Below are 57,671 nucleotides of genomic sequence, written 5' to 3' on the forward strand. Positions count from 1 at the left end.
CAAGGATTGCCTGCATAAGTTCAGCAACGCGCTGGTCGCGCGTTGTGGCGTCATTGTGGTGGGCGATGTGAGCTCACTGAAACTCGCGAAAACCAGGATGGCCAAGTCGGTGCTGGACGCCGGCTGGGGTCAATTGAAAACCATGCTGGAATACAAATGCGATCACGCAGGCACGGTTTTCAAGGTTGTTAGCGAGAGAAACACCACCCAAACCTGTTCGAGCTGCAAGCAATTGCCGGACTCGAGGCCCAGAGGTATCGCAGGGCTTGGAATAAGGGAATGGACTTGTTGTGGGTGTGGTGCCACCCACGACCGCGACGTCAACGCCGCAAAGAACATTCTCGCGCTCGGGCATGAGCGTCCAGTTGTGGGAATCCCCGCCCTTTAGGACGGGGAGGATGTCAATTCAGTGCTTGCTGAACGCGCCCGATCGAACATGCTGAAAAAACTGACCCACTCATCAACTAACAAGTTCGGGCTTCATAACTTCCTCACCATCGAGGTATAACGCCTGCTTCAAGTTATCTTTCCCATACGAACGTTTAGCCTTTCCAGAAGAAGCTTGACCACCTCCTCCTGACTGAGCGCACCGCGCTTTGCGTAGCACACGACCAACAGTTCCAGCGGATGGACGCCCATCCTCGCTGCCAGTTGATCGAGCTTCTCCAGCGTGGGGCTTTTCAAGCCTCGTTCGATTTCAGAAAGGTAGGTCCGGCCGCTGACCCCGACAAAATCTTCCTGGGTCAGTCCTTTGGACTCTCGAATTTCTTTCAGCGCAGCACCGACGGCTTTGCTCAGCTCCATGGCGTGCCCCTTTACAAAAGAAAGGGTTTTCGCTTGAATGCATGCAATAGCACTACACGCTATAGCAGTCGCACCTAAAATTTATCCTCTCAGTTTTAGTACCGCCCCCAGCAGGAAGCAACTCGCTCATGATCACCAAGGACTTGCAAACGCAACTAACGGCCCATCTTTTTTCATTATTGTCCCCCGATTCCCCGTCAGGCTCAGCGCTCGAAACTTGCACCACAAATGAACAGGCCCATGTGCGTGCCGAAATGGTCAGCGCGCTCTGCTGCTATTTAATGAAAGACTGGGAACAGCTGCCCGAGTACAGCAAGCGCCCAATCGATTTCAACTTCGTGGCCGGCAGCGAGGCTGAGGAAGTCGCCCTGAAACAACTGGCCAGGGTCTTCATGGAATACGCGGAGATTGCCTTGAAAAACGCGCTGGCTTCGCAGCGCGAGCGGCAGGCAGACAAGTAACCAAACGTTTCTTTGCGCACAGCGCCCGGTGCTGCCCCGCCAAGCCACAACAGGTTCAGGCTGGGGCTTTCGGCTCGTTGCTGACGGGAGTTCTGCGAACATCGCTTGATCTGGATCAGCTCGTAACGCGGCGCCGCCGTTAATCTTGGCAAAATGCCACTAAAGTTTTCGCACTTCTGTTCGAGACACTGGCTACAGAAAATAATTCAGCCTGGATGCTGCACTATGCCTTTGCGTAATTTCAGTTTGCAAACCAAGCTGCTGCTGGTGTTGACCGTGGTCAACCTGATCAGTGTGGTGTCGTTCATCAGCTACGCCCAATACGCCAAGACTCAGGACATCCGCCAGCAGATCGACAATCGCCTGCGCACCGCAGCTTATGCGGTGCCGCGAGTGCTGGGCGACAACTACCTTGACCGCGCGCGCAAGGCCGATGGCCTCAAGGAAGGCGAGTACCTCAGCCAGGTGCGCAACCTGGGCGAGTACGCCGGGGATGTGGATCTCAAGTATGCCTACAGCATGATGGTCGATGCGCAGGGCCAGGTGTATTACCTGGCCGACGGCTCCAGCGCTGCCGACATTGCCAATAACAGCTATTCCAAACACCTGCAGCATTACACCGATGCCAGCCCGGCAGTGCTGGAGGCGGCGCGCAGCGGGCAAGCGCAGTTTGATGAGTACACCGACAGCTATGGCAGTTTCCGCTCGATCTTCCTGCCACTGCGCACCGCCAGCGGTCAGGCCTATGTGGTCGGTGTGGATGTCACCCTGACCGCCCTGCAACAGGCTATCAGCGCCAGCCTGTACAGCCTGTTGCTGATCGGCGCCGCCACCTTCGGTATCGGTTTGCTGCTGTCGTGGCTGGCGGCGCGGATGCTGGTGCAGGGCATTCACCACCTGACCGGCCAGCTCAACCATATTGCTGACAAACGCGACCTGTCGACCACCGTGACCGTCATCACCGGCGATGAAATGGGCCAGATGGGCAAGCGCCTGTCGAGCCTGTTGCAGGACGTGCGCCAGACCCTGGGCAGCGCCTCGGGCATGGCTGACAACAACCAGCGGCTGGCCGCGACCTTTCTGTTGCTGGCTGAAGACATTGCCAGGCGCATTCAGCAAGCCGGTGGCCAACTGGCCGATATCAACCAGCACGGCCAGTCGATTCGTCAGTCGGCCGAGCAGTCGTCCAATCTGGCCGGCACGGTGCGCGGTTACCTGGAATGCGCCACCAGCGAACTGACCCGCACCCATCAAGACCTCAAAAGCCTGATCGGCGATGTGCACCACAGCACCTCGGCCAATATAGAACTGGCCGGTGACCTGAACCGCCTGAGCAGCGAGGCCGAGCAGATCGGTCAGGTGCTGCAGATGATTGCCGGGATTTCTGACCAGACCAACCTGCTGGCACTCAACGCCGCCATCGAAGCTGCGCGTGCCGGTGAAGCCGGGCGCGGCTTTGCGGTGGTGGCCGATGAAGTGCGCAAGCTGGCCGGCCAGACCCAGAGCGTGCTGACCGACGCCCAGCAAGTGATCAGCGCTGTAACCCAGGGTATCCGCCAGACCGCCCAGCGCATGGGCAGCGCGGCCGAACAGTCGCGCAACCTTGCCACCGCCTCGGACGGTACCCTGGATGTGATCGACGGGCTGGTCAAACAAATGGGCCAGGTCAGCGACACCATGGACCGCGCCCTGGCCAGCAGCGAAGAAATCCAGCACGCGGTGACCGACATCGCCGGCCGCCTGGGCGGCATGCATGAAACCTTCGAACAGACGCATCAGGGCGTGACCGAGATCCACGACTCGGCCACCACCCTGGGCAACAATGCTCAGGCGCTGAAGGTGGGGCTTGGCGTGTTCATGACCTGAGTAGTGGGTCTGAGTAGCGAGCTTTGCTCTCTCAGAATGCGGTTCCGTCTGCTGGAGCAAACATCGCTTACCAAAGCATCCATTCTGCAAGACCGGCTGCGGCGCAGTAGCCGGATTGTCAGAGCACCGGGCTGATTCCCGAATACAAACTCGCTGCGACACATCCTGACTATTGCCTGCTGCAAGCTGTCTCTACTGCCCCTCAGGAGAGACACCATGCCCACCAAGGCCCTTGCCCCCATCGCCCACAACAGCCCGCGCGCCGAGGACACCTGCGCCTTGTCATTGAAGTGGTGCTATCAATTGCTGCTGGAGCTTGGCGAGCATCGGACTTTTATCAGGCGGCATGGCCTCAACGACGACGATCTGGCCGTCGAGTTGGGCCTTGGCAAGTGGGTGGACGCCGATGAGGCCAGCCCGGTCCAGTTGCGCCGCGCCCTGCGCGGCGCGGCGCGGCAGTTCGATGTGGATCATCCGTGCCTGACCTATCCCGACCGCCTGGCCGCTAACCTGATGGCGCTGGGCGAACTGTTGGCCTTGAACGAGACCGAGTTGCAGGTGCTGGGTTTCTGCGTGCTGATGTGCAGCGACCCGATTCTCAACGACACCACCGATCAACTGGGCATGCTCGGTTTCAACCGCGCTGTACGGGTCTTGTCGGTATTGTTGGGTTTGCCACAGCCCAGGGTCGAAGCCTGCCTGAGCAACGACAGCGCGCTGGTGCGCAGCGGTTTGCTGGAAGTCAGCACCTCGGCCCGGGCCTCAATGGTACTCACAGCGATTATCTCGGTGGCTAACCCGGAACTGCCGGGGCTGCTGCGCTACAGCCAGGGCACGGCTCTGGAGCTGTTCAGCTATGCCTTTCGCCTGAGCCCGTCGGGTAACCTGGCTCACGAACATTACAGCCACTTGCGCCAGCCGCTGACCATTGCCGAGCGCTATCTGAACAAGGCGCTGATCAATAAACGCCGGGGCGTGAACATACTGCTGTACGGCCCGCCCGGTACCGGCAAGACCGCCTTCGGTCGCTGGCTGGCACAGGCGTTGGGCAAGCCGTTGCTGGCCAAGCGGGTGTCCGACCTGGTCTCGCCCTACGTGGGTATGACCGAGCAGAACCTCGCAGGGGCCTTCGAGCAAGCGCAACAGCAAGATGCAGTGTTGCTGCTCGATGAGGTCGACAGTTTCCTGCAAGACCGACGCAAGGCTCGCCAGAGCTGGGAGATCACTGCAGTAAACGAAATGCTGACGCAAATGGAGAGTTATCGCGGACTGTTCATTGCCTCGACCAATCTGATCGCCGATCTGGACCAGGCGTCGCTGCGCCGCTTCGACCTACAAGGTGTACTTCGGCTACCTGAGCGCGCAGCAGGCGCAGTCGCTGTTCGCCACGCACCTCAAGGGTCTGAATCTCAAGGATCCACAACAGGCCGCCGCCAGCCGCCTGCGCGGCGAAGCGCACCTGACGCCGGGCGACTTTGCCGCAGTGACCCGCCAAGCGCGCTTCAAGCCCTTCGCCACGGCCAACGAGCTGGCCACTGCCCTGCTCGCCGAGTGCCGCCTGAAACCTGCGGCGCAGCAACGGCCGATCGGTTTCATTCATTGATTGACACTCAAATTTTCGGGCTCTGCGCCGATAGCCCGCAAACCGGAATTATTAGACGGCTTACTGCCGCCTGGCCACAAGGAAGAATGCTTTGCCCTCTGCCAAAACGAAGTCGGCTTTGAGCCGCCAGTGGGACTTGCTCAAGCTGCTGCCACGCACCTCGCCAGGTTACACCGTGGCCGATCTGCACAAACGCCTTATCAATGGAGGGCATGAGATCACCCGGCGTACCGTCGAGCGCGACCTTCTGGATCTGTCCTTTGCGTTCAACCTGCACAGCGAGGAAAGCACTACCCCACGCGGCTGGTTCTTGCCTCGCGGAGCTGATCTGGCACTGTCAGGGATCAGCCTGCCCGAAGCCGTCAGCCTGCGCCTGGTCGAAGATGCCGTACGCCCGCTATTGCCAGCCAGCATGCTCAGTATTCTGGACTCACGCTTTAATCTTGCCCGCAGCAAGCTTGAGGGCGTTGAGGATGGCAGCCCTGGCGCACGCTGGCCCGAGAAAGTCGCCAGTGTGCGCTCTGACTTCAACCTGTTGCCGCCACAGATCAATGCCAGAACGTTGGAAACCATCCAGCAGGCGCTGATCACCGAAAAGCAGCTCCGCTGTCGCTACTACTCGGCGCATTCAGACAAATCCAGCGAACTGACCCTCAACCCGCTGGCCATCGTGCAAAGGGGTCAGATCACTTACCTGATCGCTACGGCCGAAGGCTACAGCGACATCCGTCAGTACGCGGCGCATCGCTTTCAGGACATCGAAGAACTGCAGGTGCCGTGTGAGGGCGTGCAGCAGTTCAAGCTGCAGGATTACCTGGCCACCGACGCTCTGCAGTTCGGCACGCCGACAAAAATCCGCTTCAAGGCCTGGATCAGTGCCCGCCAGGCCCGCCTGATTCGCGAAACACCGCTCAGCCAGGATATGGAACTGCAGGCGCAGGAGGACGGTTTTCTGGTGCAAGCCACCGTGAGCGATACCTGGCAATTGCAGTGGTGGGTTCTGTCTCAGGGTGATGACCTGGTGGTCCATGAACCGGTCGAGCTTCGCCAGCGAGTCCAGAACACGTTGCGCCGGGCTCTGCGGGCTTACGACGACAACCACTCTCATCAAGCAGCGCAACAAACCGAAGCAACAACCGACAACCAAGGAAAGTAATGAAAAAGGCTATCAGGAAAGAACACCGGGCGCGCCGTGCCATTCTGGTACTTGAATCGCCATGGCAACTGGATGAGCGGGATGCCAACCGCTCCAGTGTCGTACCCTTTGTGGAAGGCATCGCCAAATACGCTGGCGATACTGAGGTCTACCACGCCAACTTCTACAACAAGCGCACCTTCGAGCAGGCCTTTGATGTGCTGCGTCGTTGTGGCGCAGACAACGCTCTGGTGTACATCGCCGCACACGGCGCCAAAGGCAAGATTGCAGGGTCGAAAATCGAAGACCTGATTTTCACAATCGGCGCGCATGCCCAAGAGTCCAACATCACCGGCATCATGATCGGGTCCTGCTACGTGGGTGAGGACACAACCATGATGGAAGTGTTCATGGAAGGCACCGGGCTGCGCTGGTGCGCCGGTTATGGTTCCAGTTGCGAATGGCTGACCGGTACCATGATCGACTGCGCGATCATGGCGCAGATGCTCGAACTCGATGAAGATGATCTAAGCGACCGAGACCTGATGGTTGAAAACCTCGGAGCAGCATTGAGTCCGTTTTCCAGAAGTTTTGCTATTGGTGCCGACACCGCGAACAACGATGTCGCGCTGGAAGACTCCATCAACTTCGTCGTCCAGCCTTCCGGACGGGGCTTCCGGGCCCGGGACGTCAAGGCGGAAGTTCTCGCCGAGTACGAGTTCTTTCAGATCTACGAAGACTATGACGAAGAAGACGAGGACGATTGATCCTCGATACCCGCCTGAGGATGATCAGGCACTGGTCCGGCAACTGGAAGAAACCCGTTATCCATCCCCGCCCTGAACGGCGGGGCTGGTCGCGCCCCGATGGTCAGGACATTCACGGCCCCTGCCAGAGTAGCCGCCGTCTGCCCATGAATACGTTTGGCGACATACCCCTGGAGCATACGACCCTGACCATCGATGCAGATCGACACCTGCGCCTTGTCTATTACACTCCGGGCGAAAACTGCAGCACAAAGATCGAGTTCGAACAGTGGCTGGCTTCACCGCAGTTGTGACGAAACAGAAACGGATCCTAGAATCCCCCCGAACCTCACAGGGAGTCACGCATGTCATTCAGGGTGCTGGTTGTCGGCGGCTACGGCAATTTCGGTTTTATCGTCTGTCGGCATCTGTCCGGTGCGCCGGGCATCGAGCTGTTCGCGGCCGGGCGCGATGCGGCGCGTTTGCACAAGCTGGCAGGCCAATTCCCGCTGCAGACCTGGTGCGGTGACGCCCAGGGGGCAGGGTTTGCCGAGGCGCTGCGTCAGTTGCAGATCAATCTGGTGATCCACACCGGCGGGCCGTTTCAGGGGCAGCCCTACCGGGTCGCCGAGCAGTGCATCGAAGCGGGCGTGCATTACTGCGACCTGGCCGACTGCCGGACCTTCGTCAACGGTATTGATGTGCTCGATGCCCAGGCCAAAGCGGCCGGGGTCGCCGTGCTCAGCGGCTGCAGTTCGGTGCCGAGCCTGTCGGCGGCGTTGCTGGATGAACACCGCCAGCGCTTCAGCCGCATCGACCGGATCGAGCACGGCATTTCCTCGTCCTCGAAGATGCCCGGCCTGGCCACCATCGAGGGCGTCCTGGCTTACGCTGGCCAGCCGATCCTGCAACGCCGCAATGGCCAGCCCCACGCGGTGCCAGGCTGGCTGGGCTTGCAACGCCGGCGTTTAGCGGGGCTGGGCTGGCGCTGGCTGGCCAATGTCGATGTACCGGACATGGACCTGTTCGGTGCCCGTTATGGCGCCCGTGAGCTGGTGTTCAAGGCCGGTCCCGGCCTGATGCCCGGCGCCCTGGCCAATGCGTTGCTGGCCCAGGCGCGGCGCATGGGGCTGATCAACGACCCGCAACCCTGGGCGCGGCGTCTGCACCGGCTGGGCACGGCCTGCGAACGGTTCGGTAACGGTCTCAGCGCGCTGTACATCGAGGCCCATGGCGTGGACCACAACAACCTGCCGTTGCGCCTGAATATCCAGCTCACCGCCGCACGCGAGAAAGGCCCGGAAATACCCAGTTGCGCCTCGGTGGCACTGGCCCGCAAGCTGGCCAACGGTTACCGGCCTGCAGCAGGCGCGCGCCCTTGCCTGGACGAAATCAGCGTGGCCGAGTACCTGGCCGCCATCGACGCACCGAACGATATCCGGCTCAGCGTGCAGTACCAAGGTCGGGCATGACTTACCTGTACCTCAAGTATCTGCACGTCATCGCAGCGGTATTTCTGTTCGGTTTCGGCATGGGTTCGTACCTGTACCTGATCGCCGCACTGCGGACCCGCAACCCGGTTGTCATCGCCTCGGTGGCAAAGATGGTGGTGCGCTTTGACACCTGGATCACCACCCCGGCCGGGGTCCTGCAATTGGCCACCGGCCTTGGCATGCTGCACCTGACCGGTCTGTCGATAGCCCAGCCCTGGCTGCGCGATGCGCTGATCGTGTTTGTCGCGGTCGGCCTGTTGTGGCTGCCGGTGCTGGTGCTGCAAAAACGCATGCAGAGCCTGGCCGAACACGCCGCCGAGCGCGGTCTGGCACTGCCGTCGAACTGGAACCGGCTGTACCGGCCATGGCTATGGATGGGCGTGGCGGGGTTCGCCGGGATGTTCGTGATTGTGCTGTTGATGGTGACCAAGCAGGGCTTGTTTTAAAGCATGCCCTCATGGCGCGGGCGGATCGTACTCGTTCACGTGCGGAATGTTTTTCTGTAAGCGCCCCAGCAGGTCGACGAGTGTATCCACCTCCGCGGACGACAGGCCGTCGAGCAACCGGCTCTCGCGCTCCAGCGCGACTTTCAATATCCGATCATGCAAAGCCTTGCCTTCTGGCGTCAGGTTGACGGTATAGCGCCGACCGTCGAGCTTATCCACCTGGCTGGTCGCATAGCCCTGTTGTTCCAGGGCCTGAAGGGATCTGCTGACCGCCCCCTTGTCCAGCCCGATGACCTGGCATACGCGGTTGGCCGTGATGTTGTTCTCCACCGCAAGCATTGAAAGCAAGCGCCACTCGACCACGCCGATACCAAAGTGCTTGCGGTACGTCAGAGAAGCGCCCGTAGCCAGTTTGTTGGCCAAGAAGGTCAGCAACGCCGGAACGTAGCGAACAAGATCAAGCTGAGTGGGTGCAGGCATAAAAATACGAACCTTAAGAATCAAACGTTTCAGGCAAATTGGTTGACACCGCAACTAAATACGCCGATTCTACATTCCACGAACCGTGCGTGCTGATCGCATCATAAGCGACAGCCTGATCCCACAAGAATAAATAACGGGAATCCTCATGAACCACACACCTATCCTGCACCCGCCCTCCGCCACCACGTGAGCTAAGCGCTCAGCCCCTATTGAACATTTTTGTGCCACTTGACTGTGGAGGGAGAAGCCATGCTCCGTGTAAAGGTTAGCCACAAGCACCTTGTGGCCGATGATATCTGCAGCTTCGAGCTGTCCCCCGTCGACGAGCAGATCCTGCCCGCGTTCACCGCAGGCGCCCATATCGATGTCTGGACCCCAGCAGGGACGGTGCGCCAGTACTCGCTCTGCAACCACCCTGAAGAACGCCATCGCTACCTGATTGGTGTCCTGCGTGATCCCCACTCAAGGGGCGGTTCGCAGGCCATGCACGAGCTTGTGCAGGAAGGCCAGGAACTCACCATCAGTGCGCCACGAAATCTTTTTCCACTGTCGCCCGATGGGAAAAAACACCTTCTGCTCGCCGGTGGCATTGGCATCACACCCATGCTGGCGATGGCCTATGAGCTGTCCCAGCGCGGCGTTGATTTCGAGTTGCACTACTGCTTTCGCGCCAAAGCAAAAGCCGCGTTTATCGATGTGCTTGAGTCAGCGCCCTTTGCCCGGAACGTGGTGCTGCACGATGACAGCGCCGGCCCGGACGCTGCGTTGAATGCGAGCCTGTTGCTGCAGTCCCCCGTGACTGGCGTTCACCTGTATGTGTGTGGCCCAGGCGGGTTCATGGATTACATCCTGAAGGCCGCCGAAGCTGCGCACTGGCCGCAGGAACAGGTTCATCGGGAGTTCTTCGCCGCCGCACCTGTCGATCAGACCGGCGATCAAGCGTTTGAAGTGGTGCTCGCACGATCGTCCCTCACCTTTCAGATCCCGGCCGACCGCAGCGTCTTCGAAGTGCTTGATGAGGCCGGTATCGAGATACAAAGCTCCTGTGAACAGGGCATCTGCGGCAGCTGTATGACCCAGGTCCTTGAAGGCACGCCCGATCATCGCGACCAGTTCATGACCAAGGCCGAGCATGCATTGAACGACCAGTTCACCCCGTGCTGCTCACGTGCCAAAACACCGCGTCTGGTCCTGGATCTCTGACTTTCCCACTCTAACAACAGCATCGGAAAAGCCTATGAACACCTCAACCAAAGAGCTGGCCTATGAGGTCGGCAAGCAATCCACCCTGCCCAAATTTCCACTCGATCAGTGGTATGTCGCGGCGCTGGGCTGGGAGCTGAAAGACAAACCGGTCGGCCGCACACTGTTGAATAAAGCGGTGGTGCTGTTTCGTACAGCGGACGGGCAAGTCGCTGCTCTGGAAGATCGCTGCTGCCACCGGGCGCTGCCACTCTCCAGCGGCACACTGGAAAGCGGTGGGCTTCGTTGTGGATACCACGGGCTGCTGTTCGATTCTGCAGGCAAGTGCATCGAGATTCCGGGTCAGGAAAAAGTGCCCGGCAAGGCCAAGGTCGCCCTGTTTCATGTCCGCGAGCGTGACCAGATCGTCTGGGTCTGGTTTGGCAGCGAGTCGCACCCGGAGCCGACCTGCGAACCGCCCGAGTACAACGTGCACAGCAGCGGCAAGTATCTGTTTGACGGTGACGTGTACCACTACGACGCGCCCTACCAGCTTATTCACGACAACCTGATGGATCTCAGCCATCTGGGTTATGTGCATCTGAAGACGATTGGTGGCAATGCCAACGTTCATATGCATGCGCAAATGACCGTGCAAAGCGAAGGCGATGTGGTCAAGGTCATCCGTCACATGCCCAACTCGACACCGCCGCCCACCTACTCTGCCGCCTACCCGTTCAAGGGAAACATCGATCGTTGGCAAGAGATCGAGTTTCATGTCAGCCACCTGCGCATCTGGACGGGCGCCGTTGACGCCAACACAGAGTCTCTGCAAGACCCTGAACGCGGCGGATTTCACATGCGTGGGTTCCATGGCGTCACACCCGAGACCGAAAATACAACCCACTATTTCTGGTCGATGGCCACCAACCCCGAAAGCAATCATGCAGAGGTCAAGGCAAAGGTCATCGAACAAACCGCGCTGACCTTTGATGAAGACAAAATCATCATTGAGGCCCAGTACAAGAACATGTGCCGATTCGGCGAACGCCCCATGATCGATATCCATGTCGACGTCGGCGCAAATCGGGCGCGCAAAATCATTGAGCGCCTGCGCCAATCCGACCCGGCATGAGGCCGCTACACCTGCCCCGCCCCCGTCTGCAAGTCCAACGGCAGACTGACTGAAATGAGATGAAAGCAACGCCTTTGTGACTCGTCGAGAAACTGAGGTGCTGGTTAACCCGTGCGTGCTGTTTAAACAACAATAAAAGGTATAGCGCTATGTGTAAGCAATCTTCCCGATTTATCGGGCAGGCTTCGGCCGCCTTGCTTTTGCTCAATTCATTGCCATTGAACAAGGAGGTTTGACGATATGGACAAGTCAATTGGGCAACTAATGGACGAAAAACCCATGGTCAGTTCTCAATGGGGCGTGATCGCTCTTTGCATCCTGATCAACATGCTCGACGGCTTCGACGTGCTGGTAATGGCCTTCACCGCCGCGTCGGTTTCGGCAGACTGGGGACTCAACGGCATCCGCGTCGGCTACCTGCTCAGTGCCGGATTGGTCGGCATGGCAATCGGCTCGTTGTTTATTGCGCCCTGGGCGGACCGGTTCGGCAGACGCCCGCTGATCATGCTCTGCGTGAGCATCGCCGGACTGGGTATGCTCGCCTCCTCTCAAGCAAACAGTTTCGAAACACTCGCCATTCTGCGGCTGATTACGGGGCTTGGCATTGGTGGGGTTCTGGCCAGCAGTTACGTGATTGCCGGCGAATACGCCAACAAAAAATGGCGCGGGCTGGCAATCAGTTTGCAGTCGACGGCCTACGCGCTGGGTGCAACGATTGGCGGGATCATTGCCGCTCAGATCATCCCGACCCAAGGATGGCGCTCGGTGTTTCTGTACGGCGGCATCACCACGCTCTCGACACTGCCGTTGCTGTTTCTCTGGCTTCCTGAGTCACTTGCCTTTCTGACGTCTCGCCAACCGGTCGGCGCCCTGGCCAAGATCAATAAACTGCTGGTACGCGTAAAACTGAACACCATCAGCGCGCTGCCCACCGTTAACGACACCAGCCGTGCGCGCATGCGCGATACGGTAGCCGAATTGTTTTCACCGGCACTGCTGCGTTCAACCTTGCTGATCTGGCTGGCCTTCTTTCTGGTGATGTTCGGCTTCTACTTTGTGCTGAGCTGGACGCCCAGGCTACTGGTCTCGGCCGGCCTCTCCAACGCCCAAGGCATCACGGGCGGTGTACTGCTTAACATGGGCGGCATCGTCGGCACGACCGTCATCGGGCTGCTGGCTGCCCGCTACCCACTGGCTCGCCTGCTGATGCTGTACCTCATCATCAATGCGCTGTTGCTCGCGCTGTTCGTCCAGTTCACCCACAACCTCACACTGGCCTTTGCCGTGGCACTGGCCATCGGCGTATTCGTCAACGGCTGCGTCGCCGGGCTGTATGCCCTTGCCCCGTCTTTCTACAGCGCGTCACAGCGGGTAACAGGCCTGGGCTGGGGAATCGGCATGGGCCGTATCGGGGCCATCCTCTCACCGTTGGTTGCCGGTCACTTGATCGACGCCAACTGGAGCCCGTCGAAGCTCTACATCTTGTTTGCCAGCGCCTTCGTTCTGGCCGCGCTGGTGGTCTGGGGCCTCAAGCGCCGGGCAACGGCGCGCCTGGCACCGGCCAGCGCCAACTGACTGAACTGACAAAAACAAGAAATCAGGATGCTCGCAATGACTAACCGTATGAGTTGCCCTCAGCTGTTGAGCATGGGCGCGCTGGGCGTGTGTGTGTCTTTCTGCGCCGAGGCAGAACTGCTGAAGGGTTCAACCGTGACATTAATGTCACGCAACTTTTATCTGGACCGTGATTACAAGGGTGCCACACCGTACGCCGAAGCCAGGGAATGGGCGCAGGGTTTCATCCTCAAGGCCCACTCCGGCTTCACCGAAGGCCCCATTGGGCTGGGCCTGGACCTGACCGGCATGCTGGGTCTGAAGCTCGACTCGTCACCCGACAGAACCGCAACCCAGCTATTGGCCTTTAACCCGCAGACCCGACAGGCGCGTGACGAATACTCAGAGCTGGGGGCGGCACTCAAAGCCAGGGTTTCCAAGACCCAACTCTCGGTAGGCACACAATTTCCCAACCTGCCGGTCCTCACCGGCAGCCCTGCGCGCCTGCTTCCACAAACCTTCCGGGGCGCCTATTTACAGTCAGGTGACATCAAGGATTTATCACTGCATCTGGGGCGAATGGACCGAGTGAACATGCGCGACTCCACGGACTACCAGCCCATCTCGATCGCCTCTCCCAATGGCCGCTTTCGGCCCGGCGCCTCTTCGCAAGAGTTTGATTTCATCGCCGGTGATTACAAGTGGTCCGACGCGCTGACGCTGCGTTACAACCACGCCAAACTCGACAACATCTATCAACAGCATTTTTGGGGGCTTTTGCACACGCTGCCCATCGGTCCGGGCCTGTTGAAAACTGACCTGCGCATTTTTGATAGCCGTGAGGATGGGCGCGCAGAATCTGGCCGGGTGGATAACCGGAGCACCGGGGTGATGTTCACCTACCAGATGGGCGCACACAGCTTCGGCCTGGGTCACATGCGCCAGACCGGTGACACCGCCATGGTCTACCTCGCAGGTGGCGAGCCCAATGTGTTGAGCGACGGGACAATGAGTGCGGACTTCGTCAACCCGAAGGAGCAGACCTGGGCGCTACGCTACGACTACGATTTCGCCGGGCTGGGCATTCCCGGCCTCAGGGCCATGGCGCGCTACCTGCACGGCAGTCACATCAATCTCCCGGCACTCGGGGGGGATGACTTATCGGAGTCGTCCAAGGATTTCGAGCTGTCCTATGCAGTGCAGTCAGGCCCTGTGAAGGGGCTGGCGCTGCGGCTGCGGCAGAATTTCTATCGCAGCGACCTGAGTTCGGCTGCCACGTTCAGAAGTGACAACGAAACCCGCGTGAACATCGATTACACCTGGAAGCTTTGGTAACCATGCGCTGCCATTGGCGCAAGGTCTGACCCACGCCACAACAACCCCCGGCATCAGGCTGGGGATTGTCGCTTTCAAGGTGACAGTAAAACGCTTTTCAGCCGATTTATCCCGTTCAGGTAAATCCTTAATCTGTGCCCAGGTTGAACACAGCGCTGAACCCAGCGCACTGACTCAACAACTTACTCAAAACCTCTCAGATAAAGGACTTACCCCATGGCCAACTTCACCTACAACCGCCTGAACAAAGACGACGCCGTAGTACTGTTGATCGACCACCAGACCGGCCTGATCTCGCTGGTGCAGGATTTCTCGCCAAACGAGTTCAAGAACAACGTGCTGGCGCTGGGTGATCTGGCCAAGTTTTTCAACCTGCCGACCATTCTCACCACCAGCTTTGAACAAGGCCCCAATGGCCCGCTGATCCCTGAATTGAAAGAGCAGTTCCCGGATGCGCCGTACATCGCCCGCCCTGGCCAGATCAACGCCTGGGACAACGAAGAGTTTGTCAAAGCGATCAAAGCCACCGGCCGCAAGCAACTGATCATCGCCGGAGTGGTGACTGACGTGTGCGTGACCTTCCCGGCCTTGTCGGCTCTGGCAGAAGGCTTTGATGTGTTCGTGGTGACTGACGCTTCCGGCACCTTCAACGAGACCGTGCAGCAAGCCGCATGGAACCGTATGAGCCAGGCGGGCGCGCAGTTGATGAACTGGTTCTCGGTGGCTTGTGAGCTGCACCGCGACTGGCGCAACGATATCGAAGGCCTGGGTAACCTGCTGAGCCAGCGCATCCCTAACTACCGCAACCTGATGAACAGCTACACCGCGCTGACTTCGCGCTGAGCCGAAGGCCTGCCGGGAACTCAAGCTGACGCTCCCCGGCAGGCCTGCTTTTACGCGACTGGGCGACATATTCCTCTCTGAAATATGCATATCTCTTATTAACTGTTTCAGGAATAAGCGTTTACTTCTATAAGAGCGTTCACCCTCTTGCAGCCCCTGCATCCAACCGAACGCTCAGATGTAAACCATGCATATCGACCTTCGCCAGCTTCGTCACTTTATCGCCCTAGCCGAGCACCGCAGCTTTGTCGCGGCCGCCGCCGCGGTCAATCTGTCGCAGTCGGCGTTCAGCCGCAGCATCCAGGCGCTGGAGCACAGTGCGGGGTTTCAACTGGTCGACCGGGTCAGCAAGGAACTGCCGCCGACCCAGCAGGGCCTGGTGGTGCTGGAACATGCCCGGCGGCTGATCCGCGAGGCCCAGGAGCTGAACAACGAGATTGGCCGCCTGAACGGGGCGGAAATCGGCACCCTGCGGTTCGGTTGCGGACCGGCGCCGGCCGGGCAGCTGGTGCCCAGGGCCGTAGCGCTGTTCATCGCCGAATATCCCAAGGCCAAAGTGCATTTTCAGGTGGATAACTGGCAGGACCTCAACCAGCGGTTGATCAGCGAGGACATCGAATTTTTCGTGGCCGACACCCGGCGCTTTGAAGCGGACCCCGATTACCGCATCACCCGCCTGCGTGCACAACGCATGCGCTTTTATTGCCGCGCCGATCACCCCTTGGCGCAGCAGGCATCGGTGACTTGCAAAGAGCTGTTCGGCTATCCGCTGGCCACCACCTTCCGCCCCCCGAACATCCGCAAGTTACTCACCGAATACAGCGGCCGCCGCGATTTCGTGCCTCAGGTGGAATGCGAGCACACCTACGCGTTGCTCAATGTGGTCCGCCATTCGGATGCCATTGCCATCGGTAATGCGATGAACCCGGAACCGGCCTTGTTCACCGCTGAGTTGCACTGGCTGCAACCGGTGGACCTGCCGCCGCATCTGGAAGAAATGAACACGCGCTACGGCATCGTCAGCCGTAACGCGAGGTCCTTGTCATCGCTGGCCAAGGCGATGATCGGCCTGATCGAAAAGACCGATCTGCACCTGGCCGACCACCTCAGCGGCGTGCCAATGCCGCATGTCGGGGTGTAGATAGGCCCGGCCGGGCCGGGCCTACAAGCATTCACCCGCAGGAGATGCTTATGCCTCAAAGCATTTCAGAAGTCGTAACGCCCGGTCACACCCACGGTCCGCGGTGCGCCCATAAAGCCCGAGTAGCCGCCGTTAGGCTCACTCCACAACGAGGTGTAGTAGGTCTTGTCGAAGGCGTTCTTCACCCACAGCGACACATCCCACTGACCCTGGCCCCAGTCGCCGCGCAGGCCGGTGGCGAAGTTGGCCACGCCGTAGCCGGGGATCTGCGCATGCACGGAGTCTTCGACGATGCCCACAGCCCGCGAGCGATAGGCGTAGCTGCCGGTCACGTACTGCTCCAGGCCGTTGTCCCAGCCCCACGTGTATTCACCGTTGAAGTTGGCAATCCACTTCGAGGCGCCGACCACCTGATTGCCGCTCAGGTCGCAGGACGCCGGGGCACCGGGACGCAAGCTGACCTCCGGCGGGCACGGCGCATCCTTGTACGACAGATAACGCACGTCGTTGTAAGAGCCGTTGAGGTTGAGGGTCAGGCCGCGCAGCGGCACCACAGTGGCCTCCAGCTCCGCGCCGCGTGAACGCACAGAGCCTGCGTTGGTCAGGTACTGCACGCGGTTGGCTTGGTCGTAAGCGGTGGTCTGGTAGCCGTTGACCTGAGTCCAGAACAGGTTGCCGTTGAGTTGCAGACGGTTGTCCCACAGGGTGCTCTTGACGCCCAATTCCAGGTTGTTGGCGCGCTCGGCACCGATCAACAGCGAGTCGGCACCGGCAGTCGGTGCGGTGCCAACCGTGAGATTGACGCCGCCAGACTTCTCGCCGTGCGACAGGGTCGCGTAACCCAGCACATCGTCGCTGAACTTGTAGCTCAGGTTGAGCAGCCCCGACGGGCTGATGCTGTACTGGTTAAGATCGCCGGAGTCATAGACACCATACCGACCGTTGCGCGCGGTCAGCGCAGCACCGGTCACCGCCACGCCGCCGGTTGGCGCGCTGCGGTTGACCCAGGCGCTCTTTTCTTCATAGGTGCCGCGAATGCCCGCAGTAAAGTCCAGCTTTGGCGTCAGGTGCCAGGTGCCCTGGCCAAACAGTGCGAAGCTGTTGGTGTCGATATGGCCCTTGGCAACGCTCTCGACATTGGCCAGCGCGCCTGCGGCAGTGCCGTTCCAGACATCGGCCAGCGGGCCGTTGCTGGCCTTGTTGGTGTTGTCCAGGTCCGAGCCATAGTAGTAAGCGCCAAGCACGTAATCGAAGGCACCGCCGGTGGGCGAAGCCAGCCGGATTTCCTGCGACCATTGCTGGCTCTGTACCGAGACACCACCGTTGTAACTGGCCGGCACGTTGATGCCGTCGTCGTTACGCGGGCTGAAATCCCACCAGCGATAGGCGCTGACCGAGGTCAGGGTGAAATCGCTGGGCAACTTCCAGTTGGCTTCCAGTGACAAGCCGCCCTGGTGCACAGTGACCCGCTGGGTGGCGTCGATATTGACCTTGCGCTCGCGGCCATTGACCAGAGTGGCGCCGGCAGCGGCAGCCCGCGACTCATAGCGGTTTACGCCATTGATGGTCGGGCCGGTGCTGTACAGCGCGCGGGTGCCGGCACTGGAAGACTCTTCGTTATAGTCGCCGATCAGGCGCAGGTTGAAGTCTTCGCTGGGCTTGTACAGCAACTGACCACGAAAGCCTTCGCGCGAGCCGCCATTGAGGTCATGGCCGTTGTATTCGTTTTTCAGGTCGCCATCGCTACGGCTGCGGTAAGCCGAAAAACGCCCGGCCAGTTCATCACTGAGTGGCCCGGAGATCGTGCCTTTGGTCTGGAAAAAACCGTCTTCAGCCACCGAGGTTTCAATCGTACGTTCCGGGGTAAAGCTCGGCGCCCGGGTGCTGATATTGACCACCCCGGCGGTGGTGTTTTTGCCAAACAGCGTACCTTGCGGGCCGCGCAGCACTTCCAGTTGCTCGATGTCCATCAGGTCGAACACCGCCATGCCGGGGCGGCCCAGATAAACGTTATCGATGTACAACCCGGCACTGCCCTCCAAACCGTCACTGGCCGGGTTGTTACCCAGACCGCGGATCGACACGCTGGACTGCCGGGCATGCATGTAAGCCACGTTCAGGCTCGGGGTCAGTTGTTGCAGGTCCTGAATACGATAAACGCGCTGGCTTTCCAGAGTCTGGCCACTGACCACACTGATCGGCGTCGGCACGTTCTGCGCACTCTCCTCACGGCGTCTGGCCGTCACGGTCACGGTTTTCAATTGCGCGTCGGCGGCCTGCGAGGTGCCTGCCTGGGGCGGCTCGGCATTGAGCGAGGTCTCGGCGGCATGGGCATATGACCCGCCGGCACACCCCGCCAGCAACAGCGCCAAAGGTAGACGTTTAAGTGGCCAGCGCGGCAGCGGATGAGTCGTTGCGGACGGGTTCATACAGGCTCCTTTCAAGCAATCACACACAAACGGCGACTCGCTCGAATATTCTATTAAGTTATATATTTATTAATTAAAAGATTTCAAATGCATAAGAGCATGCATTTAAAAGGAGTCCATCCAGACTTGGGAAATGCATTTGCCCAATATTTTTAATGTGCAAAATGCATATGCGAAAAGGGCTAATGTTATGCACGCCGCGCATCGTGGATATTCAATAAATGCGCTTGCCGCATAGGCTCGTAACGGCGCAAATAAGCCTTTTTGCAATCGGTGGTGAACCGTGTCCAAACCTGTGCGCAATGTGCTTTACATCATGTGCGACCAACTGCGTCGTGATTACCTGTCCTGTTACGGCCACCCGCATCTGCACACGCCGAACATCGACCGCCTGGCCGCTGCCGGGGTGCGCTTCAGCCGCGCCTACACCCAAGGCACTATTTGTGGCCCGTCGCGGATGTCGGCCTATACCGGGCGTTATGTGAGCAGTCATCAAGTGGCGTGGAATGCCGTGCCGTTGCCACTGGATGAGCTGACCATCGGTGACTACCTGCGCCCGGCCGGCATTCGTACCGCGCTGGTGGGCAAGACCCACGCCACCCCCAACAGCGACGCACAGCAACGCCTGAACCTGCCGGCAGGCAGCGCGCAGGTGCAGCAACTCGACGAAGTGGGTTTTGAACCCTATGTACGCCACGACGGCCTGTACCCTGACGACCCGGTATTCACAGAAAAACGCGAGAGCGCGCCTTATACCCACTACCTGCGCGAGCAGGGCTTTACCGGCGACAACCCGTGGCATGACTGGGCCAACGCGGCCGAAGGCGAAAACGGTGAGCTGCTCAGCGGCTGGAAGATGCGCAATGCGCATCGACCGGCGCGCATTCCCGAACAGTACTCAGAGACGGTGTACACCACCGAACGCGCGATCGACTTCATCGATGAACAAGGCGAGCAACCCTGGTGCCTGCACCTGTCGTACATCAAGCCGCACTGGCCCTATATTGCGCCTGCGCCCTATCACGCACTGTACAGCCATGCGCAAGTGATCGACCCGATCCAGCCGGCCGAACCCAACGATCACCCGGTGTACGCCGCGTTTCGTCAGCATCAAGAGAGCCAGAACTTTTCTCGCGATCAAGTGCGCCTGAATGTGGTGCCGACCTACATGGGCCTGATCAAGCAGATCGACGATCAACTTGGCCGGCTGTTCGAGCACCTGCAAAGCAACGGTCGCTGGGACGACACGCTGATCGTATTCACCAGCGATCACGGCGATTTTCTCGGCGACCACTATCTGGGCGAAAAAGAGTTTCTACTGGAACAGGCGGTGGGCATCCCGCTGATCGTCCGTGACCCACGACCGCAAGCGGATGTGACCCGCGGCACAGTGGATGAGCGCCTGGTAGAAACCATCGACGCCCTGCCGACTTTTTTGCAGGCGTTGGGTCTGCCGGCAGCCGATCACCGCCTGGAGGGCCGCTCATGGATACCGCTGCTGCACGGTGAACAACCCGACTGGCGCCGCTACGCCATCGCCGAGTACGACTACGCCTTCCAGGCCCCGGCCCGCGAACGACTGGGCCAGGCCATCGACCGCTGCCGCATGTACATGGTGCGCAGCGAGCGCTTCAAGTACTTGGCGTACGATGGCTTTCGCCCGCAGTTGTTCGACCTGGAAAACGACCCGCAGGAACTGCACGACCTGGGCAGCGACCCGGCCTTTGCCAGCGTGCGCGAACAGCATCAGGGTTACCTGTTCGACTGGCTGCGCGGCCTGAAACGGCGCACCACCATCAGCAACAGCGAAATCGACCTACGCGGCCAGCGCTTTCGCTATGGCGAGCCGGCCGAACAAAAGCTGGTGCCGATCGGGGTGTGGTAAGCGGCACAACGCTGACCCGCTGGAAGTCAGCGTGCTGGCCAATGCAGGCGCCGCATACCTGTTGCCAGCCACCCATCAAGCGCCGCGTGTGGTGACGCTGCGCTGGCCATGCACACCCACCGGCACTTCACCTTGCAGGGTCACGCGGCGCACGATGCGCGCCTGATCGCCGTAGTCGTCGACGGCGTAGTGTTGGGTCGCGCGGTTATCCCAGATGGCCACGTCGCCCACGCTCCAGCGCCAGCGCACGGTGTTTTCCAGACGAATCACGTGGCTCTGCAGCAACTCAAACAGGTGCACCGAATTGGCCTGTGAATAGCCCTTGATACGTTTGACGAAGTGCCCCAACAGCAACGAGCGCTCGCCACTGAGCGGATGCACACGCACCACCGGGTGCTCGGTCTCGAACACTGTGGAAGTGAAGGTCTTGCGGTACTTCGCCGCCTGCTCTGCAGTGACGTTCGGGCGCGGGTTGGCATAGTCGTACTCGTTGCTGTGCACCGCCCATAGCTGGTCGGCCAGCTCGCGCAGCTCGGGGCTCAGGTCGTTGTAAGCAGCCGCGGCATTGGCCCATACCGTGTCGCCCCCGGACTGCGGAGCCACCACCGAACGCAGGATCGAGGCCTTGGGATAGGCCGCGACGAACGTCACGTCGGTGTGCCAGGAGTTGGCGCGCTGGCCATCGGCGGCGCTCAGTTGCATCAGGTAGCTGGAGCCTTCGCGCACGGGCACCGTCGGGTGTGGCACCGGCTCACCGAGCAGTTTGGCGAACGCTTCCTGGCCTTGGTCGTCTAGGTGGGTCTGGCCACGGAAGAACAGCACCTTATGCTCCAGCAGTGCCTGTTGAATGGCCTCGACCAGCACCGGGTCAAGGGTGTCGCTCAGGGTGACCCCGCGCACTTCGGCACCGATGCGCCCAGCCACCGGCTTGAGGTCGAGTTGATGAGGCACAGGTTGCTTGGCGATTGCGGCATTGCTCATGGTTGATCCCTCAGGGCCGGCAGACAGTGGTCAACGAGGCAGCGAGCTATAGATATGCATAAACGCTATATCTAAAAAACAAACGCTTCGTTGACGGAATAAGAGTCTGCATTTAAAACCTGTCCCCAGCCCGAGGGCCAATACCTTCGACCTATTTTTCAAATGCCGGGAATGCATATGGACCTTCGCCAGTTGCGCTACTTCATCGCGCTCAACGAACACCGCAGCTTTGTCCGTGGTGCCGAGGCCATGGGCATTACCCAGCCGGCATTCAGCCGCAGCATCCAGAGCCTGGAACAGGAGTTCGGCTGCGTGCTGGTCGACCGCGCCAGCAAAGACCTGCGCCCGACCCCGGAAGGCCATGTGGTGCTGCAGCACGCCTTGCGCCTGGTCAAGGGCGCCAACCAGCTCACCCGCGAAGTGGCCGAAATGACCAAGCTCGATGCTGGCGAGCTGCAATTCGGTTGCGGCCCGGCACCGGCGGTAAAACTGGTGCCCGATGCGGTCGCCAGCTTCATCAGCGCCTACCCAAGGGTCAAGGTGGGCTTTGAAGTGGACAACTGGGAAAAACTCAGCCGCAGCCTGAGCCGTGAAGAAATCGAGTTCTTCATTGCCGATATCCGCCACTTCGAGTCCGACCCGAACTTCCACACCCAGGCGCTGACACCCAAGCGCGGGGTGTTCTTCTGCCGGCCCGGCCATCCGCTGCTGGCCAAGGACAGCCTGTCGACCAACGATATGTTCGACTACCCGCTGGCTGCCACCCTGCTGCCGCCGGGGTTTCGCAAACTGCTGGCCAGCGCCAGTGGCCGCGACGACTTCAGCCCCGGCATCCAGACCGATCATTTCGCCAGCCTGATGAAAATCGTCCGGCAAACCAACGCCATCGGCATCAGCACCGAAGAGTGTTTTACCGAGGATGTCGCCCCCGGCGAACTGGTCCGCCTGCACTGGCGCAACCTGCCCATCGAACAGATGGGCGCCGGCGCGCGCTGCGGCATCGTCAGCCGCGCAGGCTTTCGCCTGTCACCGGCAGCCAGAGCGATGATCGACACGATTATCAGCCTGGATCAGGTGCACAAGGCGGCTTAGATCAGAGGTCCCATTGCCTCGGCACCACGCTGTCGCACAATAAACCCGGCCCCCCGTAGGAGCTGCTTCAGCAGCGAAGCCTTCGCGGCTAAAGCCAATTCTGTTCGATTACGAAAAAAGATGAGACCCCACTCACAACCAGACCACACTTCAGAAACTTCCTACACCATTATCAGGACAAGTTAGCCGCCGGCTGGCCGTCACAAATAGCGAACCATTCAACTGGAGTATCTCGCTATGACTATCACCGGTATCACCTCAACGATCATACCTGCTCACTTGCCTGCCAAACCCGCCGTAACCAGCGCGGAACAGGCAGCGCCCTACCTTGCGCACAGCGTCGAAGACGAAAGACACGCTCGGGCAAAAGCGTTCTACACCCGCGAGGCAGAGCCGTGGCTGAAAGGCTATAACAAGAGCGAAATGACGCCAGAACAAAGCGCGGCAGCCAAGGAAATGTATCTGAGTGAGCTGAAGAGAGATTCAATTGATGCGCTAAAATCTCAGGGTGAGCACTATGGAAAATGCCTCACCGAAGTAGGTATCTACCGGCAGGATCTGGCCAAAAAGAACTTCAGCTATACGCTGGGCGATGATGGAAAAGTCAAACTTCTCGACCCGGAAAACTCGTTCACCGAGCACGAACGTAAATACCTGACATCGCTTTTGAACGAAGACAAAAAATTCACAAATAGCGTGGTCAAGTTCGCCAAACTGGCCATGGAACTTGTTGACCATGATGACAAGGCGTTCGGCGGAAAATACAAGCTGAACCTGCTGAACTTTAAGGACACGGTGGATTACAGAAAACTGATGACGAGCGACTCACAAGACATATACAAAAACCTCATTAGCCAGATTCTTGAAAAGGGCGAGAAGCGCGAAGAGCCGTTGGTGGATGTCGTTGCATGATTGAGCATAAGGGCGCCTGCCACAGCAGCGCGCCCGTTACATCGTCAGGCCAACCTCACAACGCCTTATCCGACACCCACTCACTGACCTTGAACGGCTTGCGCACCAGACGCTGCTCCGCCGCCAGGTCTACCGACTTCTGCAAGCTGGCCAGAAACTCAGGGTCAAGACGCGAATCGAAGCGCACGCTCAGGTCCAGGCCCTTGAGGTCGTCCTGCAAAACCGCCTGGGGGTAGTTGGCCAGTTCCGCAACCAGTCCAATGTAGGCCTGGCGGTTGCTCTCCTGTTGCAGCCAGTGCAGCGCCTGGGCGTTGGCCTTGAGCAGTTTGTCGACCGCCTGTGGATGCGCATCGATAAACGGCCCGTAGCCCAGCAGCACGCTCTGGATGCTGCCGGCCCCGCCCAGATCCAGCGTGTTGAGCGGGATTTCGGCAAGGCCGCGTTCACGCAGCGAGTTCAATGACGCCGAGCCCCAGGTCGCGTCGATCTGCCTGGCGCCGAGGGCGGCGACGGCAGCGTTGATGTCCAGGTTGATGACCTTGAGGTCTTTTTCCTTGAGTCCCTGGCTGGCCAGTGCAGCGGCGAACGACAGCTGGTAGGCGGTGCCGCGAAAGATTGCCACACGCTTGCCCTTGAGGTCTGCCAGGGTCTTGATCCCGGAGTCCGGTGCGACTGCCAGGTACTGCTTTATGCCCCGCCCGGTGGCGCTGAGCAAGCGGGTGTCCAGACCATTGGCCTTGCCGATGATCGCCGCCAGATCGCCCAGGTAGGCGACATCTACCTGACCGTTGGCCAGCGCTTCGTTGATGGCCGGGCCTGCGCCTTTGAAGAAATTCCACTGCACCTTGATGCCGTCGGCGGCAAACGCCTGCTCCAGCAGTTGCTGGCTGCGCAGCACGTCGGTGACACCCGTACCGCTTTTCTGCGGGCCGGCACTCAGGTCCGGGACCGCGATGCGGATTTCCTTGAGTTCGGCTGCGTTGACGATGCCTGCGGCACACGCCAACAGGCCGGCCAGCAGCGGCGCAGCGAAACGGAGGGCAAAACGGGGAAGTGAGAGATTCATGCGAGGCTCCTGGCGCATCTGAAGATGGGCGCCAGTCAGGCATACATCGCACCTAAAATAAAATACTAAAAAATGATCTTTTAGTAACTTTAAAGAATATTAGGTCTGTAACCCTTGTGCTTGCTGGGCCATGCACATCTCGCATGAAAAATATTCCGGGAATGCATTGGCTGCAATTGCCCAAGACGGTATTAATGGCAGCCTTTATCCCATATTTGAATCAAATTAATTTTTTATATTCATTTTAAGAATAAGCAAATAAGCATTGGTTTGCGACGGAGAGCCTGATGACCCGTGATGCCACCCTCCCCTTACCGCCTGGCGCACTGCGCCCCACTGGTCGCGCAGTGCGGCTGCTGGGACGCCTGCAGGGCTGGTATGTGCCAATCCTGGTTTTCGCTTTGTGGTGGGTTGCCAGCCGCGAGCACTGGATGAGCGAACAGATCCTGCCCGAGCCTGCACTGGTCTGGCAGAGCGCGCTGGAACTGGCCAGTGGCGAGATCTGGGTCAACCTGGGCATCAGCCTGCAACGCCTGGCCTTCGGTCTGCTGGCAGGCATCGGCAGCGGTGCCCTGCTGGGTGCCTGGCTGGGCTCCAGCCCACGGGCTGAACGGCTGATCCTGCCGACCTTCAGCGCCCTGGCACAGATCCCGACCCTGGCGTGGATTCCGCTGTTCATGGTGTTCTTCGGCATTGGCGAGGTGCTCAAGCTGGTGGTGCTGATCAAGGCCATCGTGGTGCCGGTGACCCTGCATACCCTGGTCGGTGTGCGCGATGCACAGCCGCGCTTGCGTGAAGCCGCAGCCGTGCTGCGGCTGCCGCGCGCCCTGCTGATCCGCCGGCTGATCCTGCCTGCGGCCCTGCCCTCGTTCATGGCCGGCGTGCGTCTGGCGCTGTCGGCAGGCTGGTCGTCGCTGCTGGCCGTGGAGTTGCTGGCCTCCAGCGAAGGCATCGGCTACCTGATGGTCTGGGCCCGGCAGTTGTTCATGCTTGATATCGTCTTCGTCTGCATCGCGGTGATCGGTGTGGTCGGGGTGAGCATGGACCTGTTCATCGGCCGGGCCGACCGCAAGCTGGTGCACTGGCCGCACCCGCCCACCGCGCAACTGAATCGTGGCCGGGCCCAATCGGGCTGGGCCGCCTGGTACCTGCCCATCGCGTTGCTGCTGCTCTGGCAGGCCGCGTATCAGTTGCAGTGGGTCGACCGGCAGATTCTGGTCTCGCCACTGCTGGTGCTGCAAACCACTTGGGCCGGGCTGCTCGACGGCAGCCTGCCCGGCGCCATGCTGATGAGCCTGAGCCGCACCCTCGGCGGCCTGTTGCTCGGTGGCCTGGCCGGGTTCAGCATCGGCCTGCTGCTGGGCCTGTCGAAACCCGCCGAGCGGCTGTTCGGCCCGAGCCTGGGCGCGCTGCGGCAGATCGCGATCTTCGCCTGGGTGCCGCTGCTGACGGCATGGTTCGGCCTGGGTGAACCGGCCAAGTGGGTGTTCGTCTCGTTCGCAGCGTTTTTCCCGCTGTACATCGCCACCCAGCGCAGTGTCGCCAACCAGTCACCGCAACTGGCTGAAGCGGCGCGGGTGCTGCGCCTGAGCCCGTTGCAGCGTCTGGGCCGGTTGGTGTTGCCAGGTGCGGCGCCCGGCATCTTCGGCGGCCTGCGCCTGAGCCTGATCTACGCCTGGCTGGGCACCATCGGTTCGGAATACTTCATGCCCTCGAATGGCGGCATCGGCAGCCTGATGATCGGTGCCCAGCAACTGCTGCGCATGGACGTGATCATGGCCGGCATGTTGCTGGTCGGACTGACCGGCGCCTTGCTCAACTTCCTCGGACAACGCATCGAAGCGCGGGTCACGCGCTGGAGACACGCATGACTCAAGCTATCGTCAGTTTCAACCATGTCGGCAAGGTCTTCGAGGTCGATGGCGGCCAGATCGAGGCCATCAAAGAATTCAACCTGCAGATTGCCGAAGGAGAATTCGTCGCCATCGTCGGCTCCAGCGGCTGCGGCAAATCAACCCTGCTGCGCCTGCTGATCGGCCTGGACACCGAGTACCGTGGCGAGATTCGGGTCGACGGCAAGGTGGTCGAAGGCATCGGCAGCGAACGCGGCATCGTGTTCCAGGAGCACCGGCTGTTTCCTTGGCTGACCGTGCAGGACAACATCGGTCTGGGGCTGGTCAACGAGCCACTGAGCAACGAACAGAAACAACAGCGGGTCGCCGACTTCATCGACCTGGTGGGCCTCAAGGACTTTGCCCGTGCTTACCCGCACCAGTTGTCCGGCGGCATGGCACAACGGGTGGCCATCGCCCGTGGCCTGGTGGCCAGCCCGCGTATCCTGCTGCTCGACGAACCGTTTGGCGCCCTCGACGCGCTGACCCGCCAGCAGATGCAGAACGAACTGCTGGCAATCCGCGAACGGGCAAAAATCACCACGGTGCTGGTGACCCATGACGTCGAAGAAGCGATCTTCCTCGCCGACCGGGTGGTGGTCATGGAGCCGCGGCCAGGGAGGATCAAGCGCGTGGTCGACATCAACCTGCCGCACCCGCGCCAGCGCAGCGGCTATGACTTTCACCTGCTGCGCGAAGAGCTGCTGCATGAACTGACCAGCGACGAGCAGTACATCGCGCCAAGACCTACGCATATTCATGACCTGCACCCGGCGTTGATTGCGCTGTAGGAGCGGCTTTAGCCGCAATACTGTTCAATTAGACCGGTGGGAGCAGCCGGCCGGCGCTCCGGTTGCTGTGGTCCGGCATCCCGGCGAAGACGGCGGCACATTCGCAGCAGATGTAGTGTTTTTACTGGCCTCTTCGTCGGAATTCCGCCCAGACCAAGGTCGCTCCCACAAAGGCACGCAGTGCTTATCTGAACAGTATTGGCTTTGGCCGCGAAGGCCCCAACTCACGAGCATCACCGCCCGCCCCTCGCCGTAGTTTGATTGCATCGCGCACCTCTCCCCCGGCAACTGTTGCTCAGCCAACAGTTGTTGGGCAGCAATCACCGCTGAGCAACAGCAACGCACTCATCCTTGGTGAAAAACCCCGTGAAAAGCCCCGGCCCGCCTGGGTCTTGGCTTGTGGCACAGGACTTGCGAACCCGCCTTGTCCAGCCTGTTAACGGGCTCACATTAAGGAAGCGATCATGAGCGCATTTGTGCATGGCGCTGCGGCCTGCCGCGGCGTCTGCTGTTCATTCACCGTCATTGATCAATGTCACTCAGGGAGCCGCGCATGAATGTGTTCTGGTTTCTGCCGACCCACGGTGACGGTCATTACCTGGGCACCGCCAAGGGGGCACGGCCGGTCACCCTCGGTTATCTCAAACAAGTGGCCCAGGCGGCTGATGGGCTGGGTTACCACGGCGTGTTGATTCCCACCGGACGCTCCTGCGAGGACTCCTGGGTCGTGGCCTCGGCCCTGGCGCCGCTGACTGAAAAGCTGCGTTTTCTGGTGGCGATTCGGCCGGGCATCATTTCACCGACCGTCTCGGCGCGCATGGCCGCCACCCTGGATCGCTTGTCAGGCGGGCGGGTGCTGATCAACGTGGTGACCGGCGGCGATCCCGATGAAAACCGTGGCGACGGGATTCACCTGAGCCACAGCGAACGCTACGAAGTCACCGACGAGTTCCTGCATATCTGGCGCCGCGTGCTGCAAGGCGAGGCCGTGGATTACCAGGGCAAGCACTTGCATGTAAAAAATGCCAAGGCCCTCTACCCGCCGATTCAGCAGCCTTATCCACCGCTGTATTTCGGCGGATCTTCCGACGCCGCCCATGACCTGGCAGGCGAGCAGATTGACGTGTACCTGACCTGGGGCGAGCCGCCAGCGGCAGTAGCTGCGAAGATTAGCGACGTGCGGGAGCGCGCGGCCAAACATGGCCGTACGGTGAAGTTCGGGATTCGCCTGCATGTGATCGTGCGCCAGAACGAAGAAGATGCCTGGCGCGCCGCTGATGAGCTGATCGCGCACATCGACGACGCCACCATCGCCGCCGCCCAGCAGTCGTTTGCCCGCTTTGACTCCGAAGGCCAGCGGCGCATGGCGCAGTTGCACGGTGGGCGCCGCGATAACCTGGTGGTTGCTCCCAACCTGTGGGCCGGGGTCGGCCTGGTGCGCGGCGGTGCGGGCACGGCGCTGGTTGGCAATCCTGAGCAGGTTGCCGAGCGCATCAAGGAGTATGCCGACCTGGGCATCGAGAGCTTTATTTTCTCTGGCTACCCGCACCTTGAAGAAGCCTACCGGTTTGCCGAACTGGTATTTGCGCTGCTGCCCGAACCCTACGCCAGCCTGGCCGGCCGTGGCCTGACCAACCTGACCGGCCCGTTTGGCGAAATGATCGCCAATGACGTGTTGCCCAGCGCCCGAAAGCAGCCGGCGTAAACCAGAAACGGCTTAATTTGAGGATTTTTTCGTGACGACGCCTGTGATTGCTCCTGTGAAGGCCCCTTTACCTGCCTCTTTCACCAGCCCCTTACACCTGGCCCGTAACCTGGCCTGCGAATTTGCCTCCAACGCCGCCGAGCGCGACGCCCAGGGCGGCACCCCCCAGGCCGAGCGCGATGCGTTGCGCCACAGCGGCCTGCTGGGCTTGAGCATTCCGACCCGTTTCGGTGGCCTGGGCGCCAGCTGGCGCGAGACTTTTGATGTGGTGCGCGAATTCGCCAAGGTCGACAGCTCGATCGCCCACGTGTTCGGCTTTCACCACCTGATGCTGGCCACCGTGCGGCTGTTTTCCCGCCCGGACCAATGGCAACCCTGGTTTGAACAGACCGCCCGGCAAAACTGGTTCTGGGGCAACGCCCTGAACCCGCTGGACACCCGCACGGTGCTGAAGACCTTCGACGGCTGGCGGGAATTTTCCGGGCGCAAGAGCTTTTGCTCCGGCGCCAGCGATTCGGAAATGCTCATCGCCTCGGCGGTGGATGAAAGCGCCGGCGGCAAACTGATCATTGCCGCTATCCCCAGCGGGCGCACCGGCATTACCCTGCACGACGACTGGGAAAACATGGGCCAGCGCCAGACCGACAGCGGCAGCGTGACCTTTGAGCGGGTACGGGTCGAAGAGTCGGAATTGCTGCTCGACCCAGGCCCGTTGAGCACCCCGTTTGCTTCACTGCGGCCGCTGATCGCCCAACTGCACTTCACCAATCTGTTTCTCGGCATCAGTGAAGGCGCGTTCGAAGAGGCGCGGCATTACACCCTCAAGGAAAGCCGCCCGTGGTTCACCTCCAAGGCTCAGGACATCAGCGAGGACCCTTACATTCTGCGCCACTACGGCGAGTTCTGGGCATCGCTGGAAGCGGTACGGGTGCTGGTCGAGCGCGCCTGTGTGCTGCTCGATGCCGCCTGGAACAAAGGTCCGGAGCTGGGCAGCGAAGAACGCGCGCAACTGGCGCTGGCGATTACCAGCGCCAAGGTCAATGCCAGCCGCACCGGCCTGGACCTGACCAGCCGCCTGTTTGAAGTCACCGGTGCCCGCGCCACCCACGCCGCCCTGCGCCTGGACCGCTTCTGGCGCAACCTGCGCACCCAGACCCTGCACGACCCGCTGGATTACAAACTGCACGAGCTGGGTGACTGGGCCTTGAACGGTGCCCGCCCGACCCCGACTTTCTATTCTTGAGCGAGAGCCCTCATGCAACTGCTGACCCTGCCCCCTTCGCCGGCCTTGGCCACGTCCATTCGGGCCACAGCCCAAGTGTTCGAAGACCCTAAATCGCGCGCGTTGTTGGCCCACCTGCAACAGATCGCCCCCAGTGAGGCCAGTGTGCTGATCATCGGTGAAACCGGTACGGGCAAGGAGTTGGTGGCCAGGCACTTGCACAACCTCAGTGGCCGACGCAACGGGCCGTTCGTGGCGGTCAACTGCGGCGCGTTTTCCGAATCGCTGGTTGAGGCCGAGCTGTTCGGCCATGAAAAAGGCGCCTTCACCGGCGCGTTGAGTGCCAAGGCCGGCTGGTTCGAGGAGGCCAACGGCGGCACGTTGTTTCTCGATGAAATCGGCGATTTGCCGATGGCCATCCAGGTCAAGCTGCTGCGGGTACTGCAAGAACGCGAAGTGGTCCGCCTGGGCTCGCGCAAAAGCCTGCCGATCAACGTGCGGGTGCTGGCAGCGACCAATGTGCATCTGGAAAAAGCCATCAACGCCGGGCACTTTCGCGAAGACCTGTATTACCGGCTGAACGTGGTGACCCTGTCGTTGCACGGCCTGCGCGAGCGGCCGGGCGATATCCTGCCGTTGAGCCGGCATTTCATCCGCACCTACAGCGAGCGCCTGGGTTACGGGCAGATGACCCTCAGCCCCAGCGCCGAAGCCAAGCTGGTGGGTTACAGCTGGCCGGGCAATATTCGTGAGCTGGAAAACGTCATTCACCACAGCCTGCTGACTTGCCGCGACGGTGAAGTACAAGCCGATGACCTGCGCTTGTCCAACCTGCGCCTGGAGCGCCAGGACGACGCCGGCTACTCGCGTACCGGCGCCGACGGCGACTCGCTGGAGCAACTGCTGCAACACACGTTCCGCCGGCTGTGCGAGGAGCAGCCCGGTGCATTGCACGAGCGGGTCGAAACCGCGCTGCTACGGGCGGCCTACCATTTCTGCCATCACAATCAGGTGCACACCGCCGAACTGCTGGGCCTGTCGCGCAACGTCACCCGTACGCGGCTGATCGCCATTGGCGAACTGGTGGTCAACAAACGCCGCAACCAGGATCACGAACTGGATAACCGCCTGTTGCGCCTGTCGATCTGAGCCGTTTCAGCCATCATCCTGCTTCAAGCGCAAGCGACCGACGACGGACTTGCCGCTTGTGGCCTGCAACAGGCCCAGCATCAACTGTTGCCTGAGCAACAGTGCCTCGACATTCTGCCGCACCACATACAGCAGCCCGCCGCCGGCAAACCGTCCCAAACGCCCGTACTACGTGGCCAGCAGCCTGATGGCATGCCCCGTGCAAACAGTCATGGTTACCCAACAGCTGATTCACAGCCCGTCTTCCATGCCTTGCGGAACCTACCCATGCGTCTGACTCTACTGGCCTCATCGCTGACCCGTCTGCCCCGCTCCCTGAAAGTTCTGGCCGCTGCCTGCATCGCCGGCCTGGCCCTGAACAGCACCGCTTATGCCGAGACCGCGCCCAAGGAAGTGCGCCTGGATTACGCCTATTACTCGCCGGTGAGTCTGGTGCTCAAGCACTTCGGCTGGCTGGAAAAAGCCCTGCCGGACTCGAAAGTCAGTTGGGTGTTCAGCCAGGGCAGTAACCGCTCGCTGGAATACCTCAACAGTGGCGGCGCCGACTTCGGTTCGTCGGCCAGCCTGTCCGCCGTGTTGGCCCGCGCCAACGGCAGCCCGATCAAATCGGTGTACGTCTACAGCCGCGCCGAATGGACCGCGCTGGTGGTCAGCAAGGATTCACCGCTGAAAAGCATCAACGACCTCAAGGGCAAGAAAATCGCGGCCACCAAAGGCACCGACCCGTACCTGTTCACCCTGCGCGCCCTGGCCAGTGCCGGGCTGAACAAGAACGACGTGGAACTGCTGCACCTGCAACACCCCGATGGCCGCACCGCCCTGGAAAAAGGCGATGTCGATGCCTGGGCAGGCCTGGACCCGCACATGGCCGCCAGTGAACTGCAAGCCGGCTCGCGCCTGCTGTATCGCAACAAGGACTTCAACAGCTACGGGGTGATCAGCGTGACCGAGACCTTCGCCAAAGAGCATCCACAAACCATCAATACGGTGATCAAGGCCTATGAGCAGGCGCGGCGCTGGGCACTCGAACACCCTGAAGAGTTCGCCAAACTGCTGGCTGATGAATCCAAATTGCCGCTCGACGTGGCCAAGCTGCAGCTGACCCGTACCGACCTGTCGGCGCCGCAACTGAGCGACAAAGACATCGCCGCCTCGCAGGCCGCAGCACCGATTCTGGTCTCTGAAGAACTGGTCAAACGTGGCGTGGACGTCAAGCAAGTGATCGACCAGTTGATCGAGCCGTCGTTCGGCAAAGCCAGTATCCAGCCATGAGCCAGACCAGCAAGGCGCTGAGCGCAGCGGCACCTGCCGAGCGCCCGACCAGCAACACCGGCCAGTGGCGGCGGCGGGCCAAGGGCCTGGCACTGCCGGTGCTGATCATTGTGGTTCTGGAAGCGGTGGTGCGCCTGGGCTGGATCGCCTCCTATCAGATGCCCGCGCCCAGCGAAGTGGCGCAAACCCTGGTGCAACTGGCCGACGGCGCGCTGTGGAAACATATCGGCGCCAGCCTGTCGCGAGTGCTGGCCGGTTTCGCAGTGGGCGCCAGTCTGGGGCTGCTGTTCGCCGCCTGGGTCGGCCTGAGCCGCGAAGCCGAGGCCTGGCTGGAGCCAACCTTCGCCAGCCTGCGCGCCATTCCCAGCCTGGCCTGGGTGCCGTTGCTATTGCTGTGGCTGGGCATCGGCGAAACCTCCAAGGTGGTGCTGATTGCCATCGGTGCGTTTTTTCCGGTGTACCTCAATGGCGTGGCGGCGATTCGCAATATCGACCGCAAACTGGTTGAAGTCGGGCGCATGTACGGCTTCAGCCGTGCGCGCCTGGCCCGGCGCATTCTTTTGCCTGCGGCGTTTCCCGGGGTGTTCACCGGCCTGCGCAGCGCCTTGAGCCTGAGCTGGATGTTTCTGGTGGCCGCCGAACTGATCGCCGCCACCCGCGGCCTGGGTTACCTGCTTAGCGATGGCCGCGAAACCTCACGGCCCGACCTGGTGCTGGCGGCCATTATCGTATTAGCCCTGCTGGGCAAAATCAGCGACGGCCTGCTGGCCAGCCTTGAGCGCCGCTGGCTGACCTGGCGCGACACCTTTGACGGCGCAGGCCCCGGAGCCCAACCATGAGTCTTGCCCAGGCAACCCCATCCAGCGCTGATCTGTTGCACTTGCGGGTCGAGCGCAAAGCCTTTGCCGACACGCCCGTACTGGGCCAGATCGACCTGCGGTTGCAACCCGGCGAAATCGTCAGCCTGCTCGGCCCCAGCGGTTGTGGCAAAAGCACCCTGCTGCGCCTGGTGGCGCAACTGGACAGCGACTTTGTCGGTGAGCTGCGCCAGCGGCCCGAACAGGTCGGGTTCGTGTTCCAGGAACCGCGGCTGATGCCCTGGCTGAGTGTGGCCGACAATATCGGCTTCAGCGACGACCGCCAGTACGACCGTGAGCGGGTTGCGGCGTTGATCGACGAAGTGGGCCTGAGCGGCTTTGCCGACGCCCTGCCCAAACAGCTGTCTGGCGGCATGGCGCAACGGGTCGCCATCGCCCGTGGCCTGTATGGCCAGCCTGAGTTGCTACTGCTCGACGAACCGTTCAGCGCGGTGGATGCCTTTACCCGCTACAAGCTGCAAGACCTGCTGCTGGAGCTGGCCCGCCGACACCATATCGGATTATTGGTGGTGACCCACGACATCGACGAAGCGCTGTACCTGAGCAATCGGGTGCTGGTGATCGGCAACCGGCCCGGCACCGTGCGCCAGGAACTGCACGTACCGCTGAGCTACCCCCGCGAACGCAGCGACGACACCCTGGCAAGGCTGCGCAGCCAAGCGTTGAGCGCATTGCATGATGCGCGGGTACTGTAGGAGCGAGCGGGCGGCGATCCGTCTTGCTCGCGAAAGCTATCTGCCAGACGAAACATATGTATTGTCTGGACCGGCCCTTTCGCGAGCAAGCTCGCGCCTACGACCTAAACAAATATCATTAAACCCAGTCTTCAACGCGCAGACCCGGCACACGGTTGAACTCGCGCAGGTTATTGGTTACCAGGATCAATCCTGACGAACGGGCATGCCCCGCAATCATTTGATCATAGGGGCCGATTGGCGTACCCGCCCTGCCAAGTTCGGCCCGCAGTTGGCCTGTGTGCGCTGCCGCATCCTGATCGTATTTAAGGACTTCAAGTCGTGCTGCAAAGCCTTCTACATCAGCCAGATTGCGCGCCGGGCTGGAGGACTTTTCCGCGCCGTAAATGAGCTCCATCAAGGTCACAGTGCTGATGCAAAGTTGACCATGTCGCGCTTTGAACATCTCGCGTACATGCTGAGGCTTGTTCTTGATAGTGAAGATGCAGATGTTGGTATCGAGCATGAACTTGAGCATTAAAACGATTCCCGCTCTTGATCGGCGGGCTGTTCACGATCAGTCATGAAATCGGCAGTGACACCTTCACCGTCAAACCAGCTGTCCCAAGACTCACCTGCGGGGGTCAGAATCCGGGTTCTACCCATGACGATCACATCGACACGCTTAACATCATCAGGGAGTGCAGCGGCCTTGGGTAAGCGTACGGCCTGACTGCGATTACTGAGAAACACTGATCCTTGTTCCATGCTCACCTCTACGGATATGGCATATGTATATCCCATATGGTAGCTCGGCTCATGGATATGTCAACGGGATATACGCTCTGCTTGCCTTGATGCCCGACCACCGCGATCGGCCGCGTTAGCAATTGTAAACTCTGCGTGTTTCACAGGTTTCTGGCAGCGCTACGCACTGCATTCGCCTGCAGAGCAGCCTCCCACAGGCTGCGATGACTGTAGGAGCGAGCGGGCGGCGATCCGTCTTGCTCGCGAAAGCTATCTGCCAGACGAAACATATGTATTGTCTGGACCGGCCATCTCGCGAGCAAGCTCGCGCCTACCAAGTGCAGGTCGCAGCTATGCCAGCGGCCTGCGTAGCCGCCACTCGCGCAATGTGGCACCGCCGCGCTCCTGTTCATGCACCAGCCCTTGATCACGGTGGTAACCCAGGGTCTGGTAGAACGCCAGAGCTCGGGCGTTGCCTTCCAGCACCCACAGGGTCACCTCACTAAACCCAGCGCCGGCCAGTTCAGCATGGGCCGTTTCCATCAATCGCCGCCCGGCACCCAGCCGCCAATGAGCCGGGTCCAGGTTGATGGCGTGAATCTCGCCGCAGCCAGCCCGCGCCTCGGCATCACGGCTATGGCCCCAGACCAGCCAGCCGATGACCTGCCCGGCGCGCTCAGCCAACAAAACCCGTTGCCCCTCGCGAATCCGCTCTTGCCACTGCCGGGTGCGCGTCGGCAACTGATTGCCCAGGCCGCGCAGGTAGTGCTCAGGCAGCAAGTGTGCATAACCCTGTTGCCAGGCCTGAATATGAATGGCAGCGATTCTGGCGCCATCAAACGCTGTCGCGGGGCGAATTCCGGTTTCACTCACCCTTATCTCCTTTGAGCGGTTGCGCCGTATTGGCCAGGCGATAAAACACCACACTCGATGCCGCGCACGATAGCGCACACAACAACAGCACCACGACGATATCACCGACCGAGGTTTCGCTGCGCCCGTCCAGGCTTGCCAACAGGCCCAGTAATACCCCGGCCATGCTCACCGAGACGCTCATCACCAGTTGCCCGGCCATGGCCGACAGGCTGCTGGCGGCGGCGCTGCGCTCCAGCGGTACGTCCAGGTAGGTCACCGCGCCCATGGTGGTGAATTGCAGCGAGCGCGCCAGCCCTGCGCTGAACAGGATCAGCGCCATCAACCACCCGGCCATTTCACGGTTGAAGCTGGCGCACAGGGCAATGCCCAGCGCGCTGAGCAGGGCGTTAGCGGTCAGCAGGCGGCGATAACCAAAGCGCCGCACCAGCGGCACGGCCAGCAGCTTTATCAACAACGCACCAACCCCGCCACACACCACCAGCCAACCGGCGGCCAGCGGCGTCATACCCAGGCAGTTCTGCAGCAACAGCACCAACAAAAATGGCTGGGCCGAAGTGCCCAGACGAAACAGCGCGCCACCTGCCTGGCTCAAACGAAAGCCGGGCAGGCGAAACAGTCCGAGGTCGATGAGTGAGTCACGATGGCGCCGGGCATGGATGACATACCCAAGCACCAACAGCCCACCACCGACAATCAAGCCGCCAGCCAGCAACCTGGGCAGTTCTCCTTGCGCCAGGGAGTCGAAGCCGAACACCAGCAGCGCCAATGCTCCGCCACCCAATAGCAGCCCGCGTTTGTCCAGCGGCGGCACCTGGCGCGCCGGAAAATCCGGCACATGGCGCACAATCAGCCAGCAACCGAACAGGCAGATCGGCAGGTTGATGAAAAAGATCCACTGCCAGCTCAGGTAGGTCACCAGCACGCCCCCGAGCAGCGGCCCCACCAGTGGCCCGACCAACGCCGGCAAGGCCAGCCATGACATGGCTTGCAGCAGTTGCTCACGACTGGACCAGCGCAGGATGATCACCTGCCCAACCGGGGTCATCAATGCCGCGCAAGCGCCCTGCACCATACGCCCCAGACACAGCTCCAACAGCGTGTCAGCCAGGGCGCAGACCAAGGACGCAACGGTAAACATGCCCATCGCCAACAACAGCACCCGGCGCGGCCGAAAGCGTTCGGCCGCCCAGCCGCTGACCGGCACGAACAACGCCAGGGCCAGCACGTAAAGCGACACCACCAGATTCATGCGCAAGCCCGGTTCGCCAAGGTCCTCGGCCATTTTTGGCAAGGCGGTCATCACCGCCGTGCTGTCGAGCAACTCCATGAACAGCGCTGCGCCGATGATCACCGGCACTTTCGGGCTTTGCTCAGCGGTGGCTAACGTGACCGGTATCGCGCTCAAAACAGGCCCGAGACCGGCGGCCGCGTGCCTTTGAGCTGCCAGGCCCCCACCACTGCAGCTTTCCAGTGCCGTGGGTTGTGGTTGGCCACGGTGCGGGCGTTGCGCCAATGCCGGTCCAGGTTGTGCGCCCGCCCGGTGGTGGACGCGCCGCCCACATCGAACACCGTCTCAGCCGCCTTGAGCGCCAGTTCGGCCACCAGGTACTGGGCCTGGGCGACCTCCACGGCGGCCTGCTCGACGTCAGCGTCTTGCAAGCCTTCGGCCCAGGCCCGGTCGATGCTGTCGGCGGCGCGCAACACCAGCGCCTCGGCGCCATAAGCACGGGCGGCGATATCGCCCACCGACAACTCCACGTAAGGGTCGTCCACCGACTGGCTGGCGCTGCTGTGCTTGATCGGCCTGGCATGTTCGCGGGCAAACCGGCTGGCGTCATTCAGTGCATTACGGGCGATACCGGCCTGCACGGTGCCGAGGAACAATTGCAGGAAGGGCGTGACGATGGTGCGCTTGCCTTCTTCCACGGTGCGGGTGCGCAGTTCGCTGGCGTCGACCCGCACGTTATGCAGGTGAGTGGTGCCACTGGCGGTCAGGCGCTGGCCCATGGCGTCGAAGTCGTCGAGCAACTCCAGGCCCTCACGGCCACGGGGCAGGATGAACGACACTGGCTGTTCATCTTCGTCCAGCGCCACGGCGCTGACCCAGTCAGCGAACAGCGCACCGGTGCTGTAGAACTTGCTGCCGGTTGCCCGGTAGTGATCGCCCTCGCGCACCAGCCGTGCGGCAATCGAGCCATTGGCACCGCCCAGTTCCCAGCCGGCATTGCCAATCACCGCGCCATCCAGATAGCGGGCAAACCAATGCTGGCGCTCTGGTTCGGCGTCATCGCTGGTTGAAGCCAGCAAGCCTTCGACAAAGGCAAAGCCGGGACGCAGCGCCTGGGCGACATTGGAGTCCACCGAGGCTACCTGCAGCAGCAGTTCGATCACATCGCGCACACTGCCTTCGGGGCCGCCAAAGCGGCGCGGGATGCGCACGGTGTAGAGACCGGCGGCGGCCAGTCGGGCAATCGCCTCGAACGGCAAGCGGCGTTCACGCTCGCGCTCGGCGGAGCCTGCGCCAATCTCGGGCAGCAGCGCCGCAATACGCGCCTTGAGTTCAGCCACACTGGTCGCCGCAGGCTGGGTGGGCAGTCGTTGATAAGTGGTCATCAGGCAGTCCTTAAATGGCGATTTTCCAGAGGCGGGTTTCATCGAACAGATCGAACGCCTCGTGTTCCGGGTCCAGCGGCGGCACTTGCAGTTCGGCGCCGCTGCCGGGCAAACGCGGCACCGAGCCCAGCAGGCGCCGGGTGTATTCATGGGCCGGCTGCTCAAACAGTTGCTCAACCGGGGCCAGCTCCACCACCTCACCATGGCGCATCACCAACACGTCGTCGCTGACGTGGCGGATCACCCCCAGGTCGTGGGAAATGAACAGGTAAGCCAGGCCCAACTCGTCTTGCAGGTCAGCCAACAGGTCCAGTACCTGGGCCTGAACCGACACGTCCAGCGCCGACACCGGCTCGTCACAGACAATCACCTTGGGCTCACTGGCAATGGCCCGGGCGATGGCGACCCGCTGGCGCTGACCACCGGACAACTGCAATGGCCTGCGTTCGGCCAGTTCTGCGGGCAGGCGCACCTGATTGAGCAAGCGGGTGATGCGCGCCGGGCGCTGTTGGGCGTCGATACCAGCAACGTGCAAGGCGTCGTCGAGAATCTGCGCCACGCTCCAGCGCGGATCGAACGAGCTGAGCGGGTCCTGGTAGATCACGCTGATCTCGCGGCGCAGCGGCCGGCGATGCTTTTCATCAACCCCGCCGTGGGGCAGAGTCCACGGCTGGCCCCGGTAATGCACTTCACCGGCATCAGGCTGCAACAGGCCCAAAGCGATACGCGCCACGGTGGTTTTGCCTGAGCCCGATTCACCGACGATGCCCAGCGTGCGGCCGGAGCGCAGCTCAAAACCGACATCCCGCACCACTTGCCGTACCTGGCCGTCAGGCCCCAGATAACGCTTGCCCAAACCCTGGGCGCGCAGCAGCACTTCAGCGTCCTGACGCACTGGCGGCGACACGTAGCTGGCACGCTCCGGCGACAGTCGGCTGCCGCGTGGATGCTCAGCGGGCACCGCCGCCAGCAGCGCTTTGGTGTAGGCATGGGTCGGCTGGCGCAGCACTTGCTCCATCGGGCCTTGCTCGACCACTTCACCGTGACGCATGACCACCACGTCGTCAGCCAGTTGCGCGACCACCGCCAGGTCATGGCTGATGATCAGTAACGAGGCGCCACGGGCCTTGATCTGCTGGAAGACCTCAAGGATCTGCGCCTGCACCGTGGCGTCCAGCGCAGTGGTCGGCTCGTCGGCAATCACCAGCGCCGGGTCCATCGCCAGCGCGCTGGCGATCAACGCCCGCTGGCGCAAGCCGCCAGACAACTGTCCTGGGCGCTGCCGGGCACGCAGCGCAACATCCGGCACGCCGACCCGCTCCAGCAATTCCAGTACCCGCGCCTGGCGTTGCGTGCGGTTGCCGAAGCGATGGGTTTCCAGCACTTCAAGAATCTCTTTGCCCACCGGGCGCAACGGGTCCAGCGACACCAGCGCGTCCTGCAGCACAAAGCCAATGTCCTTGCCGCGTACACTGCGCCATTGCCGCTCGCTCAGGCTCAGCAGGTCGCGCCCGGCAAAACTCAGGCCCCTGGCGGCCACCTCGGCCCGGCCGCCGGCCAGCCCGACCAGGCTGCGGGCACTGACGCTCTTGCCCGAGCCCGATTCACCGACCAGGGCCACGCAGCGTCCCGGCGCCAAGGTAAAGGACAGGTCATGGACCACGGTCTGGCCATCGAACGAGACGTTCAGGCCATCGACAATCAGAGTGTTATCGCTCATGGCAGACGGCCCTCCAGGCGTTTCTGGATGTAGCGGCCGGTCGCCGTGGTCGACAGGGTGGTCAGCACGATGAACAGGCCGGGAAAGAAGGTCAGCCACCAGGCAGTGGCAATGAAGTCGCGGCCCATCGACAGCATGGTGCCCCACTCCGGCGCCGGAGGTCGGGCACCCAGCCCCAGAAAGCTCAGCGCCGACGCCCAGACGATGGCCTGGCCGACACCCATGGTGATGGTCACCACCAACGGACGCATGGCATTGGGCAGCAACTGGCGCAGGATAATGCGCGAGGTCGGGTGGCCCAGCGCCCGGGCCGCTTCGATGTAACCGGCATTACGCACCGCCAGTACCTGGCCACGGACCATGCGCGCATAACCGGGGGCACCGCCCAGACCGGTGGCGATGATCAGCGGGCCGATACCGCTGCCGAATACCGCGACGAACAACAGCGCCAGCACCAGACTTGGGAAGGCAAACAGCACTTCAAGCAGCCAGCCCACACCACGGTCGATACGCGCCCCACCCAGCCCGCCCAGCAGCCCCAAGGCAATGGCGATGGTTATGGATAACGCGGTGGCGGCCACCCCGATGAACAGGCTTTGCCGGGTGCCATGGATGATCCGGGCAAAAATATCGCGGCCTGACTGATCGGTGCCCAGCCAGTGTTCCCAGCCCGGCGGCACAAAGGCGTCGCGGGGCACGATGGCCAGCGGGTCGATGCGGGTGAACAACTGTGGGGCCAGCGCGGCGAGTACCAGCAAGCCGAGAAAGCCGATCGACAGCGTTGCGCCCCAGGGTGGCAGGCGCCAACGGCGTTGGCGCAGCAGCAGACGGTGAGTTGCCGCAAGGGTCAGTTCGCTCATCAGTGCTGCTCCTGTTGCCGAGGGTCGATCCATTGATAAAGCAGGTCCACCAGAATGTTGGCCAGCACATAGCCGGCGGCCACCACCAGGCTGATGCCGATCACCAGCGGCAGGTCCTGGGTTTGCACCGCCTGATACAACTGACGGCCCACGCCCTTGCGCGAGAAGATCACTTCACAGACCACCGCGCCGCTGATCAGCGCACCGATGGCCCAGCCCGACAGCGACACCCCCGGCAGCAAGGCATGGCGCAGGGCATGCTTGAAACGTACTTTCAGATCGCTCAGGCCACGGGTGCGGGCAGTCAACACGAAGGGTTGCTCCAGGGTCAGTTCCAGCGACTCGCGGGTCACCTGGGCAATGAACCCGGCCAGCGGAATGGCCAGTGAAAAGGCCGGCAACACCAGGGTTGCCAGGCTGTCGCTGCCGGCTGGCGGGAACCAGCGCAGGCCAAAGGCAAACACCGCCAGCAACACCACCCCCAGCCAGAAATGCGGCAATGCGGCGCTGAGGGTTTCCAGCAAAGAGGCCGCGCCGCCAATCAAGCGCCCGCGCCCGGCGGTGATCACCGTGGTCAGCAGCACCAGCGCCCAGGCCAGCACCAGGGCCGCCACGGTCAGTTCCAGGGTCGCGCCGCCCTGCTCGGCCAGAACCCGGGTCACTGGCATATGCTGGGAATAGGAGACCCCAAGGTCACCTTGCAACAGGCGGCCGAGGTACAGCACGTACTGAACCGGCAACGGCTTGTCCAGGCCGTACTCGGCACGGGTGGCTTCGATGGTTTCCGGGCTTGGGTTGGCGCTCGGCCCGCCGAGAATCGCCAGCACCGGATCACCCGGCATCGTGCGCAAGGCAAAGAACGTCAGGGTCGCGACCGCCAGCAGCACCAGTGCCCCACCGCCCAGCCGCAGCAGCGCACGGCGGCCCAGCGCGGCCAGGCGTTCGCGGCGCGGATCGGTCACGCCCGACGGCGTCGTTGCAATACTCATTTGCTCACCCATGCGTCATAGAGATAGGTCACCGCCAGCGAAGGCTCCAGGCGCACGCCATGGGCGGTCTTGTAGATACCCAGGCGGGTGCTCTGCGGGTAAGTGGCCAACTGCAGATACTCAGCGGCGACCTGCTTCTGCGCCTGGTAGTAGATTTGCCGACGCTGCTCGGGGTCCTGGGTCGCCAGGGCGCTTTCGATCAGGGCATCAAAGCCAGGATCGGCGTAACCGGCGGTGTTCTGGTGATAACCACCGACCCCGGCCGGCTGAATGAATGCCGAGCTGTAGATGATGCGCAGCACATCCGGGGTGTTGGTGTTCCAGTAACCGATGCGGATGTCGTAATCCCAGGCGGCCTGACGCGCCGTGGCCTGGGCGTCGCTCATCTGGTCCATCACCAGCTCGAAACCGGCCTGACGTGTGGTGGCCTGCACCTGCTCCCAGAGGGTCAATTCCGACGGTGGGGTGCGGGCGCCGATCACCACCACCACCCGCAGCCGTTTGCCGTCCTTGGTGCGATAACCTTCGCTGTCACGCTGGGTCCAGCCAGCCTGGTCGAGCAGTTGCGCGGCTCTGGCCGGGTCGTAGTCCTGGATACGCTCGAACTCCGGGCTGTAGAACGGCGTGGCCACGCTCAACGGTCCGCCGGCCCGTGGGAACTCGCCGAAATACACGCTCTTGAGCGCGCCTTCGACATCGGCACTGCGTACAAAGGCTTCGCGCACACGCACATCGGCGAAGGGTTCGCGGCGCATATTGAACGTGCCATTGGTGGGGTTGCCGGGCCGCTGGGCGATGATCAGTTTCAGGTCCGGATTGCGCCGCGCCGCTTCGTGGGACTCGGGCGGCAGGGTCTCGATCACATCGACCTCACCGGCCTGCAAGGACGCAAAACGTACCGAAGGTTCTTGAATGAACTTCCAGATCACCCGCTCCAGATACGCCGGGCCCTGGTGCTTGGCGGTGGGCGGCGCCCAGTTGTAATCGGGGTTGCGCACCAGCTCTATCTGACTCTGGCGCTGCCACTTGACCACCTTGAACGGCCCGCTGCCCACCGGGCTTTCACAGTTCTGGTCCCGGCTGCGGGCCAGCGCGGTGGGCGACTGAATGCCCAGAAAGCCTTGGGCCAGCACTTCCAGAAAGGCCGCATAAGGTGTTTTCAAATGCACCACTGCGGTGTAGTCGTCGATGATCTCGGTGCTGCGGTACTGGCGGATATAGCCCCCGGCGGTACTGGACTGGGTCTTGGGGTTGGCCATGTGGTCGAGGTTGGCCTTGACCGCATCGGCCTTGAACGCGGTGCCGTCGGTGAACTTGACGTCGTTGCGCAGGTGGAAGGTGTAGCGCAGGCCGTCAGGCGAAACCTCCCAGCTTTTCGCCAGCCATGGGCCGATCTGCCCTTGGCTGTCCATCGACACCAGCGAGTCGAGGTACTGTTGGGCGACGAACACTTGCGGCATGTCGCCGGCCACATGAGGGTCCAGGCAGGTGGGTTCGCGGTCGGTGGCATACACCAGGGTGCCGCCGTGCACCGGCTGGTCGCTATGGACGCTGGCCTGCTGTTGGCGCTCGCAACCGGCCAGCGCCAGGACTGCGAACAGCGGGGTGAGGTAACGGGTATTGAAGTTCAAGGTCGCTCCTGCGGGTTACAGCGCCAGTGGCGGTTGCAGAGATGGTTGCAGGGGCTATTGCATGACCCGTGCCGGGTCTCAATGCCTTGATTTTGTTGGGGTTCGGGGTGGATGCGATGATGGTGGGTGGACAAAGTGTCGAGGGGATGTTGCTGGTACAACAGCTTTCGGACGACACATCCATTGGCGGCCCCCGGTGTTGCCCTTGATCTTGATCTTTGAACACCGATATCCCAGACGACGCAGATCGCAACGTTGGTGCAGGCTTCGTTCCGGCGCCACGTAGAGGTGATACCGATCAGTTAAGCGATTTCGGACCTGACTCGGTCTCGGTGGGAGCCTGGCTTGCCGGGGTGCCGGACCACAGCGAAAGAGCCAGTAAAACCGGCACATCTGCTGTGGATGAACCGCAGCATTCGTCGGCAACCGGAGCGCCGGCCGGCCACCCCCAGCGGATCGCATTGATCCTTAACTGATCAGCATTAACCTGTAGGAGCGCGCTCGGATTTGCACATAGGGCCGTGTCTGTTTTGTCGCACGCCAATGGCAAGTCCTGCTCTTTAGTGCGCGACAGAACAGGCCTCGGCGCGGCTGTGATGAAACGGCAACAGACCCTAGGCTGTCGCTACAGCAAGGCGGAGGTGACTTTGCTTGACTTGCGCCAACCAAGTGAGCTTAACGGCGACCTGTTTGCGCCTCGGCAGTCGATTGTTGCCGATCGAATGATGTAGGTGATGGATCAGATCAACGGCCGTTGGGGCATGTGTCACGATCTGATTAGCCAGAGCTATACAACCCTTATCGGTCAGCTCTGGGCGGTGAAATGTAATTGAGGTTGTCAGCTTTTAGGAAATGGACCCTGTCAATCGAGGTGCTGAGCTGTCATTTTTAATGGGCAGGCAGAACAGATAGAAAGGCGGATGATAGGATTTTCTTGTCGTTTCGGGAGCGGACATGATGACCACAACTGATAAGCTCGAAGTTCAACTCGCTACCTACCGTTATGATGCCTTGGATCGATTGAGTAGCAGCATGGCTTTCGACAAGGCTGCGCAATGTTTTTACAAGGATGAACGGCTAACAACCGAACTCCACACGGAGTCCAAGCGTACAGTGTTTCGGCTCGCGGACCAGGTATTGGCAGAGCAGGTGCTGAACAACACGAATAACGAAATATCGCTACTGGTAACTGACGGACAAGGCTCAGTCTTAGGCGTGCTGGGTAAGGCGCAGTTTGATGTTTTCAGCTATATGCCTTACGGTTATCAGGCTGCGCCGGGCGTACTGGGCAACTTGCTAAGATTCACTGCAGAGCGGCCGGACCGAGTGACCGGGCATTATTTACTTGGCAAAGGATATCGTGCATTCAATCCTGTTTTAATGCGCTTTAACAGCCCAGACAGGCTTAGCCCTTTTGATGATGGGGGAGTGAATGCTTATACGTATTGTGGTGGTGAGCCGATCAATCACGTAGACCCCGAAGGTGACGTGTATTCTTTTACAGTGCTCAAGGCGGCTGATCGATTTCTTGGGTTTATCGGGCGCAGTAGAAAGGTCACTGCTCTGGCCCCTCGCCTGACATACAGGTCACCAAGTTCTGTTAAAACCGCTAGAACTGCGCCTAGGCGCGTTATAGCTAATTTGCATAAATCCCCTCCTATCGAGGCGGTACCAGAAGAGTTAATAGCTCGCACTCCATCTCCAATCGAGCTTAGAACTGAGGTGGATGTGCAAAATTTCGCGGAATGGGAAATGAAGAAGTACCGTCGACGTTACGTAACGTCAGCTAAAGATATGCTCAAGGCAAGGCTGAAAGTGGTCGAAAACGAAACGAGGAATAAGTCGGTCAGCGCTGTTGCCTCGCAAAGTTACGGCCCACCGGACCCGGTGTTTGGTTCCACGCTGGATAAATTAAAATATAAGGTTGCGCAAGATAGAATTCGGGCTGGCCGAGAGTCTTTGGAGTCTAAACTGGGTCCGGTGAGGGGCGGAAGAAGGAATATCTGAAATTAGGGTCTGTTGCCGTTTCGACGTAGCCCATTGTTCTATAAAAGAACAGGCCCATATTGTTGGAGCTCTCACACACAACACCAATACGAGCCTGTAATGCCCCGATTAATGCTTAACAAGGTTGACTCACCCGACCCGGACGCGCCGACAAAACCCACCCGCTGCCCGGCCGGGATGTGCAGGTTGAAGTCGCGAAACACCGGCTTCTCCGGCTGATAACCAAAGTCTACGTTCACAAACCGCACTTCACCGCGCAACACGTTCAACACCTGTGCGTGCGGCTGGTCGGTGACTTCATGGGGGCGAATCAGCGTGCGCACGCCGTTGGCGATGTTGCCGGTGGCTTCGAAGAACTCCAGCAGGCGCCGCGACAACCCCGAGACGTCGGTGATGATCATCAGCGACAGGCTGGTGGCGGTGACGAAGGTGGCAATATCGATGTTGCCGCGCCGCCACAGCCAAAGAGCCAACAGCAGGATGCCCAGTATGAGCAGCACGCCGCAGGCGTTCTGGAACCAGCGGATTTTTTCCATGTAACCCAACGAGCGCTTGGCCGCCTCGACTTCGCGGTCGAGAAAACGGCCGAGGTATTGGTTCTCGAAAGGGTGGCGGGCAAACAGGCGAATGTTGGTCAGATCGGTCACCGCATCGACCACTTTGCCGGTGCTAACGCTGCGCGCCGCTGAAAAAGCTCTGACCAGTGGGTGGCTACGCCGCGCAGATCACCGACGCTGCAAACCCAGCATGCCCGCATAAGCCACCCGGTAGCGCTGGATAAAGGTCCAGACAAACGCCAGCGGAGTGTCGGGCAGATGACGAATGTTCCAGCCGCCATCCTCTGTTGCTGGGTCACTCATGGCTGACCTGCCTGAGCAAATCTCAGCGGCGGCAAAGGCTGGCTGAGCGCGGCCGGGTCGCGGTAGCGGGCCGCCGGGTGATTGGCCGGCAGGCGCGCCTGGCCTGCGCCAAACAGCCGCTCGCGCAGGGTTTCGCCCGGCGTGTAGCGCTCACGAAAACGTCCGCGTCGGCGCAACTCAGGGACCACCAGATCAATGAAGTCACGGGCGGTTTCAAACGACAGATACTGGCGCAGGTTGATGCCGTCGATGCCGTCCACGTCCAGCCAGCGTTCGATCTCGTCAGCCACCACCGTAGGCGTGCCGGCCACGAAATAGCGGTCCTCTTGCAGACCGGCGAAGCCTTGCAACATCTGCCCGACCGTGGTCTCGGGGTTGAAGCGGTTGAGGGCGCCCCAACCGATATCACCCCGCTTGATGATGTCGGTCAGCCGCTGATGAGGCGCGTAAGCGCGCAGGTCGATGCCCAGTTGCGCATGCGCCATGGCGCCGTCGGCGCTGACCAGCCGGCGGTAGCTATCGAGCTTGGCGGCGACCGCCTCATCGCTGCGCCCGGCGATCACCCCGGCCTGGACGATGAACTTGATGCCCGCCGGGTCGCGGCCTTGTTGTTCGGCATTGCGGCGCATGGTTGCGATGTTGCGGCGCACATCTTCCGGGGTCGCGCCGCCGGTGAACACCACCTCGGCATGGCGCCCGGCAAAGGCGCTGCCGGCCGGCGAGCCGGTGGCCTGGAACAGCACCGGGGTGCGCTGGCGCGAAGGCTGGCACAGGTGCGGGCCGGCGACCTTGAAATGCTCACCCACGTGGTTGATGTAACGCACCTTGGCCGGGTCGGTATACACGCGCTGCTCACGGTCCTGAATCACCGCGTCGTCGTCCCAGGAACCCTCCCAGAGTTTGTAGAGCACATCGAGGTATTCGTCGGCGATTTCGTAGCGGTGATCGTGGGGCACTTCCTGGTCCAGGCCGAAGTTACGCGCAGCATTGGGCAGGTAGGAGGTAACGATGTTCCAGCCCACCCGGCCCTTGGTCAGGTGATCCAGGGTGCTCATGCGCCGGGCAAAGGCAAACGGCGGCTCGTAGGTAGTGGAGAAAGTCACCCCAAAGCCCAGTTCACGGGTCACCGCCGCCATGGCAGGGATCAGTAACAGTGGGTCATTGCTCGGCACCTGCAAGCCTTCGCGCAGGGCGGTTTCCGGGCCGTTGCGAAAGCGGTCGTAGACGCCCACGACATCGGCGAGAAACACACCGTCGAAGGTGCCGTACTCCAGCAGTTGGGCCAGCTCGGTCCAGTAGTCCAGGTCGTTGAAGCGATGACGGTTGTTGTCCGGGTGAACCCACATGCCATGCATGATGTGGCTGACGCAGTTCATTTCGAACAGGTTGACGTGCAGTTGCTTGGGCACAGTGAGATCCTTATACAGCGATACGATTGGCCCACGCCGGCTGCGGCGCAGGAAGCTCGGGCACTGCATCGAGCAGCGCGCGGGTGTAGGCATGACGTGGCTGGCGCAGAACCTGGGCAACCGGGCCCTGCTCCACGACGTGGCCGCCCTGCAGCACCAGGACCCGGTCGCTGACCTGCTCGATCACCCCCAGGTCATGGGAAATAAACAGACAGGCCAGGCCCAGTTCGGCCTTGAGTTCAGCGAGCAATTGGAGAATCCGCGCCTGCACCGAGACATCCAGTGCTGACACCGGCTCGTCGCAGACCAGTACCCGCGGCTTCATCGCCAATGCCCTGGCAATAGCGATGCGCTGGCGCTGGCCGCCGGACAATTCCGGCGGCCGCCGGTCCAGGACGCTGACCGGCAGGTGTACCCGCTCCAGCAACCTGGCAGCCTCGGTGCGCCGCAACGCACGGGGCACACCGGCCAGCGCCAAGGCTTCGCTGAGCACCCGTAGCACGCTGAAGCGCGGGCTGAACGAGGCCTGCGGGTCCTGGAACACCACCTGAATACCTTGCCGGGCCAAGCGCTGTTGCTCAGGCGACAGGCTTGACCAGTCACGACCATCGAGCAGCACCTGGCCGCTGTCAGCCTGTTCCAGGCCGAGCAGAATGCGCCCCAAAGTGGTTTTGCCAGAGCCGGATTCGCCGACCACGCCAAGGGTTTGCCCGCCATGCAATTGCAACGAGACGCCGTGCAGCACCGGACGCGGCGCGCCATTAGGGCCGGGGAAGCTTTTACGCAGCGCGCAGGCTTCAAGCAGCGGCGTACCGCTCGCAGGCACAGGGTCTTCGACCAACCCCAGAAGCGGCGCGGCCGGGCGCTGGAAATGCACCGCACGGGCGGCCTTGAGCAAGCTTTGCGTGTAAGGGTGGACGGGGTCTTGAAGAATCTGTTCGGCGCTGCCCTGCTCGACCACTACCCCGGCGCGCATCACCGCCACCTGATCGGCCAGCCGCGCCACCACGGCCAAGTCGTGGCTGACCACCAGCAAGCTGTTGTCGCTGCCGCGCAGTTGTTCAAGCAAGCGCAGAATCTGCGCCTGCACCGTCGCGTCCAGCGCGGTGGTCGGCTCGTCGGCAATCAACAAGCGCGGCTGGCAGGCAATGGCCGAGGCGATCAAGGCACGCTGGCGCAGGCCACCGGAAAGCTGCCAGGGGTACTGGCGGGCCCGCACCTCGGGCTCCGGCACGCCGACCTGTTGCAACAGCTCCAGCACCCGCCGCTGTTGCTCGGCATGACTGAGCCGGGTGTGCAGGCGCAGCGGCTCTTGCACCTCAGCCCCGACCCGGCGCAACGGGTCCAGCGAACCCAGCGCGTCCTGCATCACAAAACCGATGGCCGCGCCGCGCAGGCGTTGCCAGTCGCGCTCATCGAAATCGCGCAAATCAATGCCGGCAAACGCCAGGCGCTCGGCGCTGATCCGCGCGCCTGGTCCGCTCAGCCCGACCAAAGTACGGGCGGTGACACTCTTGCCCGAACCGGACTCCCCCACCAGCGCCAGGCACTGCCCGGCATGCAATTGCAGGCTGACACCGCGCACCACCGGTACGCCGCCGAAACTGACCCGCAGGTTGTGGATATCTATTAACGGTGCGTGCTTGTGGATAACGCTCATAAGCCTTTGCCCTCACTGCGCCGCAGCCAGTCACGGCCAATGACGCTGATGGAAATGACACTCAGGGTGATCGCCAGCGCAGGCCAGGCCACCAGCCAGGGTGCGTTGGCCAGAAAGTTGCGACCGATGGCCAGCATGCCGCCCCACTCGGCAGCCGGTGGCGGCGCGCCAAAACCGAGAAAGCTCAAGGCGGCACCGGCCGTAATCGCCCCGCCCAGGCCGATGGTGGCCATGATCAGCACCGGCGCCACAGCATTGGGCAGCACATGGGTCACCACCACCGCCAAAGGGCGTCGCCCCAGAGTGATGGCCGCCTCGACGAAACCGGCGTTGCGGATGCTCAAGGTCTGTGCCCGCACCAGCCGGGCATAACGCGGCACCGCAGCGATGCCCACGGCCAGAATCAGGTTGCTGGTGCCTTGACCAAACAGCGTGATGATCACCAGTGCCAGCAGCAGGTCCGGGAACGCCAACAGCACGTCCACCCCGCGCATCAACAGGTTGTCCAGCCAGGCCGGTGCCAGGCCGGCGAGCAATCCCAGCAAGGTGCCGGCGCCCAGCCCGACCAAGGTCGCCGCCAGACCAATGAACAGCGACGGTCTGGCGCCATGGATAATCCGGCTCAGCACGTCACGGCCGTTTTCATCACTGCCCAGCCAGAACTGCGCCCCCGGCGCCTGATATGCCTGCCGGGCATCGGCGGCCAGCGGGTCAAACGGCGCCAGCCAGCCCGGCAGCAGAACCGCTACCAGCAAAAGCCCGAGCACAGCCCAGGCCAGCCACAATCCGGGGCGGCTGGCAGGCCAGCGCCAGGCTGGGCGGGATTGGCCGGCGCGCATCAAGGTCAATACCGCATCAGGAGCATTGCTGGTCATACGGGCCTCTTCGCGAGCAGCGCTCGCGCCCACAAGTGGTGTGTTTACAAGCCGATCAGGGCGCCGGGTTAGGGATGCGCTGGTGCAGGGCCTGGATCTCTCCGAGCACGGCATCGTCCAGGGTCACCTCCAGCGCACCGAGGTTGTCTTGCAATTGCTCAAGGGTGGTCTGCCCGGTGATGGCGCTGGCGACAAAAGGCTGGGCAATGACGAACGCCAGCGCCAGTTGCGCCGGGGTAACACCATGGCGCTGGGCGATCTCGACATAGCCACTGATGGCGTCGTTGGCCGACGGGCTGTCGTAGCGGTTGAAGGTGCGATACACCGACGACAGCCGCGCGCCTTCAGGGCGGGCGCCATTAAGGTATTTGCCGGTCAGGGCACCGAAAGCCAGCGGCGAATACGCCAGCAGGCTGATGCCATCACGGTGGCTGAACTCCGACAGGCCGTTCTCGTACAGGCGGTTGAGCAGGCTGTAGGGGTTCTGGATGCTGGCAATGCGGGCCAGGCCGCGATCCTCGCTCTGGCGCAGAAAACGCGCCACGCCCCACGGCGTTTCGTTGGACACACCAATGTGGCGAACCTTGCCGGCTTTGACCTGCTCATCGAGTACCTGCAGGGTTTCTTCAATCGCGGCGGTGTGCGGATGGTCAGCCACGTAGGGGTAGTCGCGAATGCCAAAAAAGTTGGTGGTGCGGTCCGGCCAGTGCAGTTGGTACAGGTCCAGGTAATCGGTTTGCAGGCGCTTGAGGCTGGCATCCAGCGCGGCCACGATATTGTGCCGGTCGTGATGCGACAGGCCATCGCGAATATGGCTCTGAGCATTGGAGTCGCGGGCAGGGCCGGCGATCTTGCTGGCCAGGATCACCTGCTCACGCTTGCCGCTGGCGGCCAGCCAGTTGCCGATGTAGCGCTCGGTGGTGGTCCAGGTCTCGGCACGGGTTGGGGTCGGATACATCTCGGCCGTATCGATCAGATTGATCCCATGAGCCAGGGCGGCGTCCAGTTGGCGGTGGGCATCTTCTTCGCTGTTCTGGTGCCCCCAAGTCATGGTGCCCAGACTGAGAACGCTGACTTGCAGGTCGGTATGACCCAAACGACGGTATTGCATGCTTAGCTCCTTAATAACCGGACGCGGCTTGTGCGCGGGCGGTGGTGAACTGGTTTTCGGCCACCGGCAGGCCAAGGTGGTCACGCAGGGTGCGGCCCTGATACTCACGGCGGAACACGCCGCGCTGCTGAAGCAAAGGCACGACCTGTTCGACAAAAATCTCAACGCCGGAGGGGAACATGTCCGGCATGATGTTGAAGCCATCCCCGGCGCCCGCCAGAAACCATTGCTCCAGGGTGTCGGCGACCTGTTCGGGAGTGCCGACCAGCAGCCGGTGGCCGACCAGAATGCGCCGCGACAATTGGCGGATGCTCAGGTTCTCGCGGCGCGCCAGGTTGAGCTGGGCCTCAAGAAATCCTTGTGAGCCACGTTCAAACTCCGCCACCGCGCCAATCCGTGCCCACGGCAACGGGGCGTCGGGGTCAAGTTCTTCGGCGGCGATACCGATGCGGCCGGCCACCTGTTGCAGCAACCCGTGTTCGCCGTGCCAGGCATTGAGCCGGTCGAAGCGCGCATGGGCCTCGGCTTCGGTGCTGCCGATCACGGTCGACAGGCCCGGCATGATCTTCAGGTGCTCAGGGTTACGCCCCCACGCCCTGGCCCGGCCTTTCATCTCACGGTAAAAGGCCTGGCCATCGGGCAGCGTGGTCTGGGTAGTGAAAATCGCATCGGCGTAGCGCGAGCCCAGCGCCTTGCCGCCTTCAGAGGAGCCAGCCTGGACCAGCACCGGTCGCCCCTGGGGCGAGCGCGGCAGGTTGAGCGGACCTTTGACCGAAAAATGCCGGCCCTTGAAGTCCAGGGTATGCACCTTGGCCGGGTCGGCGAAGCGGCCGCTCTGGCGGTCACCGATCAGTGCGTCGTCTTCCCAGCTGTCCCAGAGCTTGAGGGTTACATCGAGAAACTCCTCGGCACGACCATACCGGTCGACATGCAACGGCGCGCCGGCCAGGCCGAAGTTCTGCGCGGCTGCATCGGCGGCATTGGTGACCACGTTCCAGGCTGCACGACCAGCGCTGATGTAGTCCAGTGAGGCAATGCGCCGGGCCAGGTTGAACGGTTCGTTGTAAGTGGACGAGGCCGTGGCAATCACTCCGATGCGTTCGGTGGCTGCCGCCACGGCGGTGAGCAGAATGGTCGGTTCCAGGCGTGCACCGGGCTGGGTCGCGACATCACCGCCCAGCGCCGGGCCGTCAGCGAGAAAGATGGCGTCCAGGCAACCGCGCTCGGAAATCCGCGCAATATTGCGGTAGTAATCGACGTCCAGATACGCGTCTACCGGCGCATCGCCTTCACGCCAGGCAGCGGCATGGGCGCCGAAACCGAGGATATTCATGCCCAGGCTCATCTGGGTTTGTGGCTTGTTCATAGATTCTCCTTACACCGCGCTGGCTTCATCGCCGCTGCCTTGTCCTTCGCTGGCCTGCGCATGCAAGGCGCGCCAGGCCGCGTTGGGGGTGATGCCGTTGAGGTAGTAGTTGCCCAGCGCCTGTTCGCGGTAGATGGCCGGGTTGTGCGAAGCCAGGGTCCGGGCGTTGCGCCAGTGCCGATCAAAACGCCGCTCGGTGCTGGTGGCCGAGGCGCCGCCGACTTCAAACAGTAAGGTGGTGGCCTCCAGCACCTGGGGCAAAACGATCTGCTGGGCCTGGAAGGTGTGGATTTCCACGTCGGTGTAATGCGCCTCGCTGGCCTGCCCGGCTTGCTCGGCCTCATACACTGCTTGCAGGCTGTGGCCCACCGTGCGCACTTGAGCATCGGCGGCAAATGCCAGGCTCGACAGGCGGCCAATGACCCGCTGCACCAGCGGGTCATTGGCTGGCGTGGAAGTGCCGGGAATACCAAAGCCGCGAGTCCGGCCCTGAACGAAGCTCACCGCGTCGTTGAGCACCGCCCGGGCGATACCGGCCAGGGTCGCCAGATGCACGGCCTGGTAGAAGGCACTGAGGTAAGACTCGGCGCGCAGCTCGCCTTTTTTGAAGCGCCGCAGAATGTGCTCGGCGGGCACCTTCACCGCCTCGAAACGGGTGGTGCCGCTGCCGGTCAGGCGCTGGCCGAAACCGTCCCAGTCATCCACCACCTCGACACCGGGTGCGGTCACCGGCACCGCCAGGCTGACAAAGTCGTCGCCGTCATTGGCCACCGCCGCCACCCAGTCGGCGTACAGGGTGCCGGTGCAGTAATACTTCTGGCCGTTGAGCAGGCCACCGCAGGCGTCCACCGAGGTCAACTGCACGGTGTTGCCCGTGCTGTCGGTGCGCTCGGCCATGGCCGCGCCCCACAGATCACCCTTGGCCACTTTGGCAAACCAGTAGTCCTGCGAAGCGCTGTCGCGCGACGACAAGCGCCCTTCGACGAAACCGAAATGGGCACGCAGAATTTGCGGCAGGTTCGAGTCGGCAGCGCCCAACTGGCTCAGCAAGCGCAGCAGTTGCGGCAGGCTGATGCCCAGGCCGCCCTGCTCGCGCGGCACGCGCAGGGCGCCAAAGCCGGCCTCGCGCAACCACTGCACCGGCTCATGGGCCAGCAAGCGCTGTTGTTCGCGCTCGACGGCACCGGCCGCAATACGCGCGAACACCTCGGCAAACCGCGCATCGAGCTCGGCATCCGGTTCGGCCTCGTAGCCCGGTGATTGAAGATTCTGGCTCATGACAGCTCCTTGCAATGAATGATTCAGGCCCTGCTGCTGCGCGGGTCGATGAACTGGTTCAACACGTCCACCAGCAGGTTCACCAGTACGTAAATGGCCGCCGCCAGCAGGGTCACGCCCAGCACCAGCGGCACGTCCTTGTTGGAGGTGGCATTGAGCATCAGGCGGCCGATGCCCTGGCGCCCGAACAGCAGTTCCACCACCACCGCGCCGCCCAACAGGCTGGCAAACACATAACCGGACAGCGTCACCAGTGGCACCAGCGCATGACGCAGGGCATGGCGCAAGCGCACCGCCGTGTCGCTCATGCCGCGGGCGCGGGCCTGGCTGATAAAGGGCTGCTCCAGCACGTCTTCCAGCGAATGGCGCAGCACCTGGGCCAGCACCGCCATAATCGGCAGGGCCAGCGCGACGGTCGGCAACACCAGCGACTGCCAGCCTTGCGAGCCGGACGGCGGCAACAGGCGCAGCTCGAAGGCAAACACCCACAGCAGCACCAGCCCGGAGACCAGCGACGGGGTCGACGACAGCACCAGCTCGGTGCCGGAAGCCAGCGCACGCAGACGCCGGCCGCGCCCGGCGGTCAGCAGCGCCGAGGCCAGCGCCAGCAGCACCGCCAGTAACCCGGCGCAGGCCGCCAGTTGCAGGGTGGCGCCCAACTGTTCGCTGATCGCCTGGCTGACCGGAATCTGCAGACGGTACGATTCGCCCAGATCACCCTGGGCCAGGCGTCCCAGGTAGTGGCCGTACTGCACCCATACCGGTTGGTCCAGGCCATATTCAGCACGCACCTGGGCCAGCAGTTCAGGCGTCGGCAAAGACTGCGTATCGCCAAGAATGGCCAGTGCGGTATCGCCGCCACTGAAGGTCACCGCCAGAAAAGTCAGGCTGGCCGCAGCCCACAGAACCAACAGCCCGTCACGCAGACGGCGCAGGGTAAACGGCAGCAGCTTCATGGCGACTCCGGTTCCAGCCATAAGCTGGTAAACAGTGGAACGTTATGTGAGCCGTCGAACAGCACGCCTTTCACTGACTTGCGATAAGCCACCAGCATCTGGCTTTCCACCGATGGCACCGCCGGCACGGTCTCGCCCAGGCGTTGCTGGGCCTGCCGGTACAGCTCGCGGCGTTGGGCCGGGTCGGTGCTGCGCCGGGCGTCGCCCAGCAGTTGGTCGAGCAGCGGGTCGCTGAAATGGCCAACGTTCTGGCCAATCAGCCGGGCACTGGGAATGGCTTGGCTGTGATAGAGGATGAACAACCCGTCGGGGGTGTTGGTGTGCCAGTAACCGCCACCAATGGCATCGAACTGCCCGGCGTAACGGCGCTCGGAGACGCGGGTCACCGGCAGCAGTTCGATTTGCAGGTCGAAGCCGACCTGCTTCAGATCGGCCTGCACCGCCACCGAGACATTGGCCGGAAACGCCGGGTTGTCATAGGTGAGCATTGTCGCGCTCAGGCGCTGGCCGGCGCGGGTGCGGTAGCCCTGGGCATCGCGCCCGGTCCAGCCGGCTTCATCCAGCAGCCGGTTGGCCAGGGCCACATCGTAGTCCAGCGCATGGCGGGCAACCGGGTCGTAGTCACGAGTGTTGACCGCCAGTAAATCGCCCTTGGCCAGGAACTCGCCGAAACCGCTGATCCACGCCAGACCGTCACGGTCGATAGCCCGCGCCACCGCCTGGCGTACACGCACATCGTCAAACGGGACGCGCTGCACATTGAAGGTCATGCTGCGGCTCGGGTTGCCCTTGCGAATGCGGCTGCGCAGCACCAGTTGCGGATTACTGCGGATCGCGGCCGCGTTCTGCGGCGGCGCATCCAACGCCAGGTCACTGCGCGCCGACTCCAGGGAGGTGTAGCGAATCATCGCTTCGGGCACATAACTCAGTTCAATGCGCTCCAGGTAGGCTTCGCCCTGATGCGCGATGGCCGGCGGCGCCCACTGGTAACCGGCACGCCGCACGAAGCTGGCACCCTGGTCGCGCACATAGCTGTCGAGCACAAACGGCCCGCTGCCGATGGGTCGGCTGGCGATGCTGCGCGGTGCTTCACGGATCTGCCGCGGCGAGATCATGCCCAGCCAGGCTTGCGACAGCACATCCAGAAACGGCGCATAGGGTTCGCGCAGGGTGGCCTCAAAGGTGTAGTCATCCACCACCCGGCCACTGAGGTAGGGCGCGATGTAAGCGGCCGCCAGCGGCGACCGGGTCGCCGGGTCGCGCATGTGTTCAAGGTTAAGCCGCACCGTTTCAGCGTTGAAGCGCTCGCCATCGCTGAAGGTCACGTCGTCACGCAGGTGGAAGGTGTAGGTCTTGCCGTCGGGGCTGATGTCCCAGCTTTTCGCCAGCCAGGGCGTGAGCGTGCCGTCACCGGTCTGGTACACCAGGCAATCGAACAGGATGCGTCCCATCCACTGCATATTGCCGTGCGACAGCCCGTGAATGTCGAAGCTGCCGGCATCGGTGGCCGCCGAGACTCGCAAGGTGCCGCCGCGCCGGCCTGGTTGCTGCTCGACAAAATCACTCGCCGGGTAACGCAGCACGCCGTCTTCACCCAGCCGTGTTTCGTCGGCCAGCGCCGAGCTGGCGGAAGCATTGCCTGATGAAGAGCCTGGCGGCGTGGCCGGCGAGCAACCGGGCAGCGCCAGCATCAGCAGCGGCAGGCACAGCGGGGCCAGGCAATGCCGGGCTTGCCGTAACAACATGCTCATCAGCGCAGGCGCCGGGGTATTGGTCTGTTCATGCCCTTGGTATTGCAGTGCTTGTGCCAGTCTCGGCCAATACCGCTTCAGGCCAGGATTCGCCGGGCCTGGAGCGGTTTTGCGGATCAGCACAGACCTGCGTGTAACCCGCTCTGGAAACGACAATGTGTCGGGGCACTGTTGCCAGGCCAACAGCGGCTGCGGCTTCAAAAGCGAAACGCCACACCGGTGGTCACCGAAAAGGCGTCACCGGGATAGAAGTTTGCCGAGTCACGGCCATTGGCGTTGTAAGCCGTGTTGGCGGCCGTGGCATAGCGCTCGTCGGTGATGTTGCGCAGGTCGGCAAACACCTCCCACTTTTTGCTCGGCGCCTGGTAACCGACCTTGGCGCCCCAGAGTACATAGGAAGGTGCCTGCCAGCTATTGGCGTAGTCGATGTAGTAACTCGACGCTGCCCGCAGGTTGAGCGAGGCATAAAAACCACTCTGTTGCCGATACGCCAATTCAGCCTGATACACCTGGCGCGGCAGGCTGGGCAGTTCGTTGTCGCCAAAGGTGCTGTCGTTGCGATAGTGGAAATCGTTGAGGGTGTAAGCCTGACGCAGGTCCAGCGTGTCGCCGTTGGCGCCGCTCCACAACAGGGTGTTAAGCCCGGCCTCGATGCCTTGGTGAATGGTCGAGCTGGCGTTGGAGGTGCCGGTCAGCTGGTCTTGAGTCGCAGTGGCCTGGCGAGTCACCACGGTCAGCAGTTCATCCTGCACCCAGGAGCGGTACAAGGTCAGGCTGCCGTCAAAGA

Annotated in this window: 53 protein-coding genes (1 of these 53 running past the window's edge); 27 read left to right on the forward strand and 26 right to left on the reverse strand. The window is 61.9% G+C overall.

All coding sequences use genetic code 11. The features are described from left to right. Positions 1-388 (forward strand): transposase (locus tag NRB16_RS21920; RefSeq protein ID WP_257106916.1); only part of this gene is annotated, 388 nt, incomplete at its 5' end. A gap of 128 nt (positions 389-516) precedes the next feature. On the opposite strand, the gene NRB16_RS21925 is transcribed toward NRB16_RS21920, so the two are convergent. Then, entirely contained in the window at positions 517-804 is a 288-nt protein-coding gene (locus tag NRB16_RS21925) for a helix-turn-helix domain-containing protein (protein WP_045483244.1), read from the reverse strand. Between the two features lie 128 nt (positions 805-932). Between NRB16_RS21925 and NRB16_RS21930 the strand changes: the two genes are divergently transcribed. The 8 genes from NRB16_RS21930 (at position 933) to NRB16_RS21965 (ending at position 8,554) form a co-directional block, all read left to right on the forward strand. Further along, positions 933-1,265, forward strand: coding sequence for a hypothetical protein (locus tag NRB16_RS21930; RefSeq protein WP_144403193.1), 333 nt, complete (start codon positions 933-935; stop codon positions 1,263-1,265). Positions 1,266-1,490: 225 nt separating this feature from the next. Next, the gene (locus NRB16_RS21935; protein WP_045483246.1) at positions 1,491-3,131 is read left to right on the forward strand and encodes a methyl-accepting chemotaxis protein; all 1,641 of its coding nucleotides are present in this window, start codon (positions 1,491-1,493) and stop codon (positions 3,129-3,131) included. Positions 3,132-3,347: 216 nt separating this feature from the next. Then, complete coding sequence (locus NRB16_RS21940) at positions 3,348-4,856, forward strand: ATP-binding protein (RefSeq protein ID WP_306456501.1); 1,509 nt, start codon at positions 3,348-3,350, stop codon at positions 4,854-4,856. Continuing rightward, entirely contained in the window at positions 4,853-5,890 is a 1,038-nt protein-coding gene (locus NRB16_RS21945; protein ID WP_306456502.1) for a YafY family protein, read from the forward strand. Before NRB16_RS21940 ends, NRB16_RS21945 begins: the two co-directional genes overlap by 4 nt. After that, positions 5,890-6,636, forward strand: a complete 747-nt coding sequence (locus NRB16_RS21950; protein WP_045483251.1) for a hypothetical protein — start codon at positions 5,890-5,892, stop codon at positions 6,634-6,636. The genes NRB16_RS21945 and NRB16_RS21950 overlap by 1 nt, the downstream gene beginning before the upstream one ends. Continuing rightward, complete coding sequence (locus NRB16_RS21955) at positions 6,633-6,929, forward strand: hypothetical protein (RefSeq protein WP_144403194.1); 297 nt, start codon at positions 6,633-6,635, stop codon at positions 6,927-6,929. The genes NRB16_RS21950 and NRB16_RS21955 overlap by 4 nt, the downstream gene beginning before the upstream one ends. 51 nt (positions 6,930-6,980) lie before the next feature. Further along, a complete protein-coding gene (locus tag NRB16_RS21960) occupies positions 6,981-8,087 on the forward strand; it encodes a saccharopine dehydrogenase family protein (protein ID WP_257106917.1) in 1,107 nt (368 codons plus the stop codon). After that, the gene (locus tag NRB16_RS21965) at positions 8,084-8,554 is read left to right on the forward strand and encodes a DUF2269 domain-containing protein (RefSeq protein ID WP_257106918.1); all 471 of its coding nucleotides are present in this window, start codon (positions 8,084-8,086) and stop codon (positions 8,552-8,554) included. The genes NRB16_RS21960 and NRB16_RS21965 overlap by 4 nt, the downstream gene beginning before the upstream one ends. A 9-nt stretch (positions 8,555-8,563) precedes the next feature. Here NRB16_RS21965 and NRB16_RS21970 read toward each other — a convergent pair whose 3' ends face one another. After that, positions 8,564-9,034 (reverse strand): MarR family winged helix-turn-helix transcriptional regulator, encoded by a 471-nt coding sequence (locus NRB16_RS21970; RefSeq protein ID WP_257106919.1) that lies wholly within the window; start codon positions 9,032-9,034, stop codon positions 8,564-8,566. Positions 9,035-9,286: 252 nt separating this feature from the next. On the opposite strand from NRB16_RS21970, the gene NRB16_RS21975 reads away from it, so the two are divergent. From NRB16_RS21975 to NRB16_RS22000, 6 genes are all read left to right on the forward strand, one after another. Next, the gene (locus NRB16_RS21975; RefSeq protein WP_045483263.1) at positions 9,287-10,240 is read left to right on the forward strand and encodes a PDR/VanB family oxidoreductase; all 954 of its coding nucleotides are present in this window, start codon (positions 9,287-9,289) and stop codon (positions 10,238-10,240) included. A gap of 34 nt (positions 10,241-10,274) precedes the next feature. Further along, the gene (locus tag NRB16_RS21980) at positions 10,275-11,354 is read left to right on the forward strand and encodes an aromatic ring-hydroxylating dioxygenase subunit alpha (RefSeq protein ID WP_045483266.1); all 1,080 of its coding nucleotides are present in this window, start codon (positions 10,275-10,277) and stop codon (positions 11,352-11,354) included. 240 nt (positions 11,355-11,594) lie between these two features. After that, positions 11,595-12,929, forward strand: coding sequence for an MFS transporter (locus NRB16_RS21985; protein ID WP_045483269.1), 1,335 nt, complete (start codon positions 11,595-11,597; stop codon positions 12,927-12,929). Between the two features lie 72 nt (positions 12,930-13,001). Beyond that, on the forward strand, positions 13,002-14,243 hold the full coding sequence (locus NRB16_RS21990) for an OprD family porin (protein WP_257106920.1): 1,242 nt from the start codon (positions 13,002-13,004) through the stop codon (positions 14,241-14,243). A 216-nt stretch (positions 14,244-14,459) separates the two neighbouring features. Beyond that, positions 14,460-15,086 (forward strand): isochorismate family cysteine hydrolase YcaC, encoded by a 627-nt coding sequence (gene ycaC / locus NRB16_RS21995; RefSeq protein WP_045483275.1) that lies wholly within the window; start codon positions 14,460-14,462, stop codon positions 15,084-15,086. Between the two features lie 187 nt (positions 15,087-15,273). Next, a complete protein-coding gene (locus NRB16_RS22000; RefSeq protein ID WP_257106921.1) occupies positions 15,274-16,227 on the forward strand; it encodes a LysR family transcriptional regulator in 954 nt (317 codons plus the stop codon). Positions 16,228-16,292: 65 nt separating this feature from the next. On the opposite strand, the gene NRB16_RS22005 is transcribed toward NRB16_RS22000, so the two are convergent. Continuing rightward, the gene (locus NRB16_RS22005; RefSeq protein WP_257106922.1) at positions 16,293-18,656 is read right to left on the reverse strand and encodes a TonB-dependent receptor; all 2,364 of its coding nucleotides are present in this window, start codon (positions 18,654-18,656) and stop codon (positions 16,293-16,295) included. 283 nt (positions 18,657-18,939) lie between these two features. On the opposite strand from NRB16_RS22005, the gene NRB16_RS22010 reads away from it, so the two are divergent. After that, on the forward strand, positions 18,940-20,541 hold the full coding sequence (locus NRB16_RS22010; protein ID WP_257106923.1) for a sulfatase-like hydrolase/transferase: 1,602 nt from the start codon (positions 18,940-18,942) through the stop codon (positions 20,539-20,541). 75 nt (positions 20,542-20,616) lie between these two features. Here NRB16_RS22010 and NRB16_RS22015 read toward each other — a convergent pair whose 3' ends face one another. Continuing rightward, positions 20,617-21,522 (reverse strand): TauD/TfdA family dioxygenase, encoded by a 906-nt coding sequence (locus tag NRB16_RS22015; RefSeq protein WP_045483286.1) that lies wholly within the window; start codon positions 21,520-21,522, stop codon positions 20,617-20,619. A 177-nt stretch (positions 21,523-21,699) separates the two neighbouring features. Between NRB16_RS22015 and NRB16_RS22020 the strand changes: the two genes are divergently transcribed. Together NRB16_RS22020 and NRB16_RS22025 are read left to right on the forward strand one after the other, a co-directional pair. Then, on the forward strand, positions 21,700-22,614 hold the full coding sequence (locus NRB16_RS22020) for a LysR family transcriptional regulator (RefSeq protein WP_257106924.1): 915 nt from the start codon (positions 21,700-21,702) through the stop codon (positions 22,612-22,614). Positions 22,615-22,851: 237 nt separating this feature from the next. Then, a complete protein-coding gene (locus NRB16_RS22025; RefSeq protein WP_257106925.1) occupies positions 22,852-23,526 on the forward strand; it encodes a hypothetical protein in 675 nt (224 codons plus the stop codon). A 55-nt stretch (positions 23,527-23,581) separates the two neighbouring features. Here the strand turns inward: NRB16_RS22025 and NRB16_RS22030 are convergent, their stop codons facing one another. After that, the gene (locus NRB16_RS22030; protein WP_257106926.1) at positions 23,582-24,592 is read right to left on the reverse strand and encodes an ABC transporter substrate-binding protein; all 1,011 of its coding nucleotides are present in this window, start codon (positions 24,590-24,592) and stop codon (positions 23,582-23,584) included. 287 nt (positions 24,593-24,879) lie between these two features. On the opposite strand from NRB16_RS22030, the gene NRB16_RS22035 reads away from it, so the two are divergent. The 5 genes from NRB16_RS22035 to NRB16_RS22055 all read left to right on the forward strand — a co-directional run bounded on the left by NRB16_RS22035 (position 24,880) and on the right by NRB16_RS22055 (position 31,351). Continuing rightward, positions 24,880-26,463, forward strand: a complete 1,584-nt coding sequence (locus NRB16_RS22035; protein WP_257106927.1) for an ABC transporter permease — start codon at positions 24,880-24,882, stop codon at positions 26,461-26,463. Beyond that, the gene (locus tag NRB16_RS22040; RefSeq protein WP_257106928.1) at positions 26,460-27,275 is read left to right on the forward strand and encodes an ABC transporter ATP-binding protein; all 816 of its coding nucleotides are present in this window, start codon (positions 26,460-26,462) and stop codon (positions 27,273-27,275) included. Before NRB16_RS22035 ends, NRB16_RS22040 begins: the two co-directional genes overlap by 4 nt. A 553-nt stretch (positions 27,276-27,828) precedes the next feature. After that, positions 27,829-28,980, forward strand: a complete 1,152-nt coding sequence (gene ssuD, locus NRB16_RS22045; RefSeq protein ID WP_257106929.1) for an FMNH2-dependent alkanesulfonate monooxygenase — start codon at positions 27,829-27,831, stop codon at positions 28,978-28,980. 55 nt (positions 28,981-29,035) lie between these two features. Further along, a complete protein-coding gene (locus NRB16_RS22050) occupies positions 29,036-30,223 on the forward strand; it encodes an acyl-CoA dehydrogenase family protein (RefSeq protein ID WP_257106974.1) in 1,188 nt (395 codons plus the stop codon). 12 nt (positions 30,224-30,235) lie between these two features. Continuing rightward, a complete protein-coding gene (locus NRB16_RS22055) occupies positions 30,236-31,351 on the forward strand; it encodes a sigma-54-dependent Fis family transcriptional regulator (RefSeq protein ID WP_257106930.1) in 1,116 nt (371 codons plus the stop codon). A 6-nt stretch (positions 31,352-31,357) separates the two neighbouring features. Here the strand turns inward: NRB16_RS22055 and NRB16_RS22060 are convergent, their stop codons facing one another. Continuing rightward, positions 31,358-31,510: a hypothetical protein gene (locus NRB16_RS22060; protein WP_253117594.1), complete on the reverse strand. Its 153-nt coding sequence runs from the start codon at positions 31,508-31,510 to the stop codon at positions 31,358-31,360. A 108-nt stretch (positions 31,511-31,618) separates the two neighbouring features. On the opposite strand from NRB16_RS22060, the gene NRB16_RS22065 reads away from it, so the two are divergent. From NRB16_RS22065 to NRB16_RS22075, 3 genes are read left to right on the forward strand one after another with little or no spacing between them, the layout of a single operon-like run. Next, on the forward strand, positions 31,619-32,623 hold the full coding sequence (locus NRB16_RS22065; RefSeq protein ID WP_257106931.1) for an aliphatic sulfonate ABC transporter substrate-binding protein: 1,005 nt from the start codon (positions 31,619-31,621) through the stop codon (positions 32,621-32,623). Continuing rightward, positions 32,620-33,462, forward strand: a complete 843-nt coding sequence (locus NRB16_RS22070) for an ABC transporter permease (RefSeq protein ID WP_045483316.1) — start codon at positions 32,620-32,622, stop codon at positions 33,460-33,462. The genes NRB16_RS22065 and NRB16_RS22070 overlap by 4 nt, the downstream gene beginning before the upstream one ends. Beyond that, positions 33,459-34,196, forward strand: a complete 738-nt coding sequence (locus NRB16_RS22075) for an ABC transporter ATP-binding protein (RefSeq protein WP_253117596.1) — start codon at positions 33,459-33,461, stop codon at positions 34,194-34,196. Before NRB16_RS22070 ends, NRB16_RS22075 begins: the two co-directional genes overlap by 4 nt. 118 nt (positions 34,197-34,314) lie before the next feature. Here the strand turns inward: NRB16_RS22075 and vapC are convergent, their stop codons facing one another. The 9 genes from vapC to NRB16_RS22120 all read right to left on the reverse strand — a co-directional run bounded on the left by vapC (position 34,315) and on the right by NRB16_RS22120 (position 43,581). Further along, a complete protein-coding gene (gene vapC, locus NRB16_RS22080; protein WP_257106932.1) occupies positions 34,315-34,713 on the reverse strand; it encodes a tRNA(fMet)-specific endonuclease VapC in 399 nt (132 codons plus the stop codon). Beyond that, positions 34,713-34,943 (reverse strand): antitoxin, encoded by a 231-nt coding sequence (locus NRB16_RS22085; RefSeq protein WP_257106933.1) that lies wholly within the window; start codon positions 34,941-34,943, stop codon positions 34,713-34,715. Before NRB16_RS22085 ends, vapC begins: the two co-directional genes overlap by 1 nt. A gap of 330 nt (positions 34,944-35,273) precedes the next feature. Beyond that, positions 35,274-35,795, reverse strand: coding sequence for a GNAT family N-acetyltransferase (locus NRB16_RS22090; protein ID WP_257106934.1), 522 nt, complete (start codon positions 35,793-35,795; stop codon positions 35,274-35,276). Beyond that, complete coding sequence (locus tag NRB16_RS22095; RefSeq protein ID WP_257106935.1) at positions 35,788-37,203, reverse strand: MFS transporter; 1,416 nt, start codon at positions 37,201-37,203, stop codon at positions 35,788-35,790. The genes NRB16_RS22090 and NRB16_RS22095 overlap by 8 nt, the downstream gene beginning before the upstream one ends. Continuing rightward, complete coding sequence (locus NRB16_RS22100; protein ID WP_253140612.1) at positions 37,200-38,411, reverse strand: acyl-CoA dehydrogenase family protein; 1,212 nt, start codon at positions 38,409-38,411, stop codon at positions 37,200-37,202. The genes NRB16_RS22095 and NRB16_RS22100 overlap by 4 nt, the downstream gene beginning before the upstream one ends. 10 nt (positions 38,412-38,421) lie before the next feature. Further along, entirely contained in the window at positions 38,422-40,131 is a 1,710-nt protein-coding gene (locus NRB16_RS22105; protein ID WP_257106936.1) for an ABC transporter ATP-binding protein, read from the reverse strand. Continuing rightward, entirely contained in the window at positions 40,128-40,991 is an 864-nt protein-coding gene (locus NRB16_RS22110; RefSeq protein WP_257106937.1) for an ABC transporter permease, read from the reverse strand. The genes NRB16_RS22105 and NRB16_RS22110 overlap by 4 nt, the downstream gene beginning before the upstream one ends. Next, complete coding sequence (locus NRB16_RS22115; protein WP_253140614.1) at positions 40,991-41,980, reverse strand: ABC transporter permease; 990 nt, start codon at positions 41,978-41,980, stop codon at positions 40,991-40,993. The genes NRB16_RS22110 and NRB16_RS22115 overlap by 1 nt, the downstream gene beginning before the upstream one ends. Then, on the reverse strand, positions 41,977-43,581 hold the full coding sequence (locus NRB16_RS22120) for an ABC transporter substrate-binding protein (RefSeq protein ID WP_257106975.1): 1,605 nt from the start codon (positions 43,579-43,581) through the stop codon (positions 41,977-41,979). Before NRB16_RS22120 ends, NRB16_RS22115 begins: the two co-directional genes overlap by 4 nt. Before the next feature lie 984 nt (positions 43,582-44,565). Between NRB16_RS22120 and NRB16_RS22130 the strand changes: the two genes are divergently transcribed. Continuing rightward, positions 44,566-45,618: an RHS repeat-associated core domain-containing protein gene (locus NRB16_RS22130; RefSeq protein ID WP_257106938.1), complete on the forward strand. Its 1,053-nt coding sequence runs from the start codon at positions 44,566-44,568 to the stop codon at positions 45,616-45,618. Between the two features lie 71 nt (positions 45,619-45,689). On the opposite strand, the gene NRB16_RS22135 is transcribed toward NRB16_RS22130, so the two are convergent. The 11 genes from NRB16_RS22135 to NRB16_RS22185 all read right to left on the reverse strand — a co-directional run. Further along, positions 45,690-46,265, reverse strand: a complete 576-nt coding sequence (locus NRB16_RS22135) for a hypothetical protein (protein WP_257106939.1) — start codon at positions 46,263-46,265, stop codon at positions 45,690-45,692. Between the two features lie 78 nt (positions 46,266-46,343). Continuing rightward, a complete protein-coding gene (locus NRB16_RS22140) occupies positions 46,344-46,478 on the reverse strand; it encodes a hypothetical protein (protein ID WP_257106940.1) in 135 nt (44 codons plus the stop codon). Further along, a complete protein-coding gene (locus NRB16_RS22145) occupies positions 46,475-47,887 on the reverse strand; it encodes an LLM class flavin-dependent oxidoreductase (protein ID WP_197540942.1) in 1,413 nt (470 codons plus the stop codon). Before NRB16_RS22145 ends, NRB16_RS22140 begins: the two co-directional genes overlap by 4 nt. A gap of 10 nt (positions 47,888-47,897) precedes the next feature. Next, positions 47,898-49,547 (reverse strand): ABC transporter ATP-binding protein, encoded by a 1,650-nt coding sequence (locus NRB16_RS22150; RefSeq protein WP_257106941.1) that lies wholly within the window; start codon positions 49,545-49,547, stop codon positions 47,898-47,900. After that, on the reverse strand, positions 49,544-50,386 hold the full coding sequence (locus NRB16_RS22155) for an ABC transporter permease (protein WP_306456505.1): 843 nt from the start codon (positions 50,384-50,386) through the stop codon (positions 49,544-49,546). Before NRB16_RS22155 ends, NRB16_RS22150 begins: the two co-directional genes overlap by 4 nt. A gap of 91 nt (positions 50,387-50,477) precedes the next feature. After that, positions 50,478-51,533 (reverse strand): NADP(H)-dependent aldo-keto reductase, encoded by a 1,056-nt coding sequence (locus tag NRB16_RS22160; protein WP_257106943.1) that lies wholly within the window; start codon positions 51,531-51,533, stop codon positions 50,478-50,480. 10 nt (positions 51,534-51,543) lie between these two features. After that, the gene (locus tag NRB16_RS22165) at positions 51,544-52,899 is read right to left on the reverse strand and encodes an LLM class flavin-dependent oxidoreductase (protein ID WP_045483336.1); all 1,356 of its coding nucleotides are present in this window, start codon (positions 52,897-52,899) and stop codon (positions 51,544-51,546) included. Positions 52,900-52,908: 9 nt separating this feature from the next. Next, positions 52,909-54,177, reverse strand: a complete 1,269-nt coding sequence (locus NRB16_RS22170; RefSeq protein WP_257106944.1) for an acyl-CoA dehydrogenase family protein — start codon at positions 54,175-54,177, stop codon at positions 52,909-52,911. 23 nt (positions 54,178-54,200) lie between these two features. Next, the gene (locus NRB16_RS22175; RefSeq protein ID WP_257106945.1) at positions 54,201-55,133 is read right to left on the reverse strand and encodes an ABC transporter permease; all 933 of its coding nucleotides are present in this window, start codon (positions 55,131-55,133) and stop codon (positions 54,201-54,203) included. After that, positions 55,130-56,878, reverse strand: a complete 1,749-nt coding sequence (locus tag NRB16_RS22180) for an ABC transporter substrate-binding protein (RefSeq protein ID WP_373568495.1) — start codon at positions 56,876-56,878, stop codon at positions 55,130-55,132. Before NRB16_RS22180 ends, NRB16_RS22175 begins: the two co-directional genes overlap by 4 nt. Positions 56,879-57,081: 203 nt before the next feature. Next, on the reverse strand, positions 57,082-57,671 hold the 3' portion of the coding sequence (locus NRB16_RS22185) for a TonB-dependent receptor domain-containing protein (protein ID WP_257106947.1). Its footprint extends 1,516 nt past the window's final position; the window shows 590 of its 2,106 coding nt (coding positions 1,517-2,106); its start codon lies beyond the right edge, outside the window; its stop codon occupies positions 57,082-57,084.

The sequence above is a fragment of the Pseudomonas sp. LJDD11 genome, from assembly GCF_024584215.1.
GTDB lineage: Bacteria > Pseudomonadota > Gammaproteobacteria > Pseudomonadales > Pseudomonadaceae > Aquipseudomonas.

Coding starts and splice junctions, on each gene's coding strand:
- ycaC (WP_045483275.1), top strand. CDS start 14,460: ATGGCCAACTTCACCTACAACCGCCTGAACAAAGACGACGCCGTAGTA.
- NRB16_RS21925 (WP_045483244.1), bottom strand. CDS start 804: ATGGAGCTGAGCAAAGCCGTCGGTGCTGCGCTGAAAGAAATTCGAGAG.
- NRB16_RS22110 (WP_257106937.1), bottom strand. CDS start 40,991: ATGAGCGAACTGACCCTTGCGGCAACTCACCGTCTGCTGCTGCGCCAA.
- NRB16_RS21940 (WP_306456501.1), top strand. CDS start 3,348: ATGCCCACCAAGGCCCTTGCCCCCATCGCCCACAACAGCCCGCGCGCC.
- NRB16_RS22085 (WP_257106933.1), bottom strand. CDS start 34,943: ATGGAACAAGGATCAGTGTTTCTCAGTAATCGCAGTCAGGCCGTACGC.
- NRB16_RS22055 (WP_257106930.1), top strand. CDS start 30,236: ATGCAACTGCTGACCCTGCCCCCTTCGCCGGCCTTGGCCACGTCCATT.
- NRB16_RS21980 (WP_045483266.1), top strand. CDS start 10,275: ATGAACACCTCAACCAAAGAGCTGGCCTATGAGGTCGGCAAGCAATCC.
- NRB16_RS22100 (WP_253140612.1), bottom strand. CDS start 38,411: ATGACCACTTATCAACGACTGCCCACCCAGCCTGCGGCGACCAGTGTG.
- NRB16_RS21975 (WP_045483263.1), top strand. CDS start 9,287: ATGCTCCGTGTAAAGGTTAGCCACAAGCACCTTGTGGCCGATGATATC.
- ssuD (WP_257106929.1), top strand. CDS start 27,829: ATGAATGTGTTCTGGTTTCTGCCGACCCACGGTGACGGTCATTACCTG.
- NRB16_RS21985 (WP_045483269.1), top strand. CDS start 11,595: ATGGACAAGTCAATTGGGCAACTAATGGACGAAAAACCCATGGTCAGT.
- NRB16_RS22175 (WP_257106945.1), bottom strand. CDS start 55,133: ATGAAGCTGCTGCCGTTTACCCTGCGCCGTCTGCGTGACGGGCTGTTG.
- vapC (WP_257106932.1), bottom strand. CDS start 34,713: ATGCTCAAGTTCATGCTCGATACCAACATCTGCATCTTCACTATCAAG.
- NRB16_RS22130 (WP_257106938.1), top strand. CDS start 44,566: ATGATGACCACAACTGATAAGCTCGAAGTTCAACTCGCTACCTACCGT.
- NRB16_RS22140 (WP_257106940.1), bottom strand. CDS start 46,478: ATGAGTGACCCAGCAACAGAGGATGGCGGCTGGAACATTCGTCATCTG.
- NRB16_RS22170 (WP_257106944.1), bottom strand. CDS start 54,177: ATGAGCCAGAATCTTCAATCACCGGGCTACGAGGCCGAACCGGATGCC.
- NRB16_RS22000 (WP_257106921.1), top strand. CDS start 15,274: ATGCATATCGACCTTCGCCAGCTTCGTCACTTTATCGCCCTAGCCGAG.
- NRB16_RS21990 (WP_257106920.1), top strand. CDS start 13,002: ATGGGCGCGCTGGGCGTGTGTGTGTCTTTCTGCGCCGAGGCAGAACTG.
- NRB16_RS22165 (WP_045483336.1), bottom strand. CDS start 52,899: ATGAACAAGCCACAAACCCAGATGAGCCTGGGCATGAATATCCTCGGT.
- NRB16_RS22075 (WP_253117596.1), top strand. CDS start 33,459: ATGAGTCTTGCCCAGGCAACCCCATCCAGCGCTGATCTGTTGCACTTG.
- NRB16_RS22040 (WP_257106928.1), top strand. CDS start 26,460: ATGACTCAAGCTATCGTCAGTTTCAACCATGTCGGCAAGGTCTTCGAG.
- NRB16_RS21930 (WP_144403193.1), top strand. CDS start 933: ATGATCACCAAGGACTTGCAAACGCAACTAACGGCCCATCTTTTTTCA.
- NRB16_RS21965 (WP_257106918.1), top strand. CDS start 8,084: ATGACTTACCTGTACCTCAAGTATCTGCACGTCATCGCAGCGGTATTT.
- NRB16_RS22115 (WP_253140614.1), bottom strand. CDS start 41,980: ATGAGTATTGCAACGACGCCGTCGGGCGTGACCGATCCGCGCCGCGAA.
- NRB16_RS21950 (WP_045483251.1), top strand. CDS start 5,890: ATGAAAAAGGCTATCAGGAAAGAACACCGGGCGCGCCGTGCCATTCTG.
- NRB16_RS22155 (WP_306456505.1), bottom strand. CDS start 50,386: ATGCGCGCCGGCCAATCCCGCCCAGCCTGGCGCTGGCCTGCCAGCCGC.
- NRB16_RS22035 (WP_257106927.1), top strand. CDS start 24,880: ATGACCCGTGATGCCACCCTCCCCTTACCGCCTGGCGCACTGCGCCCC.
- NRB16_RS22025 (WP_257106925.1), top strand. CDS start 22,852: ATGACTATCACCGGTATCACCTCAACGATCATACCTGCTCACTTGCCT.
- NRB16_RS22070 (WP_045483316.1), top strand. CDS start 32,620: ATGAGCCAGACCAGCAAGGCGCTGAGCGCAGCGGCACCTGCCGAGCGC.
- NRB16_RS21935 (WP_045483246.1), top strand. CDS start 1,491: ATGCCTTTGCGTAATTTCAGTTTGCAAACCAAGCTGCTGCTGGTGTTG.
- NRB16_RS22180 (WP_373568495.1), bottom strand. CDS start 56,878: ATGTTGTTACGGCAAGCCCGGCATTGCCTGGCCCCGCTGTGCCTGCCG.
- NRB16_RS22105 (WP_257106936.1), bottom strand. CDS start 40,131: ATGAGCGATAACACTCTGATTGTCGATGGCCTGAACGTCTCGTTCGAT.
- NRB16_RS22030 (WP_257106926.1), bottom strand. CDS start 24,592: ATGAATCTCTCACTTCCCCGTTTTGCCCTCCGTTTCGCTGCGCCGCTG.
- NRB16_RS22005 (WP_257106922.1), bottom strand. CDS start 18,656: ATGAACCCGTCCGCAACGACTCATCCGCTGCCGCGCTGGCCACTTAAA.
- NRB16_RS22065 (WP_257106931.1), top strand. CDS start 31,619: ATGCGTCTGACTCTACTGGCCTCATCGCTGACCCGTCTGCCCCGCTCC.
- NRB16_RS22020 (WP_257106924.1), top strand. CDS start 21,700: ATGGACCTTCGCCAGTTGCGCTACTTCATCGCGCTCAACGAACACCGC.
- NRB16_RS22015 (WP_045483286.1), bottom strand. CDS start 21,522: ATGAGCAATGCCGCAATCGCCAAGCAACCTGTGCCTCATCAACTCGAC.
- NRB16_RS22160 (WP_257106943.1), bottom strand. CDS start 51,533: ATGCAATACCGTCGTTTGGGTCATACCGACCTGCAAGTCAGCGTTCTC.
- NRB16_RS21960 (WP_257106917.1), top strand. CDS start 6,981: ATGTCATTCAGGGTGCTGGTTGTCGGCGGCTACGGCAATTTCGGTTTT.
- NRB16_RS21970 (WP_257106919.1), bottom strand. CDS start 9,034: ATGCCTGCACCCACTCAGCTTGATCTTGTTCGCTACGTTCCGGCGTTG.
- NRB16_RS22150 (WP_257106941.1), bottom strand. CDS start 49,547: ATGAGCGTTATCCACAAGCACGCACCGTTAATAGATATCCACAACCTG.